This is a genomic window from Arthrobacter sp. ok362 (assembly GCF_900102785.1).
GTDB lineage: Bacteria > Actinomycetota > Actinomycetes > Actinomycetales > Micrococcaceae > Arthrobacter.
Window position 1 is genome coordinate 1 of the sequence record NZ_FNGC01000013.1, and the last position, 56,740, is coordinate 56,740.

The following is a 56,740-nucleotide window of genomic DNA, read 5'->3' on the forward strand; positions in this document are numbered from 1 at the left end:
TCCCGGCCGTGCTCTACTACGCGCTGCACTTCGCCCCCGGCATGGACAAGGCAACCCAGGCCGACCGCGACGAGACGATCGTCAAGTTCCTGCTGACCGCCGGCGCCATCGGCGTGCTCTACAAGGAACAGGCCTCGATCTCCGGCGCGGAGGTCGGCTGCCAGGGCGAGGTCGGCTCGGCGTCGTCGATGGCGGCCGCGGGCCTGGCCGAAGTCATGGGCGGCACCCCCCAACAGGTGGAGAACGCCGCGGAAATCGCGATGGAACACAACCTGGGCCTGACCTGCGATCCGATCGGCGGGCTCGTCCAGGTCCCGTGCATCGAACGCAACGCGATCGCCGCCGCCAAAGCCATCAACGCCGCCAAAATGGCCCTGTGGGGCGACGGCACCCACCGGGTCTCGCTGGACGAGGTCATCGTGACCATGCGCGAGACCGGCAGGGACATGTCCTCCAAGTACAAGGAAACCGCGATGGGCGGCCTCGCCGTCAACGTCGTGGAGTGCTAGGGAGCTGATTGAGGCTGGCTGGCCGGCGCTCTAATTGTGCAGCGCCGCCCATAGGTTCAGCGAGGATGCGAACACGATCCAGGACAGGTAGGGCAGCATCAGCAGCCCTGCCGTCCGGCTGATCGGACCGAAGAGCACCACCGTCACGGCTACGGTCACAGCCAATGCCACGATGATGCCGAACGCGATCCACAGCGCCGGCGTCCCGAGGACCGGGTACAGGGCAAAGAAGACCGGGGTCCAGAGCAGGTTCAGCACCAGCTGAACGCCGTAGGCCGTCAGGGCTGCCTTGGACCCCTCGGCGTGGCTGCGCCAGACCAGCCACGCCGCGACTGCCATGGCGACGTAGAGGACAGTCCAGACCGGCCCGAAGACCCAGTTGGGCGGGGACCATGGCGCCGCGTCGGCTGTGGCGTACCAGCCGTTGACGTGCTTGGCCGTGGCCAGGCCGCCGAGGGCCGCAACGAGAGCCGACGCGCCGAGGAACAGAAGCAGCGCGACTACTTGGGAGCCGGCGCCGAAGCCGCTGCCGGCGCCCCGTGAGCGGCCGCCGGGCGCCCCGGGACGGCCTTCCAGCGGTTGTTGCTGAGCCTGCATGAGACCAGCGTAACCGCCTTGCCCGGACCGGCGGCAGGGTACGGACCGATAGACTTGGGGCTGCATGTCCGCATGCCGCCGAAGCTCGTACCGCAATGATTGGATACCGCACCCTTGCGAGAATTCACTGCCCGCTTTGCCTCTGCCGAGGAGATTGCCAACTGGGATGCCCTCGTCACCGCGAACCCCAATGGCGGCAATCTCCTGCAATCGGAAGCCTTCGCCGAGGTCAAGCAGCACTTTGGCTGGAAGCCCCTGCGCCTTGTTTATGAGTCGGCCGATTACACGAGCTACAACCTGGTCCTCGAGAAGTCGTTTCCGCTTCTCGGCAAGCTCTGGTACCTGATCAAGGGACCCGATGTGGCGTGCGTCGAGGACATCCCCGGGATCGCAGCGGCGAACGCGGACTTCGTAAAAAGGGCCAAGCTGGGCGTCTTCGCGATCAAGATCGAGCCGGATATCGTCCTGTCGGACGACGCCGCGCGGATCCTCGAGGGGGCGGGCCTGGTCAAGACCCACAACCTGCAGCCCAACGACTCCACTGCGCTGCTCGATATTGCGCCCGAGGAAAACCAGCTGCTGCGCAATCTCCACTCCCGGGGCCGTAACGCCGTGCGCCGCGCCATCCGCGAGGGCGTGGAGGTCCACAACGTCGAGCCCACGGAAGAGAACTTCCGGGCCATGTATGCCCTGATGACCAACACAGTGGAAGCCAAATCCCAGGTCCGGGTGCGCGAGTACGAGTACTACCGCCAGTTCTGGACCAACTTCCTGGCCCGCGGCCAGGGCAGGCTGCTCTTCGTGTACGAAGACGGCGTGCCCTCGGTTGGCGCGTTCGTGATCAACTACGGCCGCAAAGGAACGTACAAAGACGGCGGCTCCCTGCAAAAGCGTGGCCAGTACGGCGACTCGCACCTCGTGCAGTGGACGGCAATCAACCAGCTCAAGGACCTCGGCTGCACCGAGTACGACTTCTGCGGCACGCCGCCGAGCGACAAGCTCAAGGACACGTCGAACCCGTTCCATGGGCTGGGCCTGTTCAAGACCAGCTTCAGCAAGACCGTGACCGACTTCGTCGGCTGCTATGACCAGGTCCTGAGCCCGCTGAAGTACAAAGCCTGGATGACGGCGGGGGAGCGCGTGGCACGCCAGCTCTACACGCGGCGCACGGGCCAGCAATTCTACTAAGCCAGTGAGGAGGCCGGAATGAACACCGGAAACGACGGCTACCGCAGGCCGCCCACGGACGGCCTGCCCCGGACGCAGCCGATGTCGGCCATGCAGGTGCGCCAGAACGCCGCGACCAAGAGGATGCTGCGCCGGCTGGTTCAGGGCGAAAACCCGCCGACGGCGCCGATGTCCATCGTGGACCGGCTCGCCGGCAGCCCCTACGCCAACCCGATGATCCAGGTCGGCGGGGTGGACGCCGCGGCCCGCAAGACCATCGACTTCGCCCTGAAACTGGCCGAATCCATGTTCCGGTACGGGGCAGGTGCCCTCGAGGTCGAGACCAGCATCATCGCGATCACCGCCGCGCTCGGGCTCAAGAACATCGAGGTAGACATCACCAACCAGTCGGTGGCCATCAACTATGCCCCGAGAGACCAGACGCCCATCTCACTGCTGCGCGTCGTACGGTCCTGGACAAACAATTACGCGGGCCTTTCGCAAGTGCACCAGCTGGTCACGGACATCGTGGCAGGCGGCGTCGGCCGCGAGGAAGCCGCGCGCCGGCTCGATGACATTACCCGCAGCCCCAAGCCGTTCCCGCGGTGGATGGTCACCGTGGCCTTCGGCGTGTTCTCTGCCGTCTTCGTCGGCGTCCTGGGCGGCGGGCTCGACGCCTCAATAGTCGCGTTCCTCTCCAACCTTCTGGTCAGCCTGCTGGCCCGCCAGCTGGGCCGCTGGCGTACCCCGGACTTCTTCATCACCGCCTCGTGCTCGTTTCTGGTGACCATCGTCGCCCTGCTGTTGTGGCGCTTTGGCGCCCCGCTTGGAGTGCACATTGCCCCCGAGATCGTTGTGGTCGGCGGGATCCTGCTGCTCCTGCCGACGGGACGCCTCGTGTCCTCGGTGCAGGATGCGATCAACGGCTTCCCGGTCACGGCCGCCGGCCGGTTCCTGTCCACCATGCTGACCTTCGGGGCGCTGGTGGCCGGCATTGCCGTCGGGTTTGTCGTGGGAGACATGACCGGCATGGACCCAATAGACGTGACCAAAACATTCCCGCCCAAGTATGACTTGTGGGTGGTCATCATTTTGATCGCCATTGCGGTGCTGATGATCGGCATCACCGAACAGACCAGCTGGAAGCTGCTGCTGCCGACGGCGGCCGTGGGCGTGGTGGGTTATCTGGTCCTGATCGGGGGTGACGCCCTGAGCATCGGGTCCCGCTTCGCCCCGGCCCTCGCCGCTGTGGTGATCGGCCTCCTGGCCCGCGTGGTGGCTCTCCGGATGGGCGCTCCCCAGCTGGTGGTGGCCGTCCCCGCAGCCTTGATCCTGCTCCCAGGGCTAACTATATTCCGGTCCATGTATGTATTGACCATCGAGGAATCGGAGATTCTCATGGGCGCCGGCGGGATGCTCAACGCCGGTGCCATCGTGCTCGGCGTCGCTGCCGGCATCGTGCTCGGTGACACCCTGGCGCGGCCCCTGACGCGGAGCCTGGCGAGCAACGAACGGCGCAGGGCCCGCCGCCGCTAGGGCTTGCGCCGCCAGATCCTGCGCCGCTAGATCTTGCCTATCGGCAGCTTCTTCTCCGCCTGGAAGTCGTCCTCCACACGGCCCTTGGCCCAGTAACCCGAGAGGGAAACCTGGGCCCGATCCAGCCCTCGCTGCACGTAGAAAACCTCCCGCAGGCCCTTCATGTAGCCCCGCTCGCCGTGGGCAAAGACCTGCACCCGGCCCCCGGGCCACTCGGCATCGCGCACGGCCGTGACCAGCAGGTCGCTCTCTCCCGCGGGCACGCCGCCGCGCAGCAGCCAGCGCAGTTCGACGCCGGCCGGCCCGGCGATGGCCTGGATATCGGCGTCGCTGTCCACCTCGAGCAGGGCGAGGCCGCGGGCATCCTCCGGCAGGGATTCGATCGCGGCGCCGATGGCCGGCAGCGCAGATTCATCGCCGGCAAACAGGTACCAGTCCGTCGCCGGATCCGGGTTGTAACCGCCGCCCGGGCCCGTAAAAGTCAGGCGGTCGCCGGGCCGGGCCGAGGCCGCCCACGGGCCAGCGAGGCCTTCGTCGCCGTGGATCACGAAATCGATGGCCAGTTCCTGCGCCGCCGGGTCCACCCAGCGGACCGTGTAGGTGCGGGTGTGCGGCCACTGACTGCGCGGCATGGCTTCCCTGATGGCCCCCAGGTCCAGCGGTTCCGGGTATTCGATGCCGGGTTGCGGAAAGGCGATCTTGACGTACCGGTCCACATAGTCGTTGTTGACGTACCCGGCGAAGCCAGGGCCGCCGGCGATGATCCGGACCATGTGCGGGGAGAGATGTTCTCTGCGCAGGACCGTCAGGTCCGTCTGGGGACGCGAGTTCCGGGTGGCGGTGGTGGCGGCGGGGACGGAAGTCATGCAGCTAAGCCTAACCAAGAACCCTGGCCGGGAGCCCCGGGCGGAAGCCTGTTACGGCAGCGGTGGCAGTTCCCAGTCGACCGTCCCGTTGCCCTGTTCCTGCAGCAGGGCGTTGGCCCGGCTAAAGGGCCGGGACCCGAAGAATCCGCGTGAGGCCGAGAGCGGGCTGGGATGGGCGCTGGCGATCACGGCAGCGGACCCCAGCAGCGGCCGCACGGACTCGGCATCCTTCCCCCACAGGATCACCACCAGTGGAGGGTGGCCCGTACCGGATGCGGACGCGCGGTCCGCGACTGCCCGGATGGCCGTCGCCGTGACGGCCTCCCAGCCCTTGTTCCGGTGCGAGCCCGCCGCGCCGGCCCGGACACTGAGCACCCTGTTCAGCAGCAGTACGCCCTGCTCCGCCCAGCGGCTAAGGTCCCCGTGGACGCGCGGCGGGACGCCGAGATCGGCCTGGAGTTCCTTGTAGATGTTCGCCAGGCTGCGGGGGATCGGCCGGGTGGCGCCGTCCACGGCGAAGGACAGCCCCACGGCGTGCCCCGGCGTCGGATAGGGGTCCTGGCCCACCACCAGCACCCGGACGCCGGCCAGCGGCTGCCGGAAAGCCCGCAACAGATTTGGCGGCGACGGCAGCACGCCATGCCCGGCGGCCACTTCTCCGGCGAGGAAGGTGAGCGCCTCCCGCAACTGCGCCTCCACCGGCGCCAGCGCCTCCGCCCAGTCCGGAGCGACCAGCTCGCTCAGTGGCCGGCGCGCCAGGTCCCCGAAGCTGAGGTCGTCGGCGGCTTCGGGCTCCAGCTCGAACAGCGCGTCGGAATTAAATTCGGAATCAACCACAGCCCCCATTCTTCCGCAGACGCAGGCCGCTCCGGCACCCCGCCGAATGACAACCCTGTGATTCGGCCGTAGCATGGGACTGACTTTTACCGGATCCAGCCAGGGAGTGTGTCGTGGCCGAAACAGCGCAAGAGCACGTGCTCGCGGGGGATTCTGCCGGATTCCCCGCTGCCGACGCGGACCTGGGTGGGGTGTCCGCGGAGTCTCCGCTCAGCGCCCGCGACCAGCAGATGCTGGCCCTGGAGCGGCAGTGGTGGAAGTACGCGGGGGCCAAGGAACAAGCCATCCGCGAGCTGTTCGATCTGTCCGCCACGCACTACTACCAGATCCTTAATGCCCTCATCGATACCGAGGATGCCCTGGCCCACGATCCCATGCTGGTCAAGAGATTGCGTAGACTACGTACATCACGCCAACGTGCCCGCACTGCCCGTCGTCTGGGAACAGATTCGTAAAGTCGCGTCACGAGCAGCCGGATGCGCACGTCCTGTTGCGTCCGTTCCGGCCACGGGCCCCCGTATGAAATCAGCAAGGACGTCGTTTTACCATGACCAAATATGCTCGGGACGAATTTGATCGGGTCCCGGAGACCTCTACCCGGCAGGGTGTCCACCGGGCCGTCGCCGGATCGCGCCGCCGGAGCCTGACGCCCATCTTGGCGGCTGGCTTCGTAGCGCTGGCCATCGGTCTGGTGGCCTTCCTGATCCTGCCGAAGCTCGGTTTCTCCGCGGGCCCGGCCGCGGCCGTGACAGCCGGTGACAGCGCGTCCGCACCTGCCGGCAGTAGCGCGTCCGCAACGAGCCCCGCGAGCCCCAGCCCCGCGCAGACGAGCCCGGGACCGGCTGGCACGGAACCCGCCGCCGCACCGCCGGCAGTATCGCCTTCAGCGACGCCCAGCGCCACCGCCGCCGGGGTGGACAAGACGCAGCCGGTGACGATTTACAACGGGACCACCACCGCTGGCCTGGCCGGCCGCGTCGGCGGCACCGTCAGCTCCGCCGGCTGGAACCTGGGCCAGACAGGGAACTGGGGCGGTGTCCCGCAGCAGACGTCGGTGATTTTCTACAACGGCGCGGAACAAAAGGGCAATGCGGAGGCGCTCGGAACGCTCCTGGGCATCGACACCCTCGTGGACTCCGCCGAGTTCAACTTGCCCCTGGTCGTAGTGCTCGGCCCCGGCTTCCAGTAGCCAATTCCGGTTACGCCTCAATAACTATTCGGCGGCGGACCTGCCCGCCGTCGGCGTTCCTGAGGGACGCTGTGGGTACAGTATTTGCGGATTTCTCTTCGCAGTCCGCGGCGCACATCGAGGTGGGCCGCACGCAAGCTAGCTGAAAGTGTGGACACCATGGCACTGGGAACCGTCAAATGGTTCAACGCCGAAAAGGGCTACGGCTTCATCACCGTGGACGGTTCCGAAAACGACGTCTTCGTGCACTGGTCCGCGATTGTCGGGGAAGGCTACCGCGCCCTGGACGAGGGCCAGCGGGTGGAGCTGGAAGTCGGCGAGGGCGAAAAGGGCCCGCAGGCTGAAAGCGTCCGGCCCGCCTAGTGGCACTGGCTGCCGTCATGAACGCCCCGCGGGACGCGGCAGGGCGCCTAGGAGGAACCTTGCCGCTGGGCCGCGCCCTCGCGGCGGGCACACTCGCGGCCGTGGCCCTGACGGGCTGCTTGGGTCCTGCAGGCAGCGCCCGCGTGGCCAGCGCCGAAGCGAGCGGTGATGGCACCCTTCGCATCGGCCTGATCCTGGACAACACCGGGCCGCAGAACTTCCTCAACGCCCCACAGCTCGCGGCGGCCAAACTCGCCGTCAAGGAGATCAACGCTGCCGGTGGCCACAAAGGCAAACCGGTGGAACTGCTGCCGGAAACCATCAGCACTGACACCGCCGCCCAGGCGAAAGCGCTGGTGGCCGCCAAGGCCGACGTCGTGATCGGTCCAACCGATTCCAGCCGTGCCCCTGCCGCGATCGACGTGCTGGCCAACGCCAAGGTAGCCGTCATCTCGCCGGCCAACTCTGCCAGCGGGCTCAGCAACTACAAGAGCGGTGGCTACTATTTCCGCACCTCGGCAGCCGACATCGCCCAGGCGTCCGTCCTCGCCAAACTGGCCAAAGACGGCGGCGCCGGGACCCTGGCGGTGCTGCACGAGAAAGGCAACTACGGCAAGAACGTCGCCTCCGCCGTCGCCGGTGCGGCGAAACAGTCCGGACTGGAAGTCGTGGCGGACGCGGAGTTCACCCCCGGCCAGGCACAGCAGGCTGCCGCCACCGCGAAGGCCGCAAATCCCGACGCCGTCGTCCTGGTCTCGCGCGACGGTGCGCAAGGTGCCATCGCCGAACTGAACAACGCCGGCCTGGCCGGCAAGAAACTTGTCCTCAGCGACGCAGCAGTCAGCCGGTATGGCTCCGGACTGGGCGCGCGGGCGCTCGAGGGCGCACGCGGGGTCCTGCCCGGCGTGTTCCCCTCCGCCCCCTTCCAGAAGGACCTTGTTGCCGTTGATCCCGGGCTGAAGGACATGGTGTTTGCCGCCGAGACGTACGACGCCGTCATCCTCGCCGCCGTCGCTGCCGCCGCGGCAGAAGACGACGCCGGAACCTCCATCGCGGCGTCCCTCGTCGGCGTCTCCGGCGGAACTGCGGCAGCAGGCGGAAATGCTGCGGGCGGCGGCCAGCCCGCCAGCCAGCCGCCCAGCGAGTCGTGCAGGAGCTACCAGGACTGCATCGACGTCCTCCGGGCAGGCAAGCGCCCGGACTATGACGGCCAGTCCGGACGGATCAATTTTGATTCCCACGGCGACATCACCGAAGCGAACTACATGGCCTATACCTACGGCGAGGACAACCTGCCCACGATGAGTGGCACGGAGACCGCCAGCAGCAGCGGCGGCTGATCGCTCCTAGCGTATTGTGCCCGCGTGGCGGGCGGTTCGGGCCGGGCACTGCTTGCACTCTCCCCGGGGGAGTGCTAATTATTGATTTAGCACTCCAGCGCACTGACTGCTAACACGACGCCCGGTCCGCCCGGCCGCGAAGTGGGGCAGCCGGTCCAGGAGCCAAAGGAACACCTTGCTGGGGTGAGATCCCGGACCCAGCGGCATACAGAGGCCGCGGGGTAGGGATCGTCCGTCGCGGGCACCACAGCGAAGGTTCATTCTTAACGACTGTCCCGAAAGGACTACTGCCGTTATGGCCAAGATCATTGCATTTGATGAAGAGGCACGCCGCGGTCTTGAGCGGGGCCTGAACATCCTCGCCGACGCCGTCAAGGTCACCCTCGGCCCGCGGGGACGCAACGTCGTCCTCGAAAAGAAGTGGGGCGCCCCCACGATCACCAACGATGGTGTTTCCATCGCCAAGGAGATCGAGCTGGACGATCCTTACGAGAAGATCGGCGCCGAGCTGGTCAAGGAAGTTGCCAAGAAGACGGATGACGTCGCAGGCGACGGCACCACCACGGCAACTGTGCTGGCACAGGCCTTGGTTAAGGAAGGCCTGCGCAACGTGGCGGCCGGCGCTGACCCGCTGTCCCTCAAGCGCGGCATCGAGAAGGCTGTTGACGCCGTCACCGTCGAGCTCCTGGCCTCCGCCAAGGAAATCGAGACCAAGGAAGAGATCGCCGCCACCGCGTCCATCTCCGCCGGCGACAACGAGATCGGCGCCCTGATCGCCGAAGCCCTCGACAAGGTCGGCAAGGAAGGCGTCATCACGGTCGAGGAGTCGAACACGTTCGGCCTCGAGCTGGAGCTGACCGAAGGCATGCGCTTCGACAAGGGCTACATCTCCGCCTACTTCGTCACCGACGCCGAGCGTCAGGAAACGGTCCTTGAGGATCCGTACATCCTGATCGTCAACTCGAAGATCTCCAACGTCAAGGAACTGGTTGCTGTCCTGGAAAAGGTCATGCAGTCCAACAAGCCGCTGCTGATCATTGCCGAAGACATCGAGGGCGAGGCCCTGGCCACCCTGATCGTCAACAAGATCCGCGGCACCTTCAAGTCCGTTGCCGTCAAGGCTCCGGGCTTCGGCGACCGCCGCAAGGCGCAGCTGGCCGACATCGCCATCCTCACCGGTGGCCAGGTCATCTCCGAGGAAGTCGGCCTCAAGCTTGAGACCGCCGGACTCGAACTCCTCGGCAAGGCCCGCAAGGTTGTTGTCACCAAGGACGAGACCACGATCGTCGAGGGTGCCGGCGACGCCGACCAGATCGCCGGCCGCGTGTCCCAGATCCGCGCCGAGATCGAGAACTCCGATTCCGACTACGACCGCGAGAAGCTGCAGGAGCGCCTGGCCAAGCTGGCCGGCGGCGTTGCAGTCATCAAGGCCGGCGCCGCAACCGAGGTCGAGCTCAAGGAACGCAAGCACCGCATTGAGGACGCCGTCCGCAACGCCAAGGCTGCTGTCGAAGAGGGCATCGTCGCCGGCGGTGGCGTTGCCCTGATCCAGGCCGGCGCCAAGGCGTTCGCGAACCTGCAGCTCTCCGGTGACGAAGCAACGGGCGCGAACATCGTGCGCGTTGCCATCGACGCCCCGCTGAAGCAGATCGCCTTCAACGCTGGCCTCGAGCCCGGCGTCGTAGTGGACAAGGTCCGCGGCCTGCCCGCAGGCCACGGCCTCAACGCAGCCACCGGCGAGTACGTCGACCTGCTGGCCGCCGGCATCAACGACCCGGTCAAGGTAACCCGCTCTGCCCTGCAGAACGCGGCTTCCATCGCCGGCCTGTTCCTCACCACCGAGGCCGTTGTGGCCGACAAGCCCGAGAAGGCTGGCCCCCAGATGGGCGGCGGCGACGACATGGGCGGCATGGGCGGCATGGGCGGTTTCTAACCACCCGCGCTAGCCTCCACCGGCTGTTCGACGACGGCGGTCCCACCTTCGGGTGGGGCCGCCGTCGTCGGTTAAGCGCATCCCCGCCAAACACCCTCCCTCACTTAACGCCCTGATCCAGCAGACCCTCCCTCAGTTGTCGTACTGATCCAGCCGACGCCCCCTCAGATATCGCAGTGCTCACTCGAACGCTCCCTCACCTGAAAACGGCATGTGAGGGAGCGTTGGGTGGGTGGGGGCCGGAGGTGAGGGAGCGTTGGGTGGGTGGGGGAGCGTTGCGTGGGTGTCGGCAGGGTCTGGCAGGATAGGTCAGTGACGATTACAGCAGCGGCCGACGGTTCGGCCTTAGGAAATCCCGGCCCGGCCGGCTGGGCCTGGTACGTGAATGACGACTGCTGGCGGGCCGGTGGATGGCCCCACGGCACGAACAACCAGGGCGAGTTGATGGCGGTGCTGGACCTGTTCCGGGCGACGGCACACGTGCCCGGGGAAGACCTGCTGATCCTCTGTGACAGCCAGTACGTCATCAACGCGGTGACCAAGTGGATGCCAGGCTGGAAACGCAAGGGCTGGCGCAAGGCCGACGGCAAGCCGGTGCTGAACGTGGACCTCCTTAAGGAAATCGACCAGGCGCTCGTGGGCCGCAAGTACACCTTCGAATGGGTGCGGGGCCATGCTGGGCACGAGTTGAACGAAGCGGCAGACGTCCGGGCCCGGGCAGCGGCCACGGCGTACCAGCAGGGCGTGGCGGTCCGGCAGGGCCCCGGGTTCGGGACTTGGGAGGGCGGGACGCCCGAGGGCGAAACGCAGCAGGGCGAGCCGCCCGAGGGCGAGACACAGCAGGGCGAGAGGCAGCCGGCAGGCCAGACGGGCTCCACGCTCCCGCGGACCGCCCCGGAGACCGCACCAGCACAGGCCGCCCCCTCGCAGGCCGCAACCCGTGCGCAGGCGGCCCCGGCCCCTTCCGGCCAGCAGGAACTCTTTGGCGTACCAGGGGCCTACGACGAACCGGACCTCTTCAGCGAACTCGAAGAAGAGCCGGCCGTGGCCCTGGCGGCGGCTAGCCCCGAGGCCGTCGTCGAGTCCCTCGAGCGGGAACTGCTCCGCCCGGAAACCCGGGCGGACCTGGGCCGCACAGGCGTCCTGCTCCATCCGGACTTCACCGAGATCGGCAGCTCCGGCAGGATCTGGACCCGCGACGCCATGATGATGTCGCTTGAGGACAACCCAGGCGGACCCGTGGAGCTGGAGCTGTTGGGCACGGACCGGCTGGGCGAGAAGACCATGCTCCTGACCTACCGCAGCCACACCCGCGAGGGATCGGCCCTGCGCAGCTCCCTGTGGATCCTTGAAGGCGCGCAGTGGCGGCTGCGCTTCCACCAGGGCACACCCGAGGCCTGACAGCCCGTGAGGCTCACGTGAAGCGTTGCGCATTGCCGAGTTCCGCCTGCGCGTAGGTGGCGGCCGCGGAATTCAGCGCGAGGTTAATGGACGCAAGGGAAGCCTCGACCCGGCCCTGGGTCAGCGTCCACTCGGCGACCAGGGTTTGGAAGTTTGTCGCCGCGGAGCCGCGCCAGCTGCCCTGGAGTTCGTCCAGCCCCCGTTTCATGGCATGGACGTCCGCGCTGATGCGCTCCACCGTGGCTTGCACGTTGGCGGACTTGAGCTGGAGGAGTTCCGTATCGACGGAGATGATGCTCATGGGAATGCCTCTCGAATGTTCGGGAGGCAGCCGCGGCCCGGCGGAGCACGTGAACGTCAGAGATGGGGGTCTGTGTTGAGAGTTTGCGGTGAGAGTCTGCGGTGAAGGCTTGTGGCGGAACGGCTGCCTCGTCCGGATTTTCCGGACACCCCGAGCGTAGGCGGGCAACGCACCGGACGGACACCGCCGTCGGCTCCTATGTGGACAAATCTGCCGTGGACAGTTCCGTGGCTTCTTCGTCCAGGAACGGGATGCTGACCACCAGCGTGGCACCGCCCCCGTCAGTCTCCCCGACCCGCACGGACCCGGAATGCGAGCCGACGATGGCGGCCACGATCGCCAGCCCAAGTCCGCTGCCGCCGGTCTCCCTGGTCCGGGAGGTGTCCGCCCGGTAGAAGCGCTCGAAAATACGGGCCGCTTCGTCATCCGGAACGCCCGGTCCGTGGTCCCGGACCTCGATTACGGACTGCCGTGCTCCGTCCGGTGCGGCCCGGGTCCCGACGGCAATTTCGATCGGAGTGCCCTCCGGCGTGTACCGCAGGGCATTGCCGACCAGGTTGCTTACCACCTGGCGCAGCTTGGCTTCGTCCCCCAGCACCGGGGCGGGCGCGGGGGCCGCGCCGTCGAGCCCGGTGAGGGTGATGGTGCGGCTGCGGTCGGTCGCCTGGGTGTCCACCACCGCGTCGTTGGCCAGCAGCAGCAGATCCGCGGGTTTCTGCTGCAGCGGGCGCTGTTCATCGATCCTGGCCAGCAGCAGCAGGTCCTCCACCATGGTTCCCATGCGCTTGGCCTCGCTTTCGATCCGCCCCATCGCCGTGGCCACGTCTTCCGGGGTGGACAGCGCCCCCTGCCGATACAGCTCGGAGAACCCGCGGATGGTCACCAGCGGGGTGCGCAGTTCATGCGAGGCGTCGGCGGCGAAGCGGCGCATCCGTGCCTCGGACGCCATCCGGGCAGCGAATGCTGTCTCAATGTGCGCGAGCATGGCATTGAGCGAGCTCCCGAGCCTCCCCACTTCGGTGTTGGGGTTTTCGATTTCCACGCGTCTCGAGAGGTCTCCGGCGGCGATCGCGGCGGCCGTCTTCTCCACCCGGGCCAGCGGCCGGAAGGACCGCGAGACGGTCCACGTGGCAATGAAGAACGCCAGCACGAGCGTCAGCAGGCCCACCCCCACCACCACCAGGGCGGCATGTTCCATCACGGAATCAACGGGGTCCAGCGGCAACCCGATCACGACCACCGCGCTGCGCTGGTTGTTGTCCACGACATTCAGGGCCACGACCCTCCAGTTGCCGCCCTCGGAGCCGCGGACCTGGAAGGGTACCTGCTCGCGTTCCCGGGCCTCGACCCCGGAAAAGGTGCTGATGGCGGGATGGGAGTCCTTGTCGCCGCCGAACGGATAGGGCGGCAGGCCCGGGCGGAAGACGATCAGCGAGTAGTCGGTGGGAACGGTGGAGCTGGTCTCCTGCAGCTGGGTGAAGGACTTCTCCAGCCGCACGGAATCGACGGCGGCCCGGAGTTTGTCATCTACCTGTCCCTGCAGGAAGCTGTGCAGCAGCGTCAGCGTGCCCGCACCAGTGGCCGTGAGGGCCACCAGCATCAGCGCCATGATGATGGCCACGAGCTGCGACCGCAGCGAAGCCGACTTCCAGCGGTGCAGCAAGGTCAGCGCTTCTCGGCAGTCCGCAGAACGTAGCCGACGCCGCGCTTGGTCTGGATCAGTGCCGGGGCATCGGGATCGATATCCACCTTGCGGCGCAGGTAGGAGATGTAGGACTCCACGATCGAGGCATCGCCGTTGAAGTCGTACTCCCACACGTGGTCAAGGATCTGGGCCTTGGACAGGACCCGGTTCGGGTTGAGCATGAGATAGCGCAGGAGCTTGAACTCGGTGGGGGACAGCTCGATCACGGTGCCGCCGCGGCGGACCTCGTGGGCGTCGTCGTCGAGCTGGAGGTCATCGACCCGGATCACGGCGTCATCGTCGATTTGGGGCTGCGTGCGCCGGAGCACCGCGCGAATGCGGGCCACCACCTCGTCGAGGCTGAAGGGTTTGGTGACGTAATCGTCCCCGCCCACGGTCAGGCCCGTGACCTTGTCCTCGGTGTCGTCCTTGGCCGTGAGGAACAGGACGGGGAAGTGTTTGCCGGCGGCGCGCAGGCGGCGCGTGACGGTGAAGCCGTCCATGTCCGGCAGCATGACGTCCAGGACTGCAAGATCGGGGGCGTGCTGCTCCGCGGCGGCCAGTGCCTCGCGCCCGCTGCCGGCCGAGACAACCTCGAAACCGGCGAAGCGCAGGGACGTCGACAGCAGCTCGCGGATGTTCGGTTCATCATCGACGACGAGCAGCTTTGCTTCGGGTCCGTTCTTTTTCATGTTCCCATGATGCTCCCAGACTCTGGGAGTTTTCTGAATGAAAAATGTGTGTTGCATGGGCCGCGCCTGTTGCGGTCGCGCCGGGGCGCGGAACCATCCGCCTAGCCGGCGGTGCCGACGTCCTTGGCGTCCATAATCCGGTAGGCGTAGCCCTGCTCGGCGAGGAAACGCTGCCGCTTCGCGGCGAAGTCCTGATCCAGGGTGTCGCGGGCGACCAGCGAGTAAAACCGGGCGGAGCGGCCGTCCTTCTTCGGACGCAGCAGCCGCCCCAAGCGCTGGGCCTCCTCCTGCCGGGACCCGAACGAACCGGAGACCTGGATCGCGACCGAAGCCTCGGGCAGGTCGATGGAGAAGTTGGCCACCTTGGACACCACCAGGGTCTGCACCTCGCCCGCGCGGAAGGCGTCGAAGAGCCGCTGGCGTTCCTTGACCGAGGTGTCGCCCTTGATCACCGGCGCGTTGAGGCGCTCGCCGATCTCGTCGAGCTGGTCGATGTACTGCCCGATCACAAGGAGTTGCTCGCCGGCGTGTTCGGCGACGAGTTCTTCCACCACCCGCGTCTTCGTCTCGGAGGTGGCGCACAGGCGGTACTTGTCGGCGTCCTCGGCCATGGCATAGGCCACCCGTTCGTCGCGGGGCAGGTCCACCCGGACCTCCACGCAATCGGCGGGGGCGATGTAGCCCTGGGTCTCGATATCCTTCCACGGCGCGTCGTAGCGCTTCGGACCGATCAGGCTGAAGACCTCGCCCTCCCGCCCGTCCTCCCGCACCAACGTGGCGGTGAGCCCCAGCCGGCGCCGGGCCTGCAGGTCCGCCGTCATCCGGAAGATCGGCGCCGGCAGCAGGTGGACCTCGTCGTAGATGATCAGACCCCAGTCGTTGCCGTCAACGAGCTCCAGGTGCGGGTACAGGCCGCCGCGCTTCGTGGTCAGGACCTGGTAGGTGGCGATCGTGACGGGACGGACTTCCTTGACGGAGCCGGAGTACTCTCCGATCTCCTCCTCGGTCAGCGACGTGCGCTTAATGAGCTCGTCCTTCCACTGCCGCGCGGCGACGGTGTTGGTCACCAGGATCAGCGTGGTGGTGGAGCTTGTGGCCATGGCGGCCGCCCCGACCAGCGTTTTGCCGGCGCCGCAGGGAAGGACGACGACGCCGCTGCCGCCGGCCCAGAAGTTCTCCGCTGCCAGTTGCTGGTAGGGCCGCAGCTTCCAGCCGGATTCGTTGAGCATGATGGGGTGCGGCGTGCCGTCCACGTAGCCGGCCAGGTCCTCGGCCGGCCAGCCAATCTTGAGCAGCAACTGCTTGAGCTGGCCGCGCTGGGAGGAATGCACCACCACCGTCTCGCCGTCGATGCGCGGGCCGAGCAGTGGGGCGATCTTCTTGGCACGGCTGACTTCTTCCAGCACCGGGTAGTCGGACGTACGCATGACCAGGCCGTGCTGCGGGTCCTTTTCCAGCCGGAGCCGGCCGTACCGGGACATGGTTTCTTCGACGTCGATCAGCAGGGAGTGCGGCACGGGGAACCGGGAGTACCTGAGCAGGGTGTCCAGCACCTTTTCGGCGTCCAGCCCGGCCGCCCGGGCATTCCACAGCCCCAGCGGCGTCAACCGATAGCTATGCACATGCTCCGGGGCCCGTTCCAGCTCGGCGAAGGCCGCGATGGCGTGCCGGGCCTCCGTTGCGAGTTCGTGGTCGACCTCCAGCAGGATGGTCTTGTCACTCTGGACGATCAGGGGCCCGTCATTCACTGGAACAATTCCTCTGTAGCTTCTACGTCGATAATCCGGTGGATGGACAGGACCCGCTCGATCTCCTTTTCCGGATCGAACACCCGCACCCGCCCGCCATTCACAGCTACCGGAACAACCGTCTCGCGGCTGGCATTCCCCATGCTGTCCACGACGTTCATGACCACCCGCTGCCTGAGGCGGATAGCTTTCAGAAGCGTCTCCAGCCCCAGCTGGATCGCTTCCTCGCTGCCCGGGGCAGCCGCCGGCGAGTGAGCGCCGGAGCCAGGTGCCCGGGACCCGTCACCGCGCAGCACGGCCAGTTGGGCGTCGATGTCGGCCTCCGGCGGAGCGGTCCGCGGGGCGGTGTAGACGGGCCGGCCGATGCTGGGACCCGGGGTGCTGCGGCGCAGCCGGACGACGGCGGATGCTGCTTCCTCCAGAATGGGGGCGAGGCCCAGCCCCCTGAGGGTCTGGGCGGTTTCCCGGGGTGCGGCGTGCGAGAGGACCACGGTGGGCGCGATGCGCACCAGCCCGAGGCCGGCGGCGGCCGGGGCGTTGAGCAGTTCGAGCAAGGCAGCCTCGTCCTCGCTTTGGATGAAGCTGGCTGCTGCCCCCACGCGGAGCCGGGAGTGGCGCGCGGCGGTGTCTTCGATGAGGTACCGGAGTGGCTGCGGGATGGCGGTGGCCGAATGCTGGCGCAGGAAGTCCAAGATCGCCGCGGCGTCCTGGCCGGCGTCGAGGGCCCGGCGGACGGAGGCGACGGAGAAACGGTAGATGGTTGCCGGTCCCTGCCCTTCGGCCGCGGCCATGGTCAGGAGCCGTTCGCTCAGTTCGGGGTCGAGGTAGCCCGGTGCCACCGCCGTCAGGTCCGCCTGCAGCAAGACATGTTGCAGGGCCGCCGGCAGGTGTTCGCCCAGGATCCCTAACGCCTCATCCGGCTGTTCGGCGGCGATCGCGGCGCCCAGCTGGCTGAGCGCCCCGGAGCCGATCAGGCCCAGCATCTCGGCTTCTGTGAGGATGCCGCGGATCAGCGAGCTGAAACGCCGGGCCATCCGGGGCTGGGTCCACTCGGCTCGCTCCAGCACCGCGGCGGCATCGAGAGCGGGGGCCTGTCCGTCGGGTGCCGCGGCTTCGAGGGTGAGTTCATTCAGGATTTCCAGGACCCGTTTACGGACCACCGGCGCGTCAGGCCGCTGCGCCTCGGCAGAGAGCGCATTGATGGTGGTCCCGGCCGAGTTCCGGTGGCCGGCCGGGCCCGGGGCGGCAGCATTCACGGGCTGGCCCACAAGGGACGGCGCGCGCTCGCTGGCCAGCCAGGCATTGACCAGCCACAGCCATTGTTCCTGCCGCGGCAGCGCCAGCCACTCCAGCTGCGGCGGCTGCACCCACGCAGAACTGTCGACGTCCAGCCGCAGCAGGCCGGCCATTGCGCAGAACTCCGCCAGAACGCCGGCCTCGTGCACGTCGATCCGGAGGGAATCCGCCAGCCGCTTCATCTCCCGGACCCCGACGCCCCCGCTGCGCAGCGTCGCCAGGGGCTGCTCGCGCACGGTGTAGAGCACTTCGCCCACGAGCCGCAGCGTCTCGGCAATAGCGCCCAACGCGGCGTTCCGGCGCAGCCCTGCGCTCGTGTGGCCAAGGTGGGGGACGGGCGGCACCAAGGAAAAACTCTCGATGACAAACCCGCCGCGCAGCGACACTCCGACGCTGTGCGGCAGTTCGACGTGGGCCGCGTCCAGCGGCACCAGCAGACCCCGGGCCAGCAGCCAGTCCACAGGGCCGACGTCGGCGCTTTCATGGAGCACGGAAGCCCGGCGCTGCGCCTGCGGAACGGCGCCCATGGCCCAGTTTCCGAACCTGGCCAGCAGGGCGGCCGTCCGATTCGGCGCGGTGGCCAGGATTTGCTGCAGCGATTCCGGTGTTGCCGTCCAGTGCTGCAGCGACAGGGCCGCTTCCATCGGCGTCGTGGCGGGGGAGATGGACGCCCCGCTGCGGTGCAGTTCCGCCACCAGCTGCACCACGCGCTGCGCAAACGCCGGCTGGAGCCGCACGAGTTCGGTGTAGCTGCGCCCCAGCCCCGCAGGGTAGATGCCGATCACATCCTTGAGGCTGCCCACCGGAAGGTAGTGGCGCTGCTTGGCGGCGGCGGGAGCGGCACCGTGCGGCGGATCGGCGCGGTGGACGAGGGCCAGTTCCTGCAGGGAATGGAGGAGCCGGTCGATGGCTGCAAGCGAGGAGCCGTTGATCAGTTTCTTCAGCATCGCCGCCGAGGCGCTGTGCCCGGTATCGGCGTTGGTGCACAGGTGCAGGGTTTCCAGCACCTGCATTTGCGGACGGTTGAGCCGCTCGAGCGCCCGCTGGACGCTGACGCGTCCGCTGGCACGGGCGGCGAGGGCTGCGAAGTCCGGGACACCGGGAGAAATCAGGTCCGGCCGCGCGGAGAACAAGGCCCGCAACGATTCGTCGCTTCGTGCCTGAAGTTCCTTGCTGAGCGCGCGGATGAGGGACATCGCTTCAACGTTACCTTTCGCCCGGTCCGCGCGGGCGGCGCCGTGCGGCCACCGCGTCCGCAACGAGCGCCAGCATGAGCAGGAATGCCACTGGGAGCCCGTAGAGGGCCGTTGAGGTAATCCAGGTGGGCGCCACGACATTGTTGAAGGCCATGGCCATGACAGCACCGACGGCAGCAAGGGACAGCACAGCAAGGGTGGCCGCGGTTATCATCAGAGGCCGCCGGTAACGCGTCAGTGTCATGTGGGCAACGCTAACAGTCCAGCATCGCCCGCGCCTCTAGCCGCTAAAGTGAACCTGGCAGGATAACCTTGGAGATACAGACCAACACGGTCCGGGCAGTCATACCCTGAACCCGCGTATCCATGCGGATGCGGTGACCGCCGGCCGTGTCCCCGCAGAACGAAGAAGGTTGATTACGTGCCTACCGGCAAGGTCAAGTGGTATGACAAGGAAAAAGGCTTCGGATTCCTCGCGGGCGAGGACGGCCAAGAAGTCTTCCTGCCCAAGTCCGCGCTGCCCGAGGGCGTCACGGAGCTCAAGGCCGGAACGCGCGTTGAATTTGGTGTAGCGGACGGCCGCAAGGGTGCCCAGGCCCTCGGCCTTCGCGTGCTGGACAAGACGCCGTCCATCGCGAAGGCCAAGCGGCCCAGTGCCAGGGACCTTGCCCCGCTGGTGCAGGACCTCGTCAGCGTGCTGGACAACCTTTCCGGGACCCTGTCCGCGGGCAAGTACCCGGAAGGCAACAAGGGCAAGGCGATCGCAGCGGCCCTCCGTAAGGTTGCCGACGAGCTGGATGTATAAGGCTCTTGATGACTCAGGAACCTGATCAGTTGCCGGCGCCGGATGCCGGATCCACCCTGCCCGCCGGATCCACGGGAACCGGTTCAAAGCAGGGAACCCGCCCGCGCGCCGGCGTGCCCGTCTGGCGCATCGGCAAGCCTGACGCCTTTCTGGCCGCCGCCGTCGACGTCGCCCGCACCGCCGTGGAAAGCATTGCCCCCGCCGAGCAGATCGGCGAGCACATCGGTGCCCGCAGCGAAGGCGACCGCCTGGTGACCCACCTCTTCGAATCCAGGCTGCCCGGGTATCTGGGCTGGCAGTGGTACGCCGTGCTGACACGCAACTCGCGGTCCAAGGTGGTCACGGTGGACGAACTGGGCCTCCTGCCCTCCGACGACTCCATCCTGGCGCCGGCCTGGATTCCGTGGGCTGAGCGGGTCCGCCCCGAAGACGCACAGGCTGACGACGCCGCCGACGAGGCGCCCGGGTCCGAAACGCCGTCGCAGGCATCCGACGCCGGTACGCAGAATGCTGCCGAGACCGATGCTTCCGAGTCCGATGCAGCCGAGTCCGGCGCCGCCGAGTCCGGCGCCGCCGAGTCCGACGCCGACGAGTCCGATGCCGCCGAGCGGGAACGCTCCGCGGACGAGGCCGACTAGCGGTTGAAAACGTCCGGGAGCGTGTCGGGGGAGGGCTGGGGCTGATGTCCACGTTCAAGTCCCTGCACATCCTGAACTACCGCATCTGGTTCCTCGGTGCGTTCATCTCCAACATTGGCACCTGGATGCAGCGCACCGCCCAGGACTGGCTGGTGTTCGCCCACCTGACGGCGCACGATGCCGGGGCTGTGGGGGTCACGATGGCGCTGCAGTTGGGCCCGCAGCTCTTCCTGGCGCCCGTGGCCGGACTGCTCGCCGATCGCTTCAACCGTAAGCGGCTCCTGGTGCTGACCCAGTCCGCAATGGCGCTCCTGAGCGCCGGACTGGGCATCCTGGTGGTCTTTGGCGCGGCCCAACTCTGGCAGGTCTACGCTTTCGCCCTACTGCTCGGGGTGGTCTCCGCGCTGGACGCTCCCGTGCGGCAGACGTTCGTCTCGGAACTGGTCCAGGACGACTACCTCCCCAATGCCGTGGCCCTCAACAGCGCTTCCTTCAACGTCGCCCGGATGATCGGCCCGGCAGTCGCCGGCGTGCTCACTGCCGTTGTCGGGCCCGGCTGGGTCTTCCTCATCAACACGCTCACCTTCGTGGCCATGTTGCTGAGCCTGGCGAAAATCCCGGCCGCGTCGCTGCGGCGGCTGCCGCGGGCACGGGCGGGCAAGGGCAGGATCCGGGAGGGTCTGCGCTATGTCAGGTTCCGTCCGGACCTCGTCGTGGTGCTCGTGGCGATCTTCATTGTGGGAACCCTGGGGCTGAATTTCGCCCTGTTTATCGCGGCCATGGTGGGTACGGAATTCGGCCTTGACGCGGGGGCCTTCGGCCTGATGAATTCGATCATGGCCATCGGTTCCGTCGCCGGCGCGCTGTTGTCCGCCGGTCGCGGCAAGCCACGCCTGCGGGTCATCTTCGGGGCGGCCGGGGCCTTCGGCGTGACCGCGGGCATCGCCGCGATGGCCCCAAACTACTTCTGGTACGGCGTCGCACTGGTGCCCGTGGGGCTGTTCGCGATCACCATGATGACGAGCGCCAACGGGTACGTCCAGACCACCACGGACCCCGTAATGCGCGGCCGGGTGATGGCCCTCTACATGGCAATTTTCATGGGCGGCACCCCCATTGGCGCCCCGCTCGTCGGCTGGGTGGCAAACACCGCCGGCCCCCGCTGGTCCATGGCGGTGGCGGCGGGCGCCGGCCTGCTGGCGGCCCTGATCGGACTGGTGTGGATCATCCGGGCCAGGCACCTGCGGCTCCACTTCAACCGCCGCGCGCGCGGGCTGCGGTACTTCCGCGTCGAAAGCGGGACCGCCGCGGCCGGCGCCAGCCCGGGTTCCCAGCCGGGTTCTCAGCAGGATGCGCAGACGGGCGGACCTGCCTGAAACGACGGCGGGCGCCGCCACGGCCTGGGTTCTAATAGGCCGTGACGACGCCGCCGGACGCTGAGGCTACTTCTTCAGTTCAGCCACGACGAAGTCGATGCACTCGAGCAGTGCCGAGACGTCGTCCGGCTCGATCGCCACGAAGGTGGCGATGCGCAGCTGGTTGCGGCCCAGCTTGCGGTACGGCTCGGTGTCGACGACGCCATTGGCGCGGAGCACCCTGGCGATGGCCGAGGCATCGATCGATTCGTCGAAGTCGATCGTGGCGATCACGTTGGAACGGTCCTCGGCCTTGGCCACGAACGGCGTGGCGTAGCCGGACGCCTCGGCCCAGCGGTAGATGCGGCCGGCGGAATCCGCGGTCCGGCCGGCGGCGAAGTCCAGGCCGCCGTTGGCGTTGAGCCACTGCACCTGGGCATCCAGGGTCACCAGGGTGGCCAGTGCCGGGGTGTTGTAGGTCTGGTTCAGCCGGGAGTTGTCGATCGCTGTCTGGAGGTCCAGGAAGTCGGGGATCCAGCGGTCACCGGCCTTGATCCGGGCCGCACGCTCAAGGGCCGCGGGGGAGAACAGGCCAAGCCACAGGCCGCCGTCGGACGCGAAGTTCTTCTGCGGCGCAAAGTAGTACACGTCGGACTCTGCCACGTCCACGTCCAGCCCGCCCGCGGCCGAGGTCGCGTCCACCAGCACCAGCGACCCCTCGTCGGCGCCTGCCACGCGCTGGACGGGGGCGGCCACGCCGGTTGAGGTTTCGTTCTGCGGCCACGCATAGACGTCGACGCCGGCCTCCGCCCGGGCGGCGGGGCGGGTGCCGGGTTCGGCCTTGAGGATGGAGGATTCGGCGAGGAAAGGCGCCTTGTTGGTGGCCGAGGCAAATTTCGAGCCGAACTCGCCGAAGGACAGGTGCTGCGCCTTGTTCTCCACGAGTCCGAAGCTGGCAATGTCCCAGAACGCGGTTGATCCGCCCACACCGAGCACCACTTCATAACCTTCGGGCGCGCGGAAGAATTCGCTGAGGCCGCTGCGTACCGAGCCGACCAGGTTCTTCACGGGTGCCTGGCGGTGCGAGGTCCCCAGCAGCTTCGCCGATGCCGCGGCGAGGGCGTCCATCTGTTCCGGTCGGACCTTGGACGGACCGGCGCCGAACCGTCCGTCCTTGGGCAGGAGGTTGACGGGGATCGTGATGCTGGTGTCGCTCACAGTGGCTCCAATTTTCGGCTGGTTCGTAGCGTGGCTGGGAGGTGGCCTGGCAGGGATGGCTACAACGGACACCCCTTTTCATGCTGCCTGTTTCATTCTGCCTGTTTTATTTTGCCTGACAGCCCCCGGCGATACGGAAAAAGACCCGTCACAGTCCGGTCATTGAGACGCCCCGGAACTGCCGGCCTGCGGGCGCCGGGAGGGCAGTCCCGGCCCGAACGAAAAATTATCCGGAGTAATTCAAAATAGGCTAGGCTGGCATGCGAACGTACGGCGGTTCTCGCCAGGGCGCATCCTGCTTGCAGCCCGCACGCGGTACGGTGGGAATGACGCAAGGACTGCGCTCGAGGAGCTGAGCTGAATGACGGATCTGATCGATACCACGGAGATGTATCTTCGGACCATCCTGGAACTTGAAGAAGAAAACATCGTTGCACTCCGCGCCCGCATCGCCGAACGGCTCCGCCACTCCGGCCCCACCGTTTCCCAGACCATCGGCCGCATGGAGCGGGACGGGCTTGTGGTTGTTTCGGGCGACCGGCACCTTGAGCTGACCGAAACTGGGCGCAAACGCGCAATCGGCGTCATGCGCAAGCACCGCCTCGCGGAACGGCTGCTCGCAGACGTGATCGGACTCGACTGGGCCTACGTCCATGAGGAAGCGTGCCGCTGGGAGCACGTCATGAGCGAACGGGTCGAGCGCCGAATCTTTGAGATGCTCAACCACCCGACGGTTTCGCCCTACGGAAACCCCATTCCGGGGCTTGCGGATCTTGGCGGCATTGCCAATGGCGCTCCCGCTGACAGGGCCGTGAACCTGCTCGAGGCCATGGCCGGCTACGGTGCTGATTCGCGGATCACGGTCAACCGGCTCGCGGAGCCGATCCAGGTGGAGCCGGAGCTTCTGGCCCAGCTCGACGAGGGCGGAATCCGCCCTGGTGCGCTTCTCTCGCTGGAGCGGGTGGGGGAGTACATTTCGGTCCGCGTCCCCGACATCGAGGGTGCCCTGGAGCTTCCGCCCGAGGTGGCCGCGCACGTCTTTGTAACAGTCGCCTGACCAGCCACAACGTGCCGGACATGGGACGACCCATGAGTTCTTCACAATAGCGATTACGGATTTATCACCGGGCGGCTTAATCCCCTATAGTTAGTGGCCAGTACCGATACCAAAGCGTTACCTGATCCGAAGCCGAGCCCTGCCAGCGGATCAGTCGCAGAACCACCTCCTGGCAGGGGCGGGGGAACCACTTTCGGCTGCTGCTTCAGCAGCCTTGGGGTGAAGTCCGTTAGCGGCAAGCTGCTTCCACCGAAGGATCCCCCTGGGATACCCCTGTGCCTCGCTGCTTGCAGCGGCGGACCGGGTCTTTGATCTCTCTGACCCGAATCCGACAGCTAACTTCGCAGGCTATTCCAGAGAGGAACCGTTCTTTTGACCACCCAGACCGCCAGGGGCCGTCGCCGCGCGACCGGTCCCTCTCCGGAGCCGCGTCCCGTCGTCGCGCACATGGCCGAACGCCCGCGCGACCCGCACCGCGATGAACGGCGTCGCCGGCGCAGTCCGTTCCGTCAGGTAACGGAGTTTGCTGCGGCCAGCGGAGTTGGGCAGAAGGCCGGGATCGCACTGGCCGCAACTGGGTTGGTTCTCACCGTGACGGTCCCCGTCACGAGCCCGGTGATGGCCTCCAATATGGGGGGATCCGGCGCTCTCTCCGCTGCCGTGCAGCCTGACGTCACGGCGGCCGCGGGCGCAAAGGTCGACTTCAGCCGCACAGCCGTCACCACGAAGGGCGATCCGGACGGGAAGCTCAAGCAGCTGCTGAGCGCCCAGTCTGTGGGCAGCATCACCCGCGCGGCATCTGCAGGCACCCTTGGCCCGCCGCTGGATCATCTGGTCACCGCCTCGCCGTTCGGCTACCGCGTCAGCCCCATCACCGGGGGCGCGGGGGAGTTCCACCGCGGCCAGGATTTCGCTGCCCAGTGCGGCACGGCGGTCCATGCAGCCGCCAGCGGCACCGTGACATTCAACGGATGGCATCCCTTCGGCGGTGGAAACCGCGTGGTCATCGACCACGGCAACGGCCTGGAGACCACGTACAACCACCTGTCCTCGGCCTCGGTCAAGGTCGGCCAGAAAGTATCGCGCGGTGACGTCATCGCGATGAGCGGGACCACCGGCGCCTCCACGGGCTGCCACCTTCACTTTGAAGTGATGGTTAACGGCGACGTCGTTGACCCCCTCGGCTGGCTCTAAAAGACGATGGACCGCTCTCAAGTTCTTATGACACGCCGTGATCCGAATGTGACATTGGGTCTGGACTGCTGTAGGGTTTGAAGCACGCCAACTTTTCCGAAGTTGGCGCTCTTGAGTGGATTGCCTAGCTCTGCCACCGCTCAAGGTCCGTTCGCATGACATCGTCTGGCAGGGGCGGGGGAACCATTTTTGGCCTTCGAAAGAAGGCCTTGGGGTTAAGTCGCAAAGCTTCCCAGGAAGCAGCGCGGCCGGGTGACTCCCATCCGAATCCGACAGCTCACCTCGTAGGCATTGGGAGAGGCTACTTTCGTGTCTTCACGCCACTATTCTGCGCGCATGCGCACCGGCGAGGCTCTTTCGAGCCCGCTGGAATCCACATCACGTGCCGCCCTTGCCGGCGCCCGGATTGGATCACGTTCCGCAGGCTCATTCTCTACCGAGCCCGGACAGCATGCAGTTTCCGCTTTTGGCGCGTCTTCGCAGTACACCCTTCGCTAAGTAACCCATTTCGGGGCGATCCGGCGTACCCCCAAGATGCCGGAGCGTCCTCAGCCCGTGCCCAAAAGCGCGCGGCCCAAGGATCACGAAAGAGAGAACTGAATGACTACTCGTGCAACCGTTGCACGGCACCGCGCCGAGGTCACCAAGACCAACTCGCTGGCTGTTATTGCCAAGGCTGTAGGCGACAACGCCGGCGGCATGGGCCGTCAGGCCGCGGTCATCGCCGCAGCTTCCGGTCTGGTTCTGACCAGCGGAATCGCAGCCAACGCTGCTGAGACCAATGTTCAGCGCGAATCCACCTCCGCTTCGGCCCTGGAAGTCCAGTCCACTGCTCCGGCCACCATCTCGGCCGCTTCCACCATCGCGATCTCCTACGAGAAGCCCGCTGTGACCACGTCGCCGGCTCCCGTCGTCGAGGCTCCCAAGCCCGTCGTGAAGGTCCAGGATTCCACGGCCACCCGCGCCGGTGGCACCGAGCTCGGCGTCAGCGGCGGCGTCGCTGCCCAGGCGCCCGCCGGCATCGGAAGCGGCGCCGGCGCGACCATCGCCGCCGCTGCCTACGCACAGATCGGCGTGGCGCAGGACTGCACCGCCCTCGCCACCAACGCCCTGGCCGCGGCTGGCATCCACTACCACGGCTGGCCGGCAGGTTACCTGTCCCTCGGCCGCACCGTGAGCGCCGCCGAGGCACGCCCGGGCGACCTCGCCTACTACCAGAACGGCGGCGTGGGCATGGCTCACATCGCGGTCTACGTCGGCAACGGCATGGCAGTCCACGGCGGCTGGAACGGCGGCACCACCGCGCTGTACAGCGTAAACGTCGGTTCCGGCCCGGTCTTCATCCGCGTCGGCGGCTAGGCAAGACCACCAGCAACCTTCGAAAGACCCCCGCCTCTTGGCGGGGGTCTTTTGCGTTGCCGCGCAGTGAACTTTTCGCGCTGAGGACACCGCCGGTGAAAAAATATTCGGTGATCTGGCACCTGAGTGTTTACTCTTGTGTTGTCGATCCATAGCCCGACCATGCAGAGGGCAGCCGGCCCTCGTGCCGCTGGCGGGTGCGGCCGTGAAGAGGTATGCGGATGCGCACTCTCGTTCTGAATGCTGGATATGAACCCCTGGCGGTCATCACCTTCCGCCGGGCGCTCGTCCTTGTCCTAACCGGAAAGGCCAGCGTGGTGGCCGAAGGGGACGACCCCGTTGTCGGCCCCCAGGACATTCTGGGCCGCCCGTCCGTGATCCTGCTGAACCGCTACATCCGGCCGAGGTACAACGCCATGACAGCGGTGAGCCGCCGCGGCGTGCTCCGCCGCGATGCCCACCGCTGCGCCTACTGCGGCAAGGCTGCCCACACCATCGACCACGTCCAGCCAAAATCCCGGGGCGGGGCCGATTCCTGGGAGAATCTGGTGGCGGCGTGCCTGCGGTGCAACAACGCCAAGAGCGATCACACGCCGGCGGAGATGGGTTGGAAGATCGGCTTTGTTCCGGGCCCGCCAAAGGGCGCCATCTGGCAGATCAAGGAACTCGAGAAGCCGACTCCGGCCTGGGATCCGTTCCTGCTGCCTGAATCAGCGGCCTGAACTGCCGGCTGAATTGCTGCCGGGCACGCCACGCCCAATTCGGCGGCAGCCGGCGCCGCGCTGATTCGTCGGCAGCCCGTCCCGGGCTAGGCTGGACCGGTGGAGTTCGATGCCATCATTCTCGCCGGGGGACGGTCCTCCCGCCTGGGCGGCGTGCCCAAATCCGGGCTGATCTACGACGGCGCCACCCTCCTTGAGCGGTCACTGCGCGCCGCGGGCGCGGCGGGGCGCACCGTCGTCGTCGGACCTGACCCCGGGGACCTGCCCGACGGCGTGCTGACCTGCCGGGAAGAGCCGCCCTTCGCCGGGCCAGCCGCGGCCATCGCCGCGGGACTGGCCGCGCTGGCCGTTGACCAGGCCGGCGGGCACGAAGCAGCGGCGCCGGCGCCGTTTACCCTGGTCCTTGCCTGTGACATGCCGCGCTCGGCCGAGGCGGTCCGCGCCCTGGCCGAATCGCTGGCCGCCTCTGTTGCACTGGTGCCAGAACGGAACGGGGGCGACGGGGTCATGGCCGTCTCGGCCGATGGCCGGAAGCAGCCGCTCGCGGGGTTTTATGGCACGGCTGCGCTACAACGTTGTGTTGCGGACGCCGCGGGCAGGGGCGGGCTGGAAAACGCGTCGGTCTTCGCCCTTCTTGCTAGGCTGGACGTGCGGGAAGTTCGCGTTCCCCCCGGTTCCACGGATGATGTCGACACCTGGGATGACGCGTCCGCATTAGGGGTATCCGGGAGGATTCCAGACCGCGGTCCGGGCTCCGGTCCGGAACTCCGCAGCTGAACTCGACCATGGAGGCAAACGGTGAAAAGCCAGGATGAAACGCTGGAAGACTGGTGCCGTGCCCTGCTCCAGGCCCTGGAGCTGGAAGACGTTGAGATTGACGTGAACGAGGTTCTCGCACTGGCCGGGGTGGCCGCCCACTCCGTGGTGCGCCCGGCGGCGCCGCTGACCACGTTCATTGCCGGCTTTGCCGCCGGTCTGGCCTCCGGCTCGGGGCAGGCCACGGACTCCGTATCCATGGAGGCCGCGATGGCGGTGGCGCGCCGGCTCGCCAAGGACTACGCAGCCGCCGAAGCTTCCGGGGCATGACGGCGGCGGCCCCGGACGGCAGCGGACCCGCCGCCGCCGCAGGTAGAGACGGCCTCAGAGACCCTCAAGTCCCCCCGGACCCTCACACCCCGGCGGACCAGGACACGGGGGAAGAGGACACGGCGGACGAGGACACTGCCGCCGACGACAAGGCGGACCAGGACGCGGCGGAGGGGCCGCACAAGCACCTGGCCCACACGTGGCAAGAGGCCCGGCAGCTCGCGTTCGACTGCGCCGCTCCCATTCCGGCTGCCCCCGTCCCGCTCCGGCAGGCGCTGGGCCGGACACTCGCAGTGGACGTCGTTGCATTGCAGGACATGCCCCATTACGCTTCCTCTGCCATGGACGGCTGGGCCGTCAACGGCAGCGGTCCATGGATCCTGGCCGCACCCAACCAGCGGCTGGCACCGCACCAGGCAAGCCCGATTGTCACCGGTGGCCTCATTCCGGCCGGGGCCAAGGCGGTGCTGCGCAGCGAAAGCGGGATCATCGACGCCGACGAGGACGGCCTGCCCGTCCTGAAGCTGGGCGGCAACGCGAAACCCGGGGACCCGCGGAACGGAGACCACATCAGGAATGCGGGGGAGGAAGCCGCCGCCGGAGACGTCCTGATCAAACGCGGCACTGTCCTGAACCCCGCCCACCTGGCCCTGGCCGCGCTGGCCGGAAGCGACACCCTTCCGGTGCTCGGCAAGGCCGTGGTGCGACTCGTCTTCACCGGTTCCGAGGTCGTGACCTCCGGGATGCCGGCACCCGGGCAGGTTCGGGACACCTTCGGACCCCAGCTGGCGGCCGTGGTGGGAATGCTCGGCGGGATCTGTGCCGAAGAAGTGAAAATCGGCGATACCTACGCCGAATGGCTCGCCGCGCTCGAGGACACCGATCAAGCCGCTGAAAGCCTGCCCGCCGACGTCGTCATCACCACCGGCGGTACGGGACGCTCCGGAACGGACCACCTCAGGCGTTCGGTCGCCGATCTCGGCGGCCGCCTGCTCATCGACGGGATCGCCATGCGCCCGGGCCACCCCGCTGTGCTGGCCGAACTGCCGGATGGCCGCTACATCCTCGGCCTGCCAGGAAACCCGCTCGCGGCCATGATGGCACTGGCCACGATCGGAGCCCCGCTCCTCGCGGGGCTGGGGCACGGACCCATCCCCCCGCTCAGCGAAGTGCCTTGCGGCTCGACGATTGACGCCGATCCCGGCCGGACGCGGCTCATGCCCTTCCGGCTGCTCTATGGCATGGCGTCCCCGGCGCAGCACACCGGCCCGGGCATGATGCGGGGCCTGGCCGCCGCCGACGGGGTGCTGGTGGTCCCGCCCCATGGCGTGCAGCTGGGGGAACTGGTCCCCGCCTTCGCACTCCCGTGGGGTGCGCCGCTCCCTGGCCCTGCGGCAGCGCCCGCCGCGCAGAAACCGGCGGCGAAGCGGACCGCCAGGAAAGCCGCGGCCAGCGACGGGCCGGTGGACTGGAGTGCCCTCCTGGGCTGAGCCCTGGCCCGCTGCGCTGGCTTCAGGATCAGGCACTTACAATGATGGAACCAGCCAAAGAATCAAGACAACCGCACAACATGTTGCTTAGGAGCACCGGATGGGCCGTGTCACGCAGCGCCGCAAAGTGCACAAGATCGTTCTGGACGGGTCCCCGCAGGCCCTCGAATTTCCGGTCCGGCACCGGGAGGACGTCCTTGCGGTCGAGGAACCGCTGGAAATCCGGCTTGGGAACATGTCTTTTTCCGTCACCATGCGAACGCCGGGCAATGACTTCGACCTCGTCGCGGGGTTCCTCGTCTCAGAGGGGATCATCTGGGCTCCCGAGCAGCTGGTCTCGCTCAGGTTCTGCGCCGGCGAAGACGCCGACGGCATCCAAACGTTCAACGTCGTGGAGGCTCAACTCCGGCCCGACGTCGTCCGGCCCGAGACCGGACGAAACGTCTTCACCTCCAGTTCCTGCGGCATCTGCGGGACGGACTCGATCGATGCCGTGCGCAAGTCCTCGCACTACAGCCCGGCACAGGATCCGTTGACAGTTCCCGTGGAAACGCTCGCGGCCCTCCCGGACACCCTCCGGTCCGCCCAGGAGGTCTTTGACGTCACCGGTGGCGTGCACGCCGCCGGACTCTTCAGGATCTCCGACGACGGCTCGGCGGAGTTGCTGTGCCTCCGCGAAGACGTCGGACGGCACAATGCGGTGGACAAGGTGGTGGGCTGGGCGCTCCGGGAAGGACTGCTGCCGCTCCGGGGCACCGTGCTGCAGGTGTCCGGCAGAGCATCGTTCGAGCTCGTCCAGAAGGCATCCCTCGCCGGAATCCCGGTCCTTGCCGCTGTCAGTGCCCCCTCCAGCCTGGCCGTCGAGCTTGCCGAGGCCAGCGGGATGACCCTGGCCGGGTTCAGCCGCCGGACCAGCCTGAACGTGTACGCAGGCCAGCAGCGCGTCGCCGTTCCGGCCCCCGCGGCCGGCTAGCGGCAACACTTGGCCAACAGGTCCCCCACGGCGTAAGTTTTATCCATCGATTGGAGCCAATCGGACCCCAGCGCTGAAGAGGATCACATTGCACGACGACCGCCGTCTTACGGAAGTCCGGCTGGACCGCTTTCTGCGGGACCGCATCGCCCCGGCGGTCTACCCGCGCAGCGTCCCGCTGACTCTGAGCAGCTGGGACGCACCGGACGAACCCGTGCCAGTACTGGAGGCCCTGCGGCACGAGTTTACGCCGCAGGAGCACGGCGCGGCCTGGGGCCGGCCGTGGAGCACCAAATGGCTCCGGCTCCGGGGCGAGGTGCCGGACGCGTGGGGAACCGCGTCCGGCACCTCGGTGGAAATCCTCGTGGACCTGGGCTTCAGTGGCGAGCTACCGGGTTTCCAGTGCGAAGGCATTGCCTGGCGGTCCGACGGGACCATCATCAAGGCCATCTCGCCACGGAACCAGTACATTCCGCTCAAGCTCCTGGGCAGCGGCATGGCCGTGGACTTCTACGTCGAAGCCGCGGCCAACCCCGACTTGTCCCAGAACTGGACATTCGCCGCCACCCCCTACGGCGACAAGGCGACGTCGGGCTGCGAACCGAAATACCGTCTCGGCACGATCGCCATCGCCGAACGCAACGAGACGGTCTGGGAACTGCAGCAGGACATCTTCACCCTTGCCGGGCTCATGCACGAGCTGCCCATGGAGCTGCCCCGCCGCCACGAAATCCTGCGGGCGCTGGAACGCATGCTGGACATCATGGACCCCGACGACGTTGCCGGTACCGCAGAAGCCGGACGGGCCGCCCTCACCGACGTGCTGTCCCGGCCGGCCTACGCCTCGGCGCACCAGCTCGTGGCCACGGGCCACGCCCATATCGATTCGGCCTGGTTGTGGCCCGTACGGGAAACCATCCGCAAGTGTGCCCGGACGTTCTCCAACGTCGTCGCGCTGATGGACGAGTATCCCGATTTCATCTTTTCGTGTTCCTCGGCCCAGCAGCTTGCGTGGATGAAAGAGTACTATCCGGAGCTCTTCGGGCGCATCCGGGACAAGGTCCGCGCCGGCCGCTTCGTTCCCGTCGGCGGGATGTGGGTCGAGTCAGACTCGAACATGCCCGGCGGCGAGGCCATGGCACGGCAGTTCCTCGAGGGCAAGAGCTTTTTCCTGGCCGAATTCGGGGTGGAGTGCCAGGAAGCGTGGCTCCCGGACACGTTTGGGTATTCCGCGGCGCTGCCGCAGATCATCAAAGCCGCGGGCAGCCGCTGGTTCCTGACCCAGAAGATCTCCTGGAACCAGGTCAACAAGATGCCCCACCACACCTTCAACTGGGAGGGAATCGACGGCACCCGGGTCTTCACCCATTTCCCGCCGGTGGACAGGTACAACTCCGATCTCAGCGCCCGGGACCTGGCGCACGCAGAACGGAACTACCGGGACCACGGACGCGGAGGCACCTCGCTGGTTCCGTTCGGGTACGGCGACGGCGGCGGCGGGCCAACACGCGAGATGCTGGCCGCGGCGCAGCGCGCGGCGGACCTGGAAGGATCCCCGAAGGTGCGGATCGGCTCGGCAGCCAGCTTCTTTGGGCAGGCCCAGGCCGAGTATGAGCCCCTGCCGGTCTGGGTGGGGGAGATGTACCTGGAACTGCACCGCGGCACCTACACCAGCCAGGCCAGGACCAAGCTGGGAAACCGGCGTAGCGAGCACCTTCTCCGGGAAGCGGAGCTCTGGAGTGCCACCGCGGCAGTGCGTGCCGGACACAGCTACCCTGCTGCGGAGCTCAAGCGCCTCTGGCGGCTGGTCCTGCTGCAGCAATTTCATGACATCCTGCCGGGGAGTTCCATCGCGTGGGTCCACCAGGACGCCGAGCGGAACTACGCCGCCGTCGAACGGGGGCTGGAAGTGATCATCACCAACGCCGCGGCTGCGGCACTCGGCACTGGCAGCCGGGAATTCCTCCTCAACGCTGCCCCGCAGGAGCGCCTGGGCGTGCCTGCCCTGGCCGCTGCCGAGCCGGTCCGGCCCGGGCAGCCGGTAGAGGTCACCGAGGCGGACGGCGGCTACATCCTGGACAACGGCATCATCCGGGCCGTGGTGGATGCCGACGGACTGCTGGCCTCGCTCAGGGACCACGCCACCGGACGTGAGGCGATTGCTCCCGGCGAGTTTGGCAACCTCCTGGAGCTGCACCGGGACACGCCGAATGAATGGGACGCGTGGGACATCGACGCCTTCTACCGCAGGAACGTTGTCCGCCTGGTCGAGGCGCGTTCGGTGACACTGGAGCGCGACCCCCGAGGGGATAGCCCGAACGCCGTCGTGGTGGTGGAGCGGATGGCCGGCTCCTCGCCCGTGACCCAGCGGATAGCGCTCGCCGCGGGCGCCGGCTCGCTCGCGATCACCACACTCGTGGACTGGCAGGAGAGCGAAAAACTGCTCAAGCTGGGCTTTGCCCTGGACGTCAGGGCAGACCGCTCGGCGGCGGAGACGCAGTTTGGGCACGTGTTCCGCCCCACCCATGTCAACACGTCCTGGGAGGCTGCGAAATTCGAGATCTGCGCCCACCGCTGGATCCACGTCGCCGAGCCGGGCTACGGGGTGGCCATCTCCAACGCCTCCAGCTACGGCCACGACGTCACCCGCAACGTCCGGGAGGACGACGGCGGGACCACCACCACAGTGCGGGTCTCGCTTCTGCGGGCACCGAAGTTCCCGGATCCTGGCGCGGATCAGGGCAGGCACGAGCTTCACGTCACGATCCGGCCGGGCGCCACCATCGCGGAGGCCGTCGAGGAGGGCTACCGCACCAATCTGGCCCCGCGGGTGGTGCAAGGGGCCCACGGCGTGGAGCCGCTGGTCACCGTGTTCAACCAGGCCCTCGTCATCGAAGCGGTCAAACTCGCTGAAGACGGCTCCGGCGACGTGATTGTCCGGCTGTACGAATCGCTGGGGGAACGGTCCACAGGCGTCCTGAAGGCCAATTTCCCGGTCCGCGGGCTGCACTCGGTGGATCTGTTGGAACGGCCCGTCGACGCACCGGGCGTGACGGCAGGCCTCGATTCCGCCGAGCTCACGTTGCGGCCGTTCCAGCTGGTCACGCTGAGGTTTGTCCGCTGACAGGTCGGGGCCGTCTGTTCCGACGGCCCCGCAGGGACAAAATTGCAGGACAAAAAGGCAGGGACAAAACCGCAGTCGAAAACCGGAAAACCCCTGAAACAGGCTGAGTGGGAGCGGTCCTCGCGGACCGCTACCACTCATCCCCCCAATGGCGCTTGGACGACTGCCTCTGCTTCGCACGGCTGACTTCCGTACACGAAGCGGTTGCCGCTTTCACACATTCATGATTCTCTCACGGTCTAATGATTTTGTGAATGCCTTACCCTTTGTTCTTGCGGAATGTTGCGCGAGCGTTACTCGGCGGCTTCGCTGCGAGCCCCGAAGCCCAGAACAGTCCCAGGCCCAGGACATAGCCCACGACGGCCAAATAATTGACCGTCTGCTGCGGGAGGACCCAGGCAGCGGGTGCGAAGGAAGCGGGGACGCTGCACGCGGTGGCGAGGGCGCCGAGGCATGTCAGGAGGGCCGCGGCACGCACCAGCCGCGGCAATTGGCTCCTGGTGGTGGCCAGCAATGCCGGCAGCAGGGCGAGGGAGACAAAGGCAGGATAGGCGCGGCCTGCCGCGGCGTAGAACGGCGCCAGGACGGCATTGCGTCCACCGTTGTCCGTGATGTCCAGCATGCCGGCCGAGGATCCGCGGGTGTCCATGAGAAAGAAGAACACCGCCACGGCGGCAGCGCTGACGGCCAGGGCCCAGCGCCCCGCCGGGCCCGCGATGAGGCGGTAGCCGCGCTCGTCGGCCAGCCCGGTCGCCACGCGCAGACCGACCAGCAGGACCGCCGCGAACACGAGGAAGCGCAAGATCAGGTGGGTGAGGTTCCATCCCCCCAGCGCCGCGTCGATCGCCTCATAGGGGCCGGGCACCGAGAGCAGGCTGCACAGGGTGGCGAGAACCAGTATCCAGAAAACGGCCCGGTTCCGCCCCTGGATTGCATCCGGGACGCGGAGGAGGAGCACCACGGAACAGATGATCAGCGTGCCCCACTGGAGGGTTGCAATCATTCCGGGTTCTCCCACATCACTTGCCTGCTCAGCCCCAAGATGGTCAGGTCATGCCAGCTTGCTTCTTCGTGGCCCGCTTCGCAAGCGTCTTGGCCAACCAGATCAGGGACAGCCCCAGGACCAGGCACAGCACGGCAGAGTAGTTCACGACGAACCGCAGGAATCCGAGGGACGGAGGAATGACCGGGGAGAGCAGGCTTAGGGAGATGGCCACGGTGCCCAGCGCGAGCACCGCCGCGCTGGACCGCACCAGAACGGGGAGGCCGCTGCGCAGGGTCCGCAGCATGGCCGGCAACAGGGCCACGGTGATGAACGCCGGATAGAGCCGCCCGGCAGCCCCGTAATACTCCACCAAGGCGGCATTGCGGTCATCCTTGGCGGACAGGGCGACCAGCCCGGCCGAGGAGCCGGCAGTGTCCATTGTGAGGAAGACCAGCACCACCGCAGCCGACGCGGCTGCGGCTACCGCAATTCCAACAGGGCCGGTGATGAGCCGCAGGGCGTCGTCCGCGCTGAAGCCGCGGGCCACCCGGACCCCCAGGAAGAAGATGCCGGCGAAAATGATGAAGCGCAGCACCAGGTTGGCGATGTTCACGCCTCCGAGGGCCTGGTCGACGGCCAGATACGGGGCGTCGATGCTGAGCAGGATGGCCAGGGTCATTAGCGCAAAGACGGCGAACAGGGACCGGTTCTCGCCCCGGAGGAGGCTGGGTACGCGGGCGAGCGTGACGACGCCGCAGACTGCCAGCGTGCCCCACTGCAGGGTCGCGATCATCCGAGGTTCTCCCAAATCTTTTCTGTTTGTGCCTGCTCCTGTTCGTGGCGCCGCAGCGTTTTTCCGAGCGCCTGAAGCCGCTCCCCGGCCAGGGCGCTAAGTTCTCCGTCGGAGAGGGCATCCAGGGCGGCCTGCTTCGCCCCTGGCGTCCAGCTGGCCTCATCCTCGGTGATCAGGCCCGTAGCGACGAGCCCGCCCGTGAATCCTACGCCCGCCGCGCGGGCCGTCGCGACCGCCAGCTCGGGGGACAGCCTGTTGGCCGTGAGCTGGGCCGAATAGTTCTGCGGTGCCACGCCGGTGGCAGCCGAAACCCTGTGGCGCAACTCACCGTCGTCAATCGCGTCCACCCAGTTCCGGACAGAAGTAGCGTGCGGGGCGGGGCCAAGCGCCGGGGTCATTGAGCTGCCATGGTCGCCATAGCCGCCGTAGGCCGGGGAAGAACGGGAAATGACCGCGCGCAGCAGGTCCATGGTGGCAACCTGGCTGACGAGTTCGGCGGGGGTGGGCGGCTGCGGCGGGGCGGCCAGTTCCGCATAGTGGTCGAAGGAAGCGAGTTCCGCCAGGGGACTCAAGTCCAGGGCCCGGCTGATGCTGACCAGAGTGGTTTCGGCCACTTTCCCGCGCACCAACTGCTGCGCAAGGGTGGTGCGCTTGATCCCGGAGATCCTGCAGATATCGGCTGTGCTTGCGGACGGGGCAACCCGATGTAGCCAGAGTTGGAACGCCTTTGCGGGTAGGGGCATCTAGGGCTTCCTGCGGAGTCGATGGGCAGTATGGCTACTGGCATGCGGTGGGGCAGCGGCGATTGAGGCGGGGGGCGGAAGCGGTGTGACGGTGTGCGCTGGGATTTTACGTGAGGTCCTAATTCAACTATGCTAAATGGTCGAACCCGCTGGTCCGTACACCCCCCAAGTCCGGACCGGCGGGTTCTTCTATGCCCGGCCGGTTTTCGGCCCGCCGGGACGGCCCGGTGCCGGCCCGTGTGGGCCGCAGTGAGAGAATGAACTAATGACTGCAACCCTTGTTGCCAAGGACCTTTCCGGTGGTCACGATCACCGCACACTCTTCTCAAAGCTGTCCCTGACGGTAGCGCCCGGCGACGTCGTCGGCGTCGTCGGCGCCAACGGTGCCGGCAAATCCACCCTGCTGCGCCTGCTGGCCGGCGTCGACGCTCCGCAGGAAGGCGCGGTGAGCCTGGCCCCCGCCGACGCCTTCGTGGGCTGGCTGCCGCAGGAACACGAACGGATTGCCGGCGAAACGGTCGGCGGCTATATCGCCCGGCGCACGGGCTGCGCGCAGGCGACCCTGGAGATGGAGTCCACCGCAGAGGCGCTGGGCTCCGGCGCTCCCGGCTCCGATGACGCCTACTCCCTGGCCTTCGACCGCTGGATGGCCTCCGGCGCCGCCGACCTGGAGGACCGCATCCCGCCCGTCCTGGCGGACCTTGGCCTCGAGGTGGGGCCGGACGCCGGAATGACCGGGCTCTCCGGCGGCCAGGCGGCCCGCGTGGCGCTCGCCGCCCTGCTGCTGAGCCGGTTCGACATCGTGCTCCTGGACGAACCCACCAATGACCTGGACCTGAACGGACTGGCCAAGCTCGAGGCCTTCGTGCAGGGCCTGCGCGGCGGCGCCGTCCTGGTCTCGCATGACCGCGAGTTCCTGGCGCGCTGCGTCACCACCATCGTGGAACTGGACCTTGCCCAGAACTCCGTGGCGGTGTACGACGGCGGCTACGAGGCCTACCTGGAGGAACGCGCCGTCGCCCGCCGGCACGCCCGGGAACGCTTCGAGGAGTACGCCAACACCAAGGCCGACCTCGTTTCCCGGGCGCGCACACAGCGCGAATGGAGCTCCCAGGGCGTCCGGAACGCCATGAAGAAAAACCCGGACAATGACAAGATCCGGCGCGCCGCCAGCACCGAGTCCTCCGAGAAGCAGGGCCAGAAGGTCCGCCAGATGGAGTCCCGCATCGCCCGGCTCGAAGAAGTCGAGGAGCCGCGCAAGGAATGGCAGCTGCAGTTCAGCATCGGGGCGGCCCCCCGCTCCAGCGCCGTCGTGGCCACCCTGCGCGACGCCGTCGCACAGCAGGGCGACTTCACCCTGGGCCCGGTGAACCTGCAGCTGAATGCCGGGGAGCGGATCGGGATCACGGGTCCCAACGGCGCCGGCAAATCCACCCTGCTCCGGCTCCTGCTCGGCGTCCAGCAGCCCGATTCCGGTGATGCCTCCATGGGTGCGTCCGTGGCCGTCGGGGAGATCGACCAGGCGCGCGGCCTGCTGGCCGGTAGGCTGTTGCTCGCAGACGCCGTCGAAGCCGTACTGACCGATCAGACCCCGGCGGAGGTGCGCACCCTGCTGGCCAAGTTCGGCCTCAAGGCCGATCACACCAACCGGTCCGTCGACTCGCTCTCCCCGGGCGAACGGACCCGGGCCGCCCTGGCGCTGCTGCAGGCCCGCGGCGTCAACCTGCTGGTGCTCGACGAACCCACCAACCACCTCGACCTGCCCGCCATTGAACAGCTCGAGGAAGCCCTCGACAGCTATGAAGGCGCGCTGCTGCTGGTCTCCCACGACCGCCGGCTGCTGGAAAACGTCCGCCTTGACGTGCGCTGGAACGTCGAGAGCGGCGTTGTCACCGAATTGCACGCCGATGCCCCGAAAGGCAACACCAAATGAGCATGGACCGGGTCGCCTGGAGCTCCCTCTACAACATCACCCGCGCCTCCAGCGGGTCCAAGCCGTTCTCGAAGGAGACGCTGAAGCGCGTCTTCAGTTTTGCCCGCCCGCACCGCGGCCGGCTGATCGCCTTCGTGCTGCTGTCCATTGTGATGGCCGTCCTGGCCGTCGCCACCCCGGTCCTCGCCGGGCAGGTGGTCGACGAGATCATCGCCCACGCAGATGCCTCCAAGGTGATCTGGCTCGCCGTCCTGATCGCCATCGTGGCGGTTGCCGAGGCCGGGCTGGGACTCGTGACACGCTGGCTGTCCTCCACCATCGGTGAAGGCGTAATCGTGGATCTGCGCACCAAGGTCTTCGACCACGTCCAGAAGATGCCGATCGCCTTCTTCACCAGGACCCGCACCGGTGCCCTCGTGAGCCGGCTGAACAACGACGTCATCGGCGCGCAGTCGGCCTTCGCCGGCACGCTCTCCGGCGTGGTCAGCAACGTGGTGGCCCTCGCGCTGACCCTCGCGGTCATGCTGAACAAGTCCTGGCTCGTGACGGTGCTCGCCATGATCCTGCTGCCGATCTTCCTCATCCCGGCCCGCCGGATGGGCTCCAAGCTCGCCGACCTGCGGCGCGAAGCGGCCGAACACAACGCCGCCATGGGCACCCAAATGACCGAGCGCTTCTCCGCGCCGGGCGCCACGCTGGTCAAGCTCTTCGGCCGGCCCGACGAGGAATCCCGTGAGTTCGCCCTCCGGGCCGGCCGGGTCCGGGACATCGGCGTCCGCACCGCGATGCTGCAGTTCACCTTCGTCACGGCGCTGACCCTCGTCTCGGCGCTGGCACTGGCCTTGGTCTACGGCCTGGGCGGCTGGCTGGCGCTCGCCGGGCAGCTGGCCCCGGGCGACGTCGTGGTGCTCGCACTGCTGCTCACCCGCCTGTACGCGCCGCTCACGGCGCTTTCGAACGCCCGTGTGGAGGTCATGAGCGCCCTGGTCAGCTTCGAGCGTGTCTTCGAAATCCTGGACCTCAAGCCGCTCATCCAGCAGAAGCCCGACGCCGTAGCCTCCCCGCCAGGTCCGCTCTCGGTGGAGTTCGACAACGTCCGCTTCGCCTACCCCTCGGCGGACAAGGTCTCGCTGGCCTCCCTGGAGGACGTGCTGACCCTGGACACCCGCGGCGGCGAAGAAGTGCTGCACGGCATCAGCTTCCGGGTGGAGCCCGGGCAGACGGTTGCCCTCGTCGGCTCCTCGGGGGCGGGCAAGTCCACCATCGCGCAGCTCCTGTCGCGCCTGTACGACGTCGACTCGGGCGCCATCCGCTTCGGCGGCACCACGCCCGGCACGGACGTGGACGTCCGCGACCTCACGTTCGACTCGATGCGCGGGACCCTCGGCATGGTGACGCAGGACGGTCACCTGTTCCATGAGAGCATCGCCTCCAACCTGCGCCTGGCCCGCCCGGAGGCCACCGAAGAGCAGATGTGGGACGTGCTGCGGCGCGCCCGGCTCGAGGACATGATCCGGTCCCTGCCCGATGGTCTGGACACCGTGGTGGGGGAGCGCGGCTACCGGCTCTCCGGCGGCGAACGGCAGCGCCTGACGATTGCCCGGCTGCTCATTGCGCAGCCACGGGTGGTCATCCTTGACGAGGCCACCGCCGCGCTGGACTCCACAAACGAGGCCGCAGTCCAGGAGGCGCTGGGCGCCGCGCTGGAAGGCCGCACCGCCGTCGTGATCGCCCACCGGCTCTCGACGATCCGCGCGGCAGACGCGATCCTCGTGGTGGAGGACGGCTCGATTGTGGAGCGCGGTACCCACAAGGAGCTCCTCGCCGCCGAGGGCCGCTATGCCGAGCTGTACCGGACGCAGTTCTCCGAGGCCAGCGCGGTCGCCCAGGAGGCTGTGCCCGGCTAATAGCCGGGTGCCTGAGGGGCCGGTGCTGAGGGGCCGGTGTTTGGGGGCCGGTGCGGTACCGGTCCTAGCCCGCTGACGGTTTGGCGGACAGCGCCGGCAGCACATGGTCCGTCAACAGCGGGGCGAGGTCGCCGGGCAGCTCGGCGGCCAGGTCCAGCCAGCGGATCTCCGCGATTTCCGCCGACGGCCGGGCGTTCCACACCCCCGGAGCCGTGAAGACGGTGGCCTCGATCTGGGTGGCCGCCTCGTTGGCGGCGTCCGCCAGCCAGCAGCCCAGCAGACCCAGCCGGTCCGGGGCCAGCACGATCCCGACTTCTTCCTGGAGCTCACGCGCCGCTGCCTGGGCCGCCGTTTCGCCGGGCTCGGGTTTGCCGCCGGGATGCATGAACTTGTCCGTGCCCCGTTTGCGGACGGTCAGGAGGCGTCCGGAGCGATCGAAGACGCAGACGGCGGAGACGACAATGCGCGGGTTCACTCCGCGCGCCTTGCGTCCGGCGATGCACCGGACGATGCGTCCGGTGCCGGGCCTGGTCCTGCTTCCAGCCGGTGCAGGACGGACTCCAGCAGCTGGTCCTTGGCGGGCCCGGTGACGTCCCAGCGGTAGCCGCATTCGTCCGCCCCCAGGAACCTGTACGTCACGCGGTATGTGTCAGGGTCGCACCAGTGCACGTCCTGGTTGGCCGGCCCGGCAAAGCCCATGCGATGGAAAGGGCGGCCGTCCGGGAAGTACACGTCCAGGACGTCGGGCGTGTCCGCCGGCTGCAACAGATATTCCCGGCTCGCCGGCCCGGTGAACGGCGTCCCGCCCAGGGATGCCCAGCGCACGGTGCCTTCTTCACGCCACAACAGGCCGCCGTCGTCGTGGGCAGTGAAGTGTACGACGCCGGTAAACGTTCCGCTGGTCCCGGTGCTGCGGTCCAGCAGTGTGCGGTCGACGGACCACGCGCCGCGCAGGTAGGCGCGGAGGTCAAAGTCCGGACCCGTGTCCGGGGTTTCGTCCGGGGCAGGAATGTTCAAGTGCCCTCGATTGGAATCGAACCAACGACACCGGCTTTAGGAGAGCCGTGCTCTATCCACTGAGCTACGAGGGCGGGTATCCGCGGTGGGCGGCCAGGGGCCGGTCCGGTCGGACACGGATATAAGCATACAAGGTGAGCGCGCGTACTACGCTCTTGGCATGACTGCAGGAACCACCGAACTTTCCGCCGGCGCCCTCTATTACCCTGATGTGGCCGCGACCCGGTTTTATGTCGGGGCCCTCGCGAAGCTGAGCGTGCTGCAGTATTTCGTGGCGGAGGCGGCTGTGATCGGCGCCTGGGCGGGAACGGAACCATACAGCCGCCGCACGGGCTACATCAGCGATCTCGGCGCCTTGGCGTGCGGGGATTTCGACGGGCGGGACGTCTGCTCGCCGGCGCATCTGCTGATGAACGCGTCCTTTGTCGTCCAAGGCCTCGGCATGGTGATCGGTGCGCTCCTGCTCGGCTCGGCGCTTCTGTGCTGTGCCGCGCGGCCCGGCGGGCCCCTCAGGCACGGCCGGGCGCCGGGCCGTGTGACTGGCCGGGCGCGCTGGGGCGCGGGGGTGGTGGCAGCGGTCGCCGCCCGGCTGCTGACCGGCACCGCCGGGGCAGGAACGATCATCGTGGGGCTGGTACCCGAAGACTCGGGGTCGGCCTGGCACGTGGTCGGCGCCCTGATGTATTTCGCCGCCGGTGCCCTGGCGCTCCTGGTCATCGGCTGGCTTTGGCTGCGGCAGACGCCGCTCGGGTGGTTCATCCTGGCCTGCGGTGCCGTGTCCCTGGCGGCGCTCATCGCGGGCGGCCTGACGGCCATGCACGTGCCGGAACCAGGCACCCTGGAGCGGCTCATGGGCTACCCCATAACGCTTGGCATCGCCGCGGCCGGCCTCGTCATCGCCCAGCGGGTCCAGCGCGAACGCACAGTGCGCAAGCTCGCCCGGGCCCAGACCCGCTGAGATGGGCGGCCTGAGGCAGGCCCGCTGAAGCAATTTCGGGGTGTCTGATGACCGGCAACCGCCTGACCTTGCATTATCATGAGGGCACTCACCGGAACATTCCGGTGCGGGCGTGCGGGATTTGCCGTCGGCGCGCGCCAGTATGCCGACTTTGCAGTCTTATGGGGACGAATGCCAGATCAGCTTGTCTTGCCGCGCTTGGACGCGGAAAGCGTGACTACCGAACAAAAGGTTGCGGTCCGGCGCCGCCAAGAGTTCGCGGACAATCCGAATGCAGGTTTCAGGTTTCAGCTTGAGACGGTTTCTTATCTGGTCGTCGTAACATTTCTGACGGTTGCGTCCCTAATGTTTATTTTGGCCCGGCAAGGAGGCCTTCACCGTTTCCGCGACCATTACAGCCACCGCGGAGTCCGCGACTCCGCGGTGAATGTTGTCCGCGGGATGGTTAACTGGCTGTATGTCAGTCCCCGGCCCAAGACAGTGAAGGAGAGCCCCGTGATTGCCAGGACAGCCGAGGAAGTCGACCGGGAAACTCTTCTCCATCACGGCGACCGGCTGCGGAACTGTGACCTCCGGGGTTCCACGGACCGCCGCCGTCGGATTGCGGTCCGATGACGCTCGACGCCCTCGCCGGGCCGGACGAGCGGCTGCCGGATGAGCAGCTGTCGGACAAGAGGCTGCCGGGCGGGCGCCTTGCGGAAGGTCACCTGTCGGACAAAGCAACCGGCGCCGTTCTGGGGGCGGCGGTCGCACCAGCCCGGCCGATCGACGGGGCCTTCGCGGATGGCATTGCCGGCCGTGCCATCGGCGTGCGGATGATCGACGGGGGAATCATCGAGGTCCTGCTGGCCGCCAACCAGGAGATCGACGGTCCGGAGGCGCGCATCGCCGGTGACACGGTCCGTTCACTCGCTGCGGGACGGCGGATGCCGGTGCTCCTGGTGATCTCCGGCGTCGTCGGTGTCAGCATTGAGGCGCGGCAGGTCTTCAGCGGTTCCATCGCGGCGACAGCGTTCGCCCTGGTGGGCGAGAGCCCGGTGGATCGGGTCATTGCCCACTACCTCCTGCGCTCCAGAAGCGAGACAATCCCCGCGCAGTTCTTCACCTCAGAATCCGCGGCCGTCGAATGGCTAAGGCAGTACATCCGTGAGGAATGAGGCGCCGGACCCCAGGCTGCACGCCCTCGTGGAGGGCATTGTGCGGATCGCCGGAGGCGATCTGAGCACCAGGATCCCGCATTCCGGAGCCCGCGACGACGTCGCCGCCGTCATTGCCGGCATCAACCTGATGGCCGATGACCTGCAGACCATCTACCAGGAGCTTGAGGAGCGGGTCGAAAGCCGCACGGCCATGCTGCGCGCGGCGCAGGTGGAACTCGAACGCATGGCGCTCACCGACCCCCTGACCCAACTCGCCAACCGGACGGCACTGAACTCGGTCCTGAGCCATGCCCTGGCGGAGTCCTCGCGCGGCGAGACGCCGCCGGCGCTCCTGATTCTCGATCTCGATTCCTTCAAGGGCATTAACGACACACTGGGCCACAGCGCCGGCGACGACGTCCTGCGGGTCATCGCACGCCGGCTCCAGGACGCCGTCCGCGACACGGATACCGTGGCCCGCCTTGGCGGCGACGAATTCGCCGTCATGCTGCCGAAGTCCAACCTGGTCCGGGCACGCAGGGTGGCGAACAGGATCCTCACGGCGCTCAGCGAGAGCCTTGACGTCGGGGACCTGAAAATCACGTGCGGAACGAGCATCGGGCTGCGAATCGCGGAACCCGGCCAGTCCGTGGATGACCTGGTCATGGAGGCCGACACGGCCATGTACGCGGCCAAGGCGCAGCCGCACAGCAGCATCAAAGTGTTCGAACCCGCTCTGCTGTACGCCCGCCGGCTGCAGAGCGTCATGATTACGGAAATGCGTGAAGCCATCACGCAGGACCAGCTGACCCTGCACTACCAGCCGGTGGTGGACCTCGCCTCGGGCCGGATCGAGGGCGTCGAGGCGCTGGTCCGGTGGAACCACCCGGAGCGTGGTCTTCTCATGCCGGACCAGTTCATTCCCCTGGCCGAGGAAACCGGCATGATCGTGGACCTGGGCCACTGGGTACTGCGCAATGCAGTGCGTCAATTGCGCAAATGGCAGCAGGAACTGCAGGTGGACAGCACGTTCAACGTCCGCGTCAACATTTCCACCACCGAACTTCAAAATCTCGACCTGATCGAACACGTGCGCGACATCCTCAGCGAAACCGGTGTGGATGCATCAAACCTGATCGTGGAACTGACGGAGTCCATGGCCGTCAACGGCGGGGACGTCGACCAGTATTCGCTCAACGGCCTGCGGCGCCTCGGCGTGCAGCTCGAGATCGATGACTTCGGAACCGGATATTCCTCCATCAGCTACCTGCGCAAGCTGCCCGTGAACGTGGTCAAGATCGACCGGAGCCTGATCAGCGGCCTCGGCACCGACGAGGAACAGCGGGACTTCGTGGCTGCGGTGCTGCACCTCATCCACGCCTGCGGTCTCAAAGCGTTGGCCGAGGGCATCGAGACGGCGGAGCAAGCCGAAGTGCTCCGCGAGATGGGCTGCGGCAGCGGCCAGGGCTACTATTTCGGCCGGCCGGCACCGGCGGCCGAGGTTATTGCGTTAATCAACCGCGACGCTTCGGGGGTCTAGCGTCGATTGGCGCCGAGGTGGGGGCTGACCGGACTCGATTCTTAAGCAAAGGTGGCGGGTATCGAAACCAGGTTCCGATACCCGCCACTGCTAAATACCGTCTCCGTTACTTCTTTGTGGAGTTCGGCCACCACTCCATAGCCGATACCGAGCCCTGACCCGAGTTGTCACCGGCTGCCGAGATGGCAGCAGAAGCGGAAAGGCCCGCTCCGGCAAGAGCACCGGCGACAAGGAGAGTTGCGAGGGTTTTCTTCATGAGGACTCCTGATACGTATGAGGCTAATGGGACTCGTGTGATGCGAGTTCAGTATAGGGACAATCGATACGCCATGGAGTAACAATGAGTCGGGCGACCACAAATCTTGTGTTATGCACGCGCGCCTGCGCGGCTCCTGCGGCAATCTTGCTTTTGGCGTACTTGCGCGTTTGGCCATTTCCACCGCTGCGGCAACGGATAATTGAGGTATGCAACAAAAATCTCTTCCACCCGCATACTTCATTGCGGAGCTTCAGGCCCGGCAGTATCGGGAAGAGCACGACTTCCGTGCGGCGGCCCGCAGTGCAGGGGAAGCCGCCGTGATTGCTCTGGCCGACGAGGATCGCCCTGCGGAATGGGACATGAGGTTTTTCCAAGTGGAGAACCTATTGGACGCCGGAGAGTACGACGAGTCCGCCAGCCTTGCTGCTGTTTTGGTCGGGGGTACTTCGGCATCCCTTTCCCCGCAGCTCCGGGCGAAAGCGCACATTCTTTTGTCGCAGGCCAAGCACCGGGCGGGGCTTCTGGAAGAGGCCGCTGAATCGGCACGCACGGCCGCGGACCTCACTGCGGACGACGCGGATCTCGAAATTAACGTGAAGGCTCGGCATGCCTTGATTGCTGCGCTGGCCGACTCCGGCCTACTCGAGGAAGCCTGGGCTGAGAGTCAGGTCCTCGCCAGCATCATTTCTGACGAAGTAGACGAACAATTGGCCGGCAAGGCGTACTGGGTCATAGGAAACGTTGCGTTCTTGTGCAACATGGTGGACGAGGGTTTGCGCTACCACGAACTTGCCGCCGCGACATTCTCGCCAGCCCGCAACCTGGACGTCTGGGCAAAGTTCAACAAGGCGTCTGCCGCCATGCGACTGGCTGCAGACATCGCCGACGCGGACACGCTGCGTTGCATCGAGCGCGCAGAACTGGCCACAGACGTCATCGGTGGAAGCCCGAATGACTTCCACCTACTGAAATTGAATCGGGCTCACTGGACCTACCTGGCCGGCGACGTCGAATCGGCCATCAGCGTCTTGAAGGATATCTGCGGGCTGGAAGAGGGGCTCTCACCCCAGCGGACAGGTGAGGCCTGCCTGCTCCTCGGCAGGGCGTACATAACCAACGGAAACCACGAGGCGGCGCAGGAATATCTGTTGCGCGCTTCCGAACATTTCGAAGCCGCCGGGGCGTACCAGCGTGCGGAGCAGGCGCGCGAGTACTTCGCGACCGGTGCCCAGCCGGAGTGAGCATGCCCTCCGCTACCCCCAAGGCCTGGACATAACGGGACTCTGCCCGGCGATCTGTCCCGGGCTGGGCATGTCCCTCCGTGGCCACTCGTCACCGGGGGACATGTTCTGTGCAGGGATCGTGGAATGGGCATAGGCCCCATGGGTCCGTTATTCGAGGCCAGGATTGGACATGTTCCGGGGGCAAGACCGTGTGTCAGGGACATGTCCAGCCGCAGGGATTAGGGCTGGACAGGTCTCGTGTCAGAAACCGCGTGCGAGGGACACGTCCCGCCGCGGGATCTAAGGCTGGACATGCCCCGTGGCAGGTGAAGCAGCGGCGGCCTTGCGTCCGAGGAGCACGGCCACGGCGCCAGCCACGAGGCTCAGCGCCAGAAGTGCCCAGCCAGCCACGGTGAGTATTGACGCCAGTGCGACCTGACCGCCGTCGAGGGTGCCGGCGGACATCATGGCATCGATCGCCATGTTGCCCCACAGCCTGACCGCCGCAAAGAGCAGCGGCAGCGCCCACAGCGCCCAGCGCAGGGATTTGCGTGCCACGTTGGTTCCGATCAGCAGCAGCCAGGTGAAGCCAAAGATCAGCGGGAAGAGCATGCCGGCCGTCTTGTGGACGTAGCTCAGCTGGCCCAGGGCGTCGGCGTCCATAGCCGCGCGCAACTGCTCCACGTACCCCTGACCGAAACCGCCCACCAACGAATCCGGCATTGCCTGGCCGCCCGACAATTGCGTGAGCTGGTTGAGGGTGAGGAGGTGCAGATACCAGAACAGGAACAGGCTGGCCACGACCCCGGCGATCACAATTAGATTGCTGTTGCTCTGTGCCTTCTGCGGTGTCCGGCTGGTGCTCGGATTGATCACCGGGGGAAGATGGTGCTGGGGGACCGCCGCGTTAGCGCCGTGCTTTTTGATCCGCTGCGCGGGTGTCTTGGCCATGGCTCTATTATCGCCCGTCCGGCACGGCCGCCCTGCACAACCTCCCTCACGCGCGTCCGGCACGGCCGTTCGCGCCGGCTGTTCACTGCCAACTGGCGCCGATAGTCTGGAATGCGTGACCGAACTAGGAAAACACCGGCTTGGCCGGCACAGCACCGCAGATCTCGACCCGTCGCTGGACGACTACCAACTGGCCGAGGCCCTGGTCCGTGAGGCCGGCACACTCGCGCTGTTGATGCGGCAGGCGGGGCTTGAGGGCAGGCAGAAGACCTCGGTCTCGGACGTGGTCACGGCCGCCGACCACGCCGCCGAGTCCTATGTGCTGGAACAGCTTCGACGCTGCCGGCCCGATGACTCCGTTCTGGGCGAAGAGGGCGCCTCCGTGGCGGGCAGCAGCGGCCGGACCTGGGTCATTGATCCCGTCGACGGGACTTTCAACTTCCTGCATGGATCCACGTACTGGTGCTCGGCCATTGCTCTGAAGGATTCCTCCGGTGCAGGGCTCGGCGCCATCTTCCAGCCGGAGGAGGACAAACTCTGGCTGGGCGGGACGTCCCGGGCGGCAACGCTCAACGGCGAAAAAATGGTCACATTCCTCCCCGCCGCGGCCGGAGGCACGGGGCGCTCTGACACACCGGTGTCTGAACTCGGCGCGGCAACGTACATCCACCCGACGTGGCTTGCCGATCCAATGTGTGCCATGCCCTGGCACGCAGCAGCGACGTCCGCAGCCGCCCTTCGCATGTTCGGGTCCGGCTCCTGCGACCTCGGCCGGGTGGCGGACGGGGAGCTCGGCTGCTGGTTCCAGCACAGTTGCCCTGAGTGGGACTGGCTACCCGGGAAGGCCATCGTCGAGGCGGCCGGCGGCGCGACCGACGTCGTGCGCGTCAACGGACTCAACTGGTTCATCGCGGGAGGCACGACGGCGGTGCGGCAGCTGCGGGCCGCGCTCACCTCAGGCGCGGTGGGCTAGGCTTCCCGCGAGCGAATGGGACCTCGCTGGAGGACATGCTCATTCTTCGCGGTGAGGACTGGGCATAGGGGGATTGTGTCCAGTGGTTGCTGGCTCCGGGGGACATGCTCATGCCACAGTGCCTGGTCCATGGGACATGCTGATTCTTCGAACTCAGGGCCGGGCATAGGGGGATATGCCGAGTGGTTTGAGGCTTCGCGGGACATGCTCTTTCCACCGTGCCGGGCGCGGGGGACATGCTTATTCCACAGTGCCTGGTCCCTGGGACATGCTCATTCTTCGCGGTGAGGATTGGGCATAGGGGGATTATGCCGAGTGGTTGCTGGCTCCGGGGGACATGCTCATTCTTCGCGGTGAGGATTGGGCATAGGGGGATTATGCCGAGTGGTTGCTGGCTCCGGGGGACATGCTCATTCTTCGCGGTGAGGATTGGGCATAGGGGGATTATGCCGAGTGGTTGCTGGCTCCGGGGGACATGCTCATTCCACAGTGCCCGGTCCGTGGGCATGCTCGTTTTCTTCGCGCTGAGGACCGGGCATTAAAGGATTATGTCCAGTGGTTGCTGGCTCCGTGGGACATGCTCATTCGTCACGCCAACGGGTCCGTGGGACATGCTCATTCTTCGCTGCCATGGCTGGGCATAAGGGGATCATGTCCACTGGGCGCGGGCAGGGGAGGGCATGTCCCGAGGGGAGGACGCGGCCGTCAGTGGCACCGCCTAGACTTAGATACACCATGGATATGTTGTTTGACCCTTACGCCGACGGACCCTTCCAAGCTGCCTCCACAGCGGCGGCTCGCACGAAGGCGCGGGCCGGGACCGGCCTGGCTGGGCTCGGGTCAGGGGCGGGATTCGGCCCGGACAGCAACGGCCCGGCCGCCAACGGCCCGGCCGGCAACGGCCCGGACAGCAACCGCCAGGACGGCGGCGGCTGGGACCGTCCGCCGCTTCCGAACGCCAGCGAACTCCTGGAGGGGCTGAACCCCGAGCAGGAAGAAGCGGTCAAGCACGCCGGCAGCGCCCTGCTGATTGTTGCCGGTGCGGGCTCGGGCAAGACGCGCGTGCTCAGCAACCGCATCGCCTACCTGATCGCGACCCGGCGGGCGCACCACGGCGAGATCCTGGCCATCACCTTCACCAACAAGGCCGCGGCCGAAATGCGCGAGCGGATCGAACTGCTGGTCGGCGGCCGGGCCAAGACCATGTGGATCTCCACCTTCCACTCCTCCTGCGTCCGGATCCTGCGCCGCGAGGCCAAGAATGTCGGGCTGAACTCCAACTTCTCGATCTACGACTCCGCGGACTCGCTTCGCCTGATCACCCTGGTCGCCAAGAACCTGGACCTTGACCCCAAGCGCTTCGCGCCCAAGGCCATCCAGCACAAGATTTCCGCGCTCAAAAACGAGTTGATCGACGCAGACAGCTACTCCTCCAGCGCCAACTACAACGATCCCTTCGAGCAGGCCGTCGCTGAGGTCTTCAAGGGCTACACCCAGCGGCTGCGCCAGGCCAACGCGATGGACTTCGATGACCTGATCGCCGAGACCGTTTACATGTTCCGGGCCTTCCCGGCGCTCGCCGACTCCTACCGGCGCCGCTTCCGGCACGTCCTCGTGGACGAATACCAGGACACCAACCACGCCCAGTACGCCCTGGTGCGCGAGATCGTCGGCGAGGGCCCCGAGGCCGCCGAACTGACCGTCGTCGGCGATTCAGACCAGTCCATCTACGCCTTCCGCGGCGCGGACATCCGCAACATCGTGGAGTTCGAGAAGGACTACCCGGACGCCCGCACCATCAAGCTCGAGCAGAACTACCGCTCCACCCAGACCATCCTCAGCGCCGCGAACTCGGTGATCTCCCGCAACCCTAACCGGCCGGAGAAGCGGCTCTGGACGGCCGAGGGCGACGGCGAAAAGATCGTCGGCTATGTCGGCGAGAACGAACACGACGAGGCGCAGTTCATCGCGAAGGAAATCGACCGGCTCCAGGACGAGGGCAACCTGCGCCCCGGCGACGTCGCCATTTTCTACCGCACCAACGCCCAGTCCCGCTCGATCGAGGACGTCCTGGTCCGTGTGGGCCTGCCCTACAAGGTGGTCGGCGGCACCCGCTTCTACGAGCGCAAGGAGATCAAGGACGCCCTCGCTTACCTGCGGGTTCTGGTCAACCCGGACGACGACGTCAACCTCCGCCGCATCCTCAACGAACCCAAGCGCGGGATCGGCGACCGTGCCGAGGGTGCCGTCGCCGCCCTCGCCGAGCGTGAGCGCACGTCCTTCATGGCCGCCGCGAGGCGTGCCGATGAGGCCCCCGGCATGGCGACCCGTTCGGTCAACGCTGTGCTGGGCTTCGTGAAACTCCTCGACGACCTCGCAGAGGTGGCCTCCGGGTCCGGTGCGGCCGCGGCACTGGAGGCCGTGCTCGAACAAACCGGCTACCTCGCCGGGCTGCGCTCCAGCACCGACCCGCAGGACGAATCGCGGGTGGAGAACCTCGCCGAACTGGTCGCCGTCGTCCGGGAATACGAACGCGACAACCCCGAAGGCTCGCTCGGCGCCTTCCTGGAGCAGGTCTCCCTCGTGGCCGACGCGGACCAGATCCCGGACGCCCCTGGCGGTGACGCCGAAGACCTGGCGGCCGCCGTCGCCGAAGCCAAGCGGCTCGGCGTCGTGACCCTGATGACCCTGCACACCGCCAAGGGCCTGGAATTCCCGGTCGTGTTCCTCACCGGCATGGAGCACGGGCTGTTCCCGCACCAGCGCTCCGCCACCGATCCCAAGGAACTGGCCGAGGAACGCCGGCTGGCCTATGTGGGCCTGACCCGGGCCCGGAAGCGGCTGTACCTTACCCGCTCCGAGGTGCGCAGCATGTGGGGCCAGAGCCAGTACAACCCCGCGAGCCAGTTCATCGAGGAGATCCCGGCCGAGCTCGTCGAATGGAAGCGGGAAGGCGCCAGCCGCCAGAGCGGAGGCTGGGGAAGCGGTGCCGCGATCGGCTCCAGCCGGTACGGCGGATCGTTCTGGGGTGCCGGGACCGCCCGCGGCGCCGGTGCCAGCCCGTCCGCGGGCTTCAACGCCGATGTACCGGCCGCGGTGGCCAAAAACAGGGTCCAGCCCCAGAAGGAAGTCGTCGCCGTCAGCGTGGGGGACAAGGTGAACCACACCAGCTTCGGCAACGGCACCGTCCTGGCGGTGGAGGGCGCCGGGGACAAGACGGTGGCCAAGGTGAAGTTCGACGTCGGCGAGAAGCGGCTGCTGCTGCGCTACGCGCCGCTTACCAAGCTGGACGCATAGCTGAACGCATAGCGGGAGCCCGGAGACTGGTCCGCGCCGGGCCACCACGTTGCCGGCGGAACGGGCTCCATCCCTCTAGGTTACGAACGCGCATTTGCCCCGGCCGCGCCGGCCCTCGGCGCGCCGTCGGACACGCCAAAAAGCCCGTAATCTAGCGGTTTTTCTACGCTTCATAGAATAGTGTCCTTACTCACATAACCGGTAGTCTGGAACGGGCTGGTCCGATCCAAGGACTAGAGTTCCCAGAGGAGCATTGCGCCGTGTGGCTCGTTTCCAAGCTTGTCGCAGGGTGCGTTTATTCCGCAGCCCGGTAACCGCGAGAACGTGGGGTCCGGCTGTACAGAAACTACTTCGACGTAGAAGGACACTAAACCGTGGACCTGTTTGAATATCAGGCGCGCGATATGTTCGAGGCGCACGGTGTACCCGTGCTTGCTGGCATCGTGGCGCACACCCCTGAAGAAGCAAAGGCAGCTGCCGAGAAAATCGGCGGCGTAACTGTCGTAAAGGCGCAGGTCAAGGCCGGAGGCCGCGGCAAGGCCGGCGGCGTCAAGGTCGCGAAGACCGCTGACGAAGCGTTTGAACACTCCACCAACATCCTCGGTATGGACATCAAGGGCCACACCGTCCACCGCGTGATGGTCGCCCAGGGTGCAGACATCGCCGAGGAATACTACTTCTCCGTTCTTCTGGATCGGGCCAACCGCAACTACCTGGCCATGTGCTCGGTTGAAGGCGGCATGGAAATCGAGCAGCTCGCCGTTGAGCGCCCCGAAGCCCTGGCCAAGATCGCGATCGACCCGGCCGTGGGCATCGACCAGGCCAAGGCCGACGAAATCGTCGCCGCTGCAGGCTTCGCCGAGGAACTGCGTGGCAAGGTCGCCAGCGTAATCCTGAAGCTCTGGGACGTTTTCAAGAAGGAAGACGCCACCCTCGTGGAGGTCAACCCGCTGGTCCTGACCGGCGCCGGTGACATCGTTGCCCTCGACGGCAAGGTCTCCCTTGACGAGAACGCCGACTTCCGCCACCCCAAGCACGCCAACCTTGAAGACAAGGACGCTGCTGACCCCCTCGAGGCCAAGGCCAAGGCGCAGGACCTCAACTACGTCAAGCTGGACGGCGAAGTCGGCATCATCGGTAACGGTGCCGGTCTGGTCATGTCCACCCTCGACGTCGTTGCTTACGCCGGCGAGAACCACGGCAACGTCAAGCCCGCCAACTTCCTGGACATCGGCGGTGGAGCTTCCGCCGAGGTTATGGCAGCAGGCCTCGACGTCATCCTGGGCGACGAGCAGGTCAAGTCCGTCTTCGTTAACGTCTTCGGCGGCATCACCGCCTGCGACGCCGTCGCCAAGGGCATCGTCGGTGCACTGGCCGAGCTGGGCCACTCCGCGAACAAGCCGCTGGTAGTCCGCCTCGACGGCAACAACGTCGAGGAAGGCCGCCGCATCCTGGCCGAGGCCAACCACCCGCTGGTTACTCTGGCCGCCACCATGGACGAGGGCGCCGACAAGGCTGCCGAGCTCGCCAACGCAGCGAAGTAGAGGGACTCGACTATGTCTATTTATCTGAACAAGGACTCCAAGGTCATCGTCCAGGGCATCACCGGCGGCGAAGGCACCAAGCACACCGCCCTGATGCTCAAGGCCGGCACCAACGTTGTTGGCGGCGTCAACGCCCGCAAGGCCGGCACCACCGTCCTGCACGGCGACAGCGAGATCACCGTCTTCGGCACCGTCAAGGAAGCCATGGCGGAGACCGGCGCTGACGTTTCCATCGTCTTCGTACCGCCGGCATTCACCAAGGACGCCGTCGTTGAAGCCATCGAGGCCGGCATCGGCCTGGTCGTCGTCATCACCGAAGGCGTGCCGGTCCAGGACTCCGCCGAGTTCTGGGCGCTGGCCCAGTCCAAGGTGGACGCCAACGGCAAGCAGGTCACCCGCATCATCGGACCGAACTGCCCCGGCATCATCACCCCGGGCGAGGCCCTCGTCGGCATCACCCCGGCCAACATCACCGGCAAGGGCCCCATCGGCCTCGTCTCCAAGTCAGGCACCCTGACCTACCAGATGATGTACGAACTGCGCGACCTCGGCTTCTCCACCGCCATCGGCATCGGCGGCGACCCGGTCATCGGCACCACGCACATCGATGCCCTCGAAGCATTCGAAGCTGACCCGGAAACCAAGGCGATCGTCATGATCGGCGAAATCGGTGGCGACGCCGAAGAGCGTGCCGCCGATTACATCAAGGCACACGTCACGAAGCCGGTTGTTGGCTACGTTGCCGGCTTCACCGCTCCGGAAGGCAAGACGATGGGCCACGCAGGCGCCATCGTCTCGGGTTCCGCGGGCACTGCCCAGGCCAAGAAGGAAGCCCTCGAGGCTGCCGGCGTCAAGGTCGGCAAGACTCCGTCCGAGACCGCCAAGCTCCTGCGCGAGGTCTTCGCGACCCTCTAGGTCCGAAGCATCACAGCAAAACAGCACCACAGCAACGCGGGGTCACTTGCGCACATACCACTCGGTGGGATGGGCGCGGAGTGAGCCCGCGTTGCTGCTTTAAGCACGACGGCGGCCTGCCGCCGTCGAACTTTTTTGGGTCTTAGAGTCCGGATCCCCTGCCGCCCTATACCTTTGCCCCGGCGAGGAGTTCTTCAAGCTGTTCGTAGGCTTCGGTCATGCCGCCCTCCATCCCGGACTGCGCCATGCCGTCGCGCGCCTCCATGCTGGGGTAGACCGCGCGGGCACTGAGCCGCGACCGGCCACCGCCGAGGTCTTCGAAGGTCAGGAACTCAATGCTCACCACATCGGGGTAGCCGTCGAATTCGAAGGTCTGGATGGCGAAGTCGTTCTCGCGGACGGTGTGGAAGACGCCGCTGAAAACATACGCGCTGCCGTCCGGCCCGGTGTGGGTGTAGCGGTAGCCGCCGCCGGTCCTGAAGTCGTAGTGGCTAATGCTCATGGCCATCCGCCGCGGCCCGAGCCACTGGGCGACGAGCTCCGGGTCCTTGTGCGCCCGGAAGACCTCGGAGACGGGAAAATCGAATTCGCGCTCGAAGTCGATGAAGGGCAGCCCCTCGGGAACAGTCAGATTCAATGCGTTGCTCATGATGCGTCCTTTGCCTGTGTGCCGCCGCGGGCGGCGCGGTTTTCAAGCACGGCGTCAAGGCTGCGGAATTGCCCCTCGCGGACCAGCCGGTACTGGTCGATCCAGGCGGTGAGCGCTTCCAGCCGTGCGGGGTTCAGGTGCACGGGCCGGCGCTGGGCGTCACGGGTGCGCGTGACAAGCTGCGCCTGCTCGAGGACCTGGATGTGTTTCGAGACCGCCTGCTTGGTGATCGCGAAGGGCTCCGCCAGTTCATTGACGGTCGCCGGACCCCGGCTGAGCCGGGCAATGATGCGGCGGCGGACTGGATCGGCGAGGGCCAGGAAGGCCGCGTCGAGCTCGCCGTCGTCGCGTGCTTCCACTCGGTGTCCCACCTCCTCGTCCCAGGGTCTTCGCCTAACTCGGGTCTCTGCCAATCGAAATAGCAATCAACTAATTCGTTGATCAACCCCTAGGTTGTTAACGCTACGCCGGACCCGCAGCCCGCGCAAGACCCCAACCAGTTGAAAAACGTTGCGCCCGTTCGTGAGAGTTTGTTGGCATGTCAGGACAAACTGCCGAAGGAGGTGCGAGTGCCTCTCGTGCGAATCGACGTCAATCAGGGCCGGAGTCCGGAACAGCTCCGCGGGCTCAGCCGGGGAATCCATGCTGCGATCATGGACTGGTCGTTCGGCTTTGGGCGGGCCCAGTACGTCACCGGCGAACTTGGGGTCCCCGGCAGGTAGCCGCAGGCACGCCAAGCCGCAACAACACCCGCGCGACGGAGCCAGTTCGGCCCTCCGTGTCATGTTGTAAATATGTCAGTACAAACCTTTGACAGTACATGGATTCTAGGGCAAAGTAGTGGTTGTGGCCCGGCTCACGCCGGCCCCTAAGCGCCGAAGCTCAGGCTGCGTAGAGGTACCGAGTTCACACCAGAAAGGTCCAAGATCACCGTGACCCACGAACTGCTCACGATCGGGCGAATCAGTGTTGATATCTACCCGAACGACATCGGGGTGGATCTGGAGGATGTCACGTCCTTCGGAAAGTACCTTGGCGGATCCCCGTCCAACGTCGCCGTCGCCGCTGCCCGCCACGGCCGGCGCACCGCCGTCATCACCCGCACCGGCGACGACGCCTTCGGCAAATACCTGCACCGCGAACTGCACAAGTTCAACGTGGACGACTCCTTCGTCACCGCCGTCAAGGAATGGCCCACCGCGGTCACGTTCTGCGCGATCAAGCCTCCGGACGACTTCCCGCTCTACTTCTACGGACGCTTCCCCACGGCACCGGACCTGCAGATCAAGGCCGAGGAGCTGGATCTGGACGCCATCAGGGACGCCGGAATCTTCTGGTCCACCGTCACCGGCCTCTGCCAGGAGCCCAGCCGCACCGCCCACCTCACGGCCCACGAGACGCGGCCCCGCACCGGGCTGAAGCCCGGCCAGTTCACCATCCTGGACCTCGATTACCGGCCGATGTTCTGGGCCTCCGAGGAAGAAGCGCGGGAGCAGATCGCCAAGATCCTGCCGCACGTCACCGTCGCGATCGGCAACGACAAGGAATGCGCCGTCGCCGTCGGCGAGGGCACTCCGGACGAACAGGCGGACCGGCTGCTCGCGGCCGGCGTCGAAATCGCCGTCGTGAAGCTGGGCCCGGAAGGGGTCATGGCCAAGACCCGCACCGAGCGCGTGGTCTCCGCCCCGGTGCCGGTGGAAACCGTCAACGGCCTCGGCGCCGGCGACTCCTTCGGCGGGGCCTTCTGCCACGGGCTCCTCTCCGGCTGGCCGCTGGCCCAGGTCCTCGACTTCGCCAACGCCGCCGGCGCCCTCGTCGCCTCCCGCCTGTCCTGCGCCGACGCGATGCCGACCCCCCAGGAAGTCACGGGTCTGCTCGCCGAACGCGGCCGCCTGGTACCGGGTACCTACGCCACCGAAGGAGCAGCACTGTGAGCATCAAGCCAGCCGCCGCCACCCTTGCGGTGAGCGATGATCCCCGCCGGTACGAGCACCTGAGCATCATCCGGCTCGAAGACCCGGAAGCGATTGCCCGCGCCGCCAAGGCACGCCGGCGCCACCCCGGCGTCAGGGCCCGCAGGCAGAACTTCATCGTCGCCGCCGACCACCCGGCCCGCGGGTCGCTGGCAGTCGGCAGCGACCCCGTGGCCATGGCAGACCGCCGCCAGCTCCTGGACCGCCTGCAGATTGCCCTGGCCAACCCGGACGTCGACGGGGTTCTGGCCTCGCCGGACATCAT

53 protein-coding genes, 1 tRNA gene and 2 riboswitches (1 of these 56 cut by a window edge) are annotated in these 56,740 nt (G+C 66.9%); of the genes, 34 read left to right on the plus strand and 20 right to left on the minus strand.

The annotated features are described in order from the left end of the window. Window positions 1-509 (plus strand): L-serine ammonia-lyase, iron-sulfur-dependent, subunit alpha (locus BLQ10_RS16560; RefSeq protein WP_175558662.1); only part of this gene is annotated, 509 nt, incomplete at its 5' end. Between the two features lie 30 nt (window positions 510-539). Here BLQ10_RS16560 and BLQ10_RS16565 read toward each other — a convergent pair. Further along, window positions 540-1,106, minus strand: a complete 567-nt coding sequence (locus tag BLQ10_RS16565) for a TspO/MBR family protein (RefSeq protein WP_091563949.1) — start codon at window positions 1,104-1,106, stop codon at window positions 540-542. 114 nt (window positions 1,107-1,220) lie between these two features. Between BLQ10_RS16565 and BLQ10_RS16570 the strand changes: the two genes are divergently transcribed. Continuing rightward, entirely contained in the window at window positions 1,221-2,294 is a 1,074-nt protein-coding gene (locus BLQ10_RS16570; protein ID WP_091563951.1) for a lipid II:glycine glycyltransferase FemX, read from the plus strand. Window positions 2,295-2,312: 18 nt separating this feature from the next. Beyond that, window positions 2,313-3,809 (plus strand): threonine/serine exporter family protein, encoded by a 1,497-nt coding sequence (locus tag BLQ10_RS16575; protein WP_091563952.1) that lies wholly within the window; start codon window positions 2,313-2,315, stop codon window positions 3,807-3,809. A gap of 26 nt (window positions 3,810-3,835) precedes the next feature. On the opposite strand, the gene BLQ10_RS16580 is transcribed toward BLQ10_RS16575, so the two are convergent. After that, window positions 3,836-4,675 (minus strand): siderophore-interacting protein, encoded by an 840-nt coding sequence (locus tag BLQ10_RS16580; protein ID WP_091563954.1) that lies wholly within the window; start codon window positions 4,673-4,675, stop codon window positions 3,836-3,838. A 51-nt stretch (window positions 4,676-4,726) separates the two neighbouring features. Continuing rightward, window positions 4,727-5,512 carry a uracil-DNA glycosylase gene (locus BLQ10_RS16585; RefSeq protein ID WP_254785627.1) on the minus strand — a complete coding sequence of 262 codons (786 nt, stop codon included), beginning with the start codon at window positions 5,510-5,512 and terminating at the stop codon, window positions 4,727-4,729. A 182-nt stretch (window positions 5,513-5,694) separates the two neighbouring features. On the opposite strand from BLQ10_RS16585, the gene BLQ10_RS16590 reads away from it, so the two are divergent. The 6 genes from BLQ10_RS16590 to BLQ10_RS16615 all read left to right on the plus strand — a co-directional run bounded on the left by BLQ10_RS16590 (window position 5,695) and on the right by BLQ10_RS16615 (window position 11,738). Further along, window positions 5,695-5,967, plus strand: a complete 273-nt coding sequence (locus tag BLQ10_RS16590) for a DUF3263 domain-containing protein (protein ID WP_254785634.1) — start codon at window positions 5,695-5,697, stop codon at window positions 5,965-5,967. A gap of 92 nt (window positions 5,968-6,059) precedes the next feature. After that, window positions 6,060-6,701 (plus strand): LytR C-terminal domain-containing protein, encoded by a 642-nt coding sequence (locus tag BLQ10_RS16595; protein ID WP_091563960.1) that lies wholly within the window; start codon window positions 6,060-6,062, stop codon window positions 6,699-6,701. Between the two features lie 159 nt (window positions 6,702-6,860). Then, the gene (locus BLQ10_RS16600; RefSeq protein WP_026266832.1) at window positions 6,861-7,064 is read left to right on the plus strand and encodes a cold-shock protein; all 204 of its coding nucleotides are present in this window, start codon (window positions 6,861-6,863) and stop codon (window positions 7,062-7,064) included. 17 nt (window positions 7,065-7,081) lie between these two features. Beyond that, entirely contained in the window at window positions 7,082-8,404 is a 1,323-nt protein-coding gene (locus BLQ10_RS16605) for an ABC transporter substrate-binding protein (protein ID WP_254785635.1), read from the plus strand. Between the two features lie 295 nt (window positions 8,405-8,699). Then, complete coding sequence (groL, locus tag BLQ10_RS16610) at window positions 8,700-10,337, plus strand: chaperonin GroEL (RefSeq protein ID WP_091563964.1); 1,638 nt, start codon at window positions 8,700-8,702, stop codon at window positions 10,335-10,337. 312 nt (window positions 10,338-10,649) lie between these two features. Next, window positions 10,650-11,738 (plus strand): ribonuclease HI family protein, encoded by a 1,089-nt coding sequence (locus BLQ10_RS16615; protein ID WP_091563966.1) that lies wholly within the window; start codon window positions 10,650-10,652, stop codon window positions 11,736-11,738. A gap of 13 nt (window positions 11,739-11,751) precedes the next feature. Here the strand turns inward: BLQ10_RS16615 and BLQ10_RS16620 are convergent, their stop codons facing one another. The 6 genes from BLQ10_RS16620 to BLQ10_RS16645 all read right to left on the minus strand — a co-directional run bounded on the left by BLQ10_RS16620 (window position 11,752) and on the right by BLQ10_RS16645 (window position 18,899). Further along, entirely contained in the window at window positions 11,752-12,039 is a 288-nt protein-coding gene (locus BLQ10_RS16620) for a WXG100 family type VII secretion target (protein WP_026538909.1), read from the minus strand. A 196-nt stretch (window positions 12,040-12,235) separates the two neighbouring features. Continuing rightward, entirely contained in the window at window positions 12,236-13,702 is a 1,467-nt protein-coding gene (locus BLQ10_RS16625) for a sensor histidine kinase (RefSeq protein WP_091563968.1), read from the minus strand. Window positions 13,703-13,704: 2 nt separating this feature from the next. Next, on the minus strand, window positions 13,705-14,415 hold the full coding sequence (locus tag BLQ10_RS16630) for a response regulator transcription factor (protein ID WP_091563970.1): 711 nt from the start codon (window positions 14,413-14,415) through the stop codon (window positions 13,705-13,707). Window positions 14,416-14,516: 101 nt separating this feature from the next. Continuing rightward, the gene (locus tag BLQ10_RS16635; RefSeq protein ID WP_091563972.1) at window positions 14,517-16,163 is read right to left on the minus strand and encodes a DNA repair helicase XPB; all 1,647 of its coding nucleotides are present in this window, start codon (window positions 16,161-16,163) and stop codon (window positions 14,517-14,519) included. After that, the gene (locus BLQ10_RS16640; RefSeq protein ID WP_091563974.1) at window positions 16,160-18,655 is read right to left on the minus strand and encodes a helicase-associated domain-containing protein; all 2,496 of its coding nucleotides are present in this window, start codon (window positions 18,653-18,655) and stop codon (window positions 16,160-16,162) included. The genes BLQ10_RS16635 and BLQ10_RS16640 overlap by 4 nt, the downstream gene beginning before the upstream one ends. Window positions 18,656-18,665: 10 nt before the next feature. Then, a complete protein-coding gene (locus BLQ10_RS16645) occupies window positions 18,666-18,899 on the minus strand; it encodes a hypothetical protein (RefSeq protein ID WP_091563975.1) in 234 nt (77 codons plus the stop codon). Window positions 18,900-19,076: 177 nt separating this feature from the next. Between BLQ10_RS16645 and BLQ10_RS16650 the strand changes: the two genes are divergently transcribed. Genes BLQ10_RS16650 through BLQ10_RS16660 form a run of 3 tightly spaced genes read left to right on the plus strand, consistent with a single transcriptional unit; the run spans window position 19,077 to window position 21,474 of the window. Beyond that, window positions 19,077-19,460 carry a cold-shock protein gene (locus BLQ10_RS16650; RefSeq protein ID WP_090582694.1) on the plus strand — a complete coding sequence of 128 codons (384 nt, stop codon included), beginning with the start codon at window positions 19,077-19,079 and terminating at the stop codon, window positions 19,458-19,460. Window positions 19,461-19,468: 8 nt separating this feature from the next. Then, on the plus strand, window positions 19,469-20,098 hold the full coding sequence (locus BLQ10_RS16655; RefSeq protein WP_091563977.1) for a DUF3027 domain-containing protein: 630 nt from the start codon (window positions 19,469-19,471) through the stop codon (window positions 20,096-20,098). A gap of 44 nt (window positions 20,099-20,142) precedes the next feature. Continuing rightward, window positions 20,143-21,474 carry an MFS transporter gene (locus BLQ10_RS16660; RefSeq protein ID WP_091563979.1) on the plus strand — a complete coding sequence of 444 codons (1,332 nt, stop codon included), beginning with the start codon at window positions 20,143-20,145 and terminating at the stop codon, window positions 21,472-21,474. A gap of 66 nt (window positions 21,475-21,540) precedes the next feature. Here the strand turns inward: BLQ10_RS16660 and serC are convergent, their stop codons facing one another. Next, window positions 21,541-22,671 (minus strand): phosphoserine transaminase, encoded by a 1,131-nt coding sequence (serC, locus tag BLQ10_RS16665; protein ID WP_091563980.1) that lies wholly within the window; start codon window positions 22,669-22,671, stop codon window positions 21,541-21,543. 361 nt (window positions 22,672-23,032) lie between these two features. Between serC and BLQ10_RS16670 the strand changes: the two genes are divergently transcribed. The 9 genes from BLQ10_RS16670 to BLQ10_RS16710 all read left to right on the plus strand — a co-directional run bounded on the left by BLQ10_RS16670 (window position 23,033) and on the right by BLQ10_RS16710 (window position 33,676). Beyond that, on the plus strand, window positions 23,033-23,728 hold the full coding sequence (locus BLQ10_RS16670; protein WP_091563982.1) for an iron-dependent transcriptional repressor DtxR: 696 nt from the start codon (window positions 23,033-23,035) through the stop codon (window positions 23,726-23,728). 150 nt (window positions 23,729-23,878) lie between these two features. Next, window positions 23,879-24,094, plus strand: a riboswitch (cyclic di-AMP (ydaO/yuaA leader). Between the two features lie 6 nt (window positions 24,095-24,100). Continuing rightward, on the plus strand, window positions 24,101-24,922 hold the full coding sequence (locus BLQ10_RS16675; RefSeq protein WP_091563983.1) for a M23 family metallopeptidase: 822 nt from the start codon (window positions 24,101-24,103) through the stop codon (window positions 24,920-24,922). A gap of 146 nt (window positions 24,923-25,068) precedes the next feature. Then, window positions 25,069-25,227: riboswitch (cyclic di-AMP (ydaO/yuaA leader) on the plus strand. A gap of 295 nt (window positions 25,228-25,522) precedes the next feature. Next, window positions 25,523-26,281 (plus strand): NlpC/P60 family protein, encoded by a 759-nt coding sequence (locus BLQ10_RS16680; RefSeq protein WP_091563985.1) that lies wholly within the window; start codon window positions 25,523-25,525, stop codon window positions 26,279-26,281. A gap of 221 nt (window positions 26,282-26,502) precedes the next feature. Continuing rightward, complete coding sequence (locus BLQ10_RS16685) at window positions 26,503-27,003, plus strand: HNH endonuclease (RefSeq protein ID WP_091564117.1); 501 nt, start codon at window positions 26,503-26,505, stop codon at window positions 27,001-27,003. Between the two features lie 99 nt (window positions 27,004-27,102). After that, complete coding sequence (locus BLQ10_RS16690) at window positions 27,103-27,780, plus strand: molybdenum cofactor guanylyltransferase (RefSeq protein ID WP_091563986.1); 678 nt, start codon at window positions 27,103-27,105, stop codon at window positions 27,778-27,780. A 21-nt stretch (window positions 27,781-27,801) separates the two neighbouring features. Next, window positions 27,802-28,089: a DUF6457 domain-containing protein gene (locus BLQ10_RS16695; protein ID WP_091563988.1), complete on the plus strand. Its 288-nt coding sequence runs from the start codon at window positions 27,802-27,804 to the stop codon at window positions 28,087-28,089. Beyond that, the gene (locus BLQ10_RS16700) at window positions 28,086-29,579 is read left to right on the plus strand and encodes a molybdopterin molybdotransferase MoeA (protein ID WP_091563989.1); all 1,494 of its coding nucleotides are present in this window, start codon (window positions 28,086-28,088) and stop codon (window positions 29,577-29,579) included. The genes BLQ10_RS16695 and BLQ10_RS16700 overlap by 4 nt, the downstream gene beginning before the upstream one ends. Before the next feature lie 100 nt (window positions 29,580-29,679). Then, complete coding sequence (gene fdhD, locus BLQ10_RS16705) at window positions 29,680-30,552, plus strand: formate dehydrogenase accessory sulfurtransferase FdhD (RefSeq protein WP_091563991.1); 873 nt, start codon at window positions 29,680-29,682, stop codon at window positions 30,550-30,552. A gap of 88 nt (window positions 30,553-30,640) precedes the next feature. After that, complete coding sequence (locus tag BLQ10_RS16710; protein ID WP_091563993.1) at window positions 30,641-33,676, plus strand: alpha-mannosidase; 3,036 nt, start codon at window positions 30,641-30,643, stop codon at window positions 33,674-33,676. A gap of 259 nt (window positions 33,677-33,935) precedes the next feature. On the opposite strand, the gene BLQ10_RS16715 is transcribed toward BLQ10_RS16710, so the two are convergent. The 3 genes from BLQ10_RS16715 to BLQ10_RS16725 are packed head-to-tail and all read right to left on the minus strand — an operon-like array spanning window position 33,936 to window position 36,197. Beyond that, window positions 33,936-34,679, minus strand: coding sequence for a hypothetical protein (locus tag BLQ10_RS16715; protein WP_091563994.1), 744 nt, complete (start codon window positions 34,677-34,679; stop codon window positions 33,936-33,938). Window positions 34,680-34,722: 43 nt separating this feature from the next. Further along, window positions 34,723-35,454: a hypothetical protein gene (locus BLQ10_RS16720; protein ID WP_091563996.1), complete on the minus strand. Its 732-nt coding sequence runs from the start codon at window positions 35,452-35,454 to the stop codon at window positions 34,723-34,725. Further along, complete coding sequence (locus tag BLQ10_RS16725) at window positions 35,451-36,197, minus strand: hypothetical protein (protein WP_091563998.1); 747 nt, start codon at window positions 36,195-36,197, stop codon at window positions 35,451-35,453. Before BLQ10_RS16725 ends, BLQ10_RS16720 begins: the two co-directional genes overlap by 4 nt. Window positions 36,198-36,462: 265 nt before the next feature. Between BLQ10_RS16725 and BLQ10_RS16730 the strand changes: the two genes are divergently transcribed. Both BLQ10_RS16730 and BLQ10_RS16735 read left to right on the plus strand, forming a co-directional pair. Next, on the plus strand, window positions 36,463-38,130 hold the full coding sequence (locus tag BLQ10_RS16730) for an ABC-F family ATP-binding cassette domain-containing protein (RefSeq protein WP_091564000.1): 1,668 nt from the start codon (window positions 36,463-36,465) through the stop codon (window positions 38,128-38,130). Next, a complete protein-coding gene (locus BLQ10_RS16735) occupies window positions 38,127-40,037 on the plus strand; it encodes an ABC transporter ATP-binding protein (protein WP_091564001.1) in 1,911 nt (636 codons plus the stop codon). The genes BLQ10_RS16730 and BLQ10_RS16735 overlap by 4 nt, the downstream gene beginning before the upstream one ends. 64 nt (window positions 40,038-40,101) lie before the next feature. On the opposite strand, the gene BLQ10_RS16740 is transcribed toward BLQ10_RS16735, so the two are convergent. The 3 genes from BLQ10_RS16740 to BLQ10_RS16750 form a co-directional block, all read right to left on the minus strand. Next, window positions 40,102-40,512 (minus strand): NUDIX hydrolase, encoded by a 411-nt coding sequence (locus BLQ10_RS16740; RefSeq protein WP_091564003.1) that lies wholly within the window; start codon window positions 40,510-40,512, stop codon window positions 40,102-40,104. Further along, window positions 40,509-41,054: a DUF6314 family protein gene (locus BLQ10_RS16745; protein WP_091564004.1), complete on the minus strand. Its 546-nt coding sequence runs from the start codon at window positions 41,052-41,054 to the stop codon at window positions 40,509-40,511. The genes BLQ10_RS16740 and BLQ10_RS16745 overlap by 4 nt, the downstream gene beginning before the upstream one ends. 1 nt (window position 41,055) lies before the next feature. Beyond that, a tRNA-Arg gene (locus BLQ10_RS16750) sits at window positions 41,056-41,128 on the minus strand. Window positions 41,129-41,214: 86 nt separating this feature from the next. On the opposite strand from BLQ10_RS16750, the gene BLQ10_RS16755 reads away from it, so the two are divergent. The 3 genes from BLQ10_RS16755 to BLQ10_RS16770 all read left to right on the plus strand — a co-directional run bounded on the left by BLQ10_RS16755 (window position 41,215) and on the right by BLQ10_RS16770 (window position 44,691). Beyond that, window positions 41,215-42,012 (plus strand): DUF998 domain-containing protein, encoded by a 798-nt coding sequence (locus tag BLQ10_RS16755; protein ID WP_091564006.1) that lies wholly within the window; start codon window positions 41,215-41,217, stop codon window positions 42,010-42,012. Window positions 42,013-42,623: 611 nt separating this feature from the next. After that, complete coding sequence (locus BLQ10_RS16765; RefSeq protein ID WP_091564008.1) at window positions 42,624-43,169, plus strand: DUF7793 family protein; 546 nt, start codon at window positions 42,624-42,626, stop codon at window positions 43,167-43,169. Next, window positions 43,159-44,691: a putative bifunctional diguanylate cyclase/phosphodiesterase gene (locus BLQ10_RS16770; protein WP_091564010.1), complete on the plus strand. Its 1,533-nt coding sequence runs from the start codon at window positions 43,159-43,161 to the stop codon at window positions 44,689-44,691. The genes BLQ10_RS16765 and BLQ10_RS16770 overlap by 11 nt, the downstream gene beginning before the upstream one ends. A 106-nt stretch (window positions 44,692-44,797) precedes the next feature. On the opposite strand, the gene BLQ10_RS22455 is transcribed toward BLQ10_RS16770, so the two are convergent. Beyond that, window positions 44,798-44,947 (minus strand): hypothetical protein, encoded by a 150-nt coding sequence (locus BLQ10_RS22455; RefSeq protein WP_175558663.1) that lies wholly within the window; start codon window positions 44,945-44,947, stop codon window positions 44,798-44,800. A 209-nt stretch (window positions 44,948-45,156) separates the two neighbouring features. On the opposite strand from BLQ10_RS22455, the gene BLQ10_RS16775 reads away from it, so the two are divergent. Next, on the plus strand, window positions 45,157-46,191 hold the full coding sequence (locus tag BLQ10_RS16775; RefSeq protein ID WP_091564011.1) for a hypothetical protein: 1,035 nt from the start codon (window positions 45,157-45,159) through the stop codon (window positions 46,189-46,191). Window positions 46,192-46,473: 282 nt separating this feature from the next. Here BLQ10_RS16775 and BLQ10_RS16780 read toward each other — a convergent pair whose 3' ends face one another. Further along, window positions 46,474-47,124, minus strand: a complete 651-nt coding sequence (locus tag BLQ10_RS16780; RefSeq protein WP_091564013.1) for a hypothetical protein — start codon at window positions 47,122-47,124, stop codon at window positions 46,474-46,476. 115 nt (window positions 47,125-47,239) lie between these two features. On the opposite strand from BLQ10_RS16780, the gene BLQ10_RS16785 reads away from it, so the two are divergent. From BLQ10_RS16785 to sucD, 4 genes are all read left to right on the plus strand, one after another. After that, window positions 47,240-48,097 (plus strand): inositol monophosphatase family protein, encoded by an 858-nt coding sequence (locus BLQ10_RS16785; protein ID WP_091564014.1) that lies wholly within the window; start codon window positions 47,240-47,242, stop codon window positions 48,095-48,097. Between the two features lie 735 nt (window positions 48,098-48,832). Further along, window positions 48,833-51,394, plus strand: coding sequence for a DNA helicase PcrA (gene pcrA / locus BLQ10_RS16790; RefSeq protein WP_091564016.1), 2,562 nt, complete (start codon window positions 48,833-48,835; stop codon window positions 51,392-51,394). Window positions 51,395-51,768: 374 nt separating this feature from the next. Next, complete coding sequence (sucC, locus tag BLQ10_RS16795) at window positions 51,769-52,938, plus strand: ADP-forming succinate--CoA ligase subunit beta (protein ID WP_091564018.1); 1,170 nt, start codon at window positions 51,769-51,771, stop codon at window positions 52,936-52,938. A 12-nt stretch (window positions 52,939-52,950) separates the two neighbouring features. Then, window positions 52,951-53,853: a succinate--CoA ligase subunit alpha gene (gene sucD / locus BLQ10_RS16800; protein ID WP_091564019.1), complete on the plus strand. Its 903-nt coding sequence runs from the start codon at window positions 52,951-52,953 to the stop codon at window positions 53,851-53,853. Window positions 53,854-54,019: 166 nt separating this feature from the next. Here sucD and BLQ10_RS16805 read toward each other — a convergent pair whose 3' ends face one another. Continuing rightward, entirely contained in the window at window positions 54,020-54,502 is a 483-nt protein-coding gene (locus BLQ10_RS16805) for an SRPBCC family protein (RefSeq protein ID WP_091564021.1), read from the minus strand. Next, a complete protein-coding gene (locus BLQ10_RS16810) occupies window positions 54,499-54,861 on the minus strand; it encodes an ArsR/SmtB family transcription factor (protein ID WP_091564023.1) in 363 nt (120 codons plus the stop codon). Before BLQ10_RS16810 ends, BLQ10_RS16805 begins: the two co-directional genes overlap by 4 nt. Before the next feature lie 210 nt (window positions 54,862-55,071). Here BLQ10_RS16810 and BLQ10_RS16815 point away from each other — a divergent pair, with 210 nt between their 5' ends. The 3 genes from BLQ10_RS16815 to BLQ10_RS16825 all read left to right on the plus strand — a co-directional run. After that, window positions 55,072-55,224: a tautomerase family protein gene (locus BLQ10_RS16815; protein ID WP_139164267.1), complete on the plus strand. Its 153-nt coding sequence runs from the start codon at window positions 55,072-55,074 to the stop codon at window positions 55,222-55,224. A gap of 210 nt (window positions 55,225-55,434) precedes the next feature. Continuing rightward, window positions 55,435-56,436 (plus strand): 5-dehydro-2-deoxygluconokinase, encoded by a 1,002-nt coding sequence (gene iolC / locus BLQ10_RS16820; RefSeq protein ID WP_091564026.1) that lies wholly within the window; start codon window positions 55,435-55,437, stop codon window positions 56,434-56,436. Then, window positions 56,433-56,740, plus strand: the 5' end (the start) of a protein-coding gene (locus BLQ10_RS16825; RefSeq protein ID WP_091564028.1) for a Cgl0159 family (beta/alpha)8-fold protein. The gene runs 688 nt beyond the window's last position; 308 of the gene's 996 nt are visible here — the first part of the coding sequence; its start codon is at window positions 56,433-56,435; its stop codon lies off the right edge, out of view. Before iolC ends, BLQ10_RS16825 begins: the two co-directional genes overlap by 4 nt.

Excerpts from the sequence above, each read along its gene's own strand:
- BLQ10_RS16565 (WP_091563949.1), bottom strand. The coding sequence starts at position 1,106 with ATGCAGGCTCAGCAACAACCGCTGGAAGGCCGTCCCGGGGCGCCCGGC.
- BLQ10_RS16700 (WP_091563989.1), top strand. The coding sequence starts at position 28,086 with ATGACGGCGGCGGCCCCGGACGGCAGCGGACCCGCCGCCGCCGCAGGT.
- BLQ10_RS16595 (WP_091563960.1), top strand. The coding sequence starts at position 6,060 with ATGACCAAATATGCTCGGGACGAATTTGATCGGGTCCCGGAGACCTCT.
- BLQ10_RS16660 (WP_091563979.1), top strand. The coding sequence starts at position 20,143 with ATGTCCACGTTCAAGTCCCTGCACATCCTGAACTACCGCATCTGGTTC.
- BLQ10_RS16640 (WP_091563974.1), bottom strand. The coding sequence starts at position 18,655 with ATGTCCCTCATCCGCGCGCTCAGCAAGGAACTTCAGGCACGAAGCGAC.
- fdhD (WP_091563991.1), top strand. The coding sequence starts at position 29,680 with ATGGGCCGTGTCACGCAGCGCCGCAAAGTGCACAAGATCGTTCTGGAC.
- BLQ10_RS16580 (WP_091563954.1), bottom strand. The coding sequence starts at position 4,675 with ATGACTTCCGTCCCCGCCGCCACCACCGCCACCCGGAACTCGCGTCCC.
- BLQ10_RS16730 (WP_091564000.1), top strand. The coding sequence starts at position 36,463 with ATGACTGCAACCCTTGTTGCCAAGGACCTTTCCGGTGGTCACGATCAC.
- BLQ10_RS16655 (WP_091563977.1), top strand. The coding sequence starts at position 19,469 with ATGACTCAGGAACCTGATCAGTTGCCGGCGCCGGATGCCGGATCCACC.
- BLQ10_RS16755 (WP_091564006.1), top strand. The coding sequence starts at position 41,215 with ATGACTGCAGGAACCACCGAACTTTCCGCCGGCGCCCTCTATTACCCT.
- BLQ10_RS16765 (WP_091564008.1), top strand. The coding sequence starts at position 42,624 with ATGACGCTCGACGCCCTCGCCGGGCCGGACGAGCGGCTGCCGGATGAG.
- BLQ10_RS22455 (WP_175558663.1), bottom strand. The coding sequence starts at position 44,947 with ATGAAGAAAACCCTCGCAACTCTCCTTGTCGCCGGTGCTCTTGCCGGA.
- BLQ10_RS16605 (WP_254785635.1), top strand. The coding sequence starts at position 7,082 with ATGAACGCCCCGCGGGACGCGGCAGGGCGCCTAGGAGGAACCTTGCCG.
- BLQ10_RS16725 (WP_091563998.1), bottom strand. The coding sequence starts at position 36,197 with ATGCCCCTACCCGCAAAGGCGTTCCAACTCTGGCTACATCGGGTTGCC.
- BLQ10_RS16575 (WP_091563952.1), top strand. The coding sequence starts at position 2,313 with ATGAACACCGGAAACGACGGCTACCGCAGGCCGCCCACGGACGGCCTG.
- BLQ10_RS16780 (WP_091564013.1), bottom strand. The coding sequence starts at position 47,124 with ATGGCCAAGACACCCGCGCAGCGGATCAAAAAGCACGGCGCTAACGCG.
- BLQ10_RS16645 (WP_091563975.1), bottom strand. The coding sequence starts at position 18,899 with ATGACACTGACGCGTTACCGGCGGCCTCTGATGATAACCGCGGCCACC.
- BLQ10_RS16720 (WP_091563996.1), bottom strand. The coding sequence starts at position 35,454 with ATGATCGCGACCCTGCAGTGGGGCACGCTGGCAGTCTGCGGCGTCGTC.
- sucD (WP_091564019.1), top strand. The coding sequence starts at position 52,951 with ATGTCTATTTATCTGAACAAGGACTCCAAGGTCATCGTCCAGGGCATC.
- BLQ10_RS16600 (WP_026266832.1), top strand. The coding sequence starts at position 6,861 with ATGGCACTGGGAACCGTCAAATGGTTCAACGCCGAAAAGGGCTACGGC.
- BLQ10_RS16715 (WP_091563994.1), bottom strand. The coding sequence starts at position 34,679 with ATGATTGCAACCCTCCAGTGGGGCACGCTGATCATCTGTTCCGTGGTG.
- BLQ10_RS16685 (WP_091564117.1), top strand. The coding sequence starts at position 26,503 with ATGCGCACTCTCGTTCTGAATGCTGGATATGAACCCCTGGCGGTCATC.
- groL (WP_091563964.1), top strand. The coding sequence starts at position 8,700 with ATGGCCAAGATCATTGCATTTGATGAAGAGGCACGCCGCGGTCTTGAG.
- BLQ10_RS16620 (WP_026538909.1), bottom strand. The coding sequence starts at position 12,039 with ATGAGCATCATCTCCGTCGATACGGAACTCCTCCAGCTCAAGTCCGCC.
- BLQ10_RS16775 (WP_091564011.1), top strand. The coding sequence starts at position 45,157 with ATGCAACAAAAATCTCTTCCACCCGCATACTTCATTGCGGAGCTTCAG.
- BLQ10_RS16680 (WP_091563985.1), top strand. The coding sequence starts at position 25,523 with ATGACTACTCGTGCAACCGTTGCACGGCACCGCGCCGAGGTCACCAAG.
- BLQ10_RS16735 (WP_091564001.1), top strand. The coding sequence starts at position 38,127 with ATGAGCATGGACCGGGTCGCCTGGAGCTCCCTCTACAACATCACCCGC.
- pcrA (WP_091564016.1), top strand. The coding sequence starts at position 48,833 with ATGGATATGTTGTTTGACCCTTACGCCGACGGACCCTTCCAAGCTGCC.
- BLQ10_RS16670 (WP_091563982.1), top strand. The coding sequence starts at position 23,033 with ATGACGGATCTGATCGATACCACGGAGATGTATCTTCGGACCATCCTG.
- BLQ10_RS16805 (WP_091564021.1), bottom strand. The coding sequence starts at position 54,502 with ATGAGCAACGCATTGAATCTGACTGTTCCCGAGGGGCTGCCCTTCATC.
- BLQ10_RS16630 (WP_091563970.1), bottom strand. The coding sequence starts at position 14,415 with ATGAAAAAGAACGGACCCGAAGCAAAGCTGCTCGTCGTCGATGATGAA.